We start from the raw sequence: 56,909 nt of genomic DNA on the forward strand, positions 1-56,909 counted from the left end.
GACGTTGGATCTGCATGGGGCCGTTGTGATCGCGGCGGTCGTGACGGACGCAAGCGTCGAGGCGCTCGGCCTCGCCCCCGGTGCGGCGGCGACGGCTGTTTTCAAGGCATCGAGCGTGGTGTTGGGGGTGAGCGGCTGACGGCTACGAACACCCGCGCCGTCAGGCGTGGCGTTGGGCCGGTGCGCCGAGCGTATTGCGGGTCTGGGAAATCGGCGAGTCGGGCGCCTTCGGCCGGTTGGCCTTCCAGCGGGCACGCACGTAGGGCTGCTCGTGGCCCGATACGGTCAGCGCGAGATGCGTGACCCAGCGGTGCGTGGGCACGTGCACGTCGTGCAGTGCGAAAGTCAGCGCAGCGAGACTCAGCGTGACGACCGCTCCCGACAGACGGCCCGACTGGGCGTCCCACCAGTAGCGCACGAAAATGAGTGCCGTCAGCGCGCCGACGACGAAGCCGGCAACGGCTTCGGACGGCGAGTGCGCTTCCAGCACGACGCGCGAGAGTCCGACCGCGACTCCCGTGACCAGCCCAACGGCGACACCCGCGGCGCGCAGCCCCGGCCGCACGCCCTGCAGCATCAGGAAGAATGCCACCGGGTAGACGGCCGTGGAGAGCATGGCATGGCCGCTCACGCCGGTGAAGTCGAGCTCGCGCACCCCAACGCCCCAGCCGAGGAAGGCGATCTTGGTGACGGTGACCACGCCGATCGCCGCGCCGAGGAGCAGCAGCCAGCTCGCGGCCATCCGCGTGGAGTAGCCGGCCAGGAGCCAGAGCGCGATCGCGAACGCGAGCGGCAGCGCCAGTCCGGCGCCGCCGAGGTTCGTGATCGAGTACCAAAGGTGAAGGGGTAAATCGGGCATGAGTTGGCGCCGCAACGCTGCGGCAACAAGAAAGTTCTGCCGGTTAAGGTAGCTAACGCGCGAGGCGCTCAACTGGCGGACACGCACATCGCATAAGTTTTCCAAGTATAGCCGTCTCGAAAAACCTCGGCAGGGGCCTCATCCGTTCGACATCTATTTGCACTGCACGATCAGCGTCCGGCGGCGACTTGTATTCCGCTGCAGCGTCCACCATTTAGTGTTATTGTGCATCGCACAACGACGCGCCATCGGCACTATCCTTTGGCGTATCCGACCCCCTTTCACGAGGCTGATGATGACGAAGGATCTGACGAAGCTGTGGGCGGGTGGCATGCGACGTCTGCTCGCCATCCAGAATCGGGCTGCCCGTGCGGCGCTGCGCGAAGCGCGCCAGCACGCGCCGCAGCCGCAGGCGCTGTGGCGCGCCGCCCAGACTGCGGTGACCGAGGCGGCCGCCGCGCCCACCGCGGCTGCGCCTCGCGCGGCGCGCCCCATGGCCCCGCCGCGCGAGTCGCGGGTGGGGCCGCGCGCGGCCGCCTGGGCGGCGGGCGAGTGGCGGCGCGACGAACATATCGCGCCGGCCACGCCGCAGCGCGCCGCCCGTACGCTTGCCTACGGGCTCTATCTGCCGGCGGGCCATGACGATCCGTCCGGCCTGCCGCTCGTCGTGATGCTGCACGGCTGCCAGCAATCGATGGACACGTTCGCCGAAGGCACGCGCATGAACCTGCTCGCCGACCGGCACGGCTTTGCCGTGGTCTATCCCGAACAGTCCGCGCAGGCGCACCCGCATCAGTGCTGGCACTGGTACGACGCACGCGAGGAGGCCGGCGGCGGCGAGGCGGCGGCGGTGGTCTCGCTGGTCGACACGCTCGTGGACGAATATGGCTTCGACGCTTCCCGCGTCTATCTGGCGGGCCTTTCGGCCGGCGCCGGGCTGGCCGCGCTGCTGGCCGTGCGTGCGCCGGATCGTTTCGCGGCGGTCGCCCTGCACTCGGGACCCGCATTCGGCGAGGCGCGTTCGGGCGTTCAGGCGCTGGACGTCATGCGGCGCGGGCTCCATCAGGACCCGGTCGGTCTGCTCGAGCGGCAACTGGATGGCGGGGCGCACCCGGGCATGCCCGCGATCGTCGTGCAAGGCGATCAGGATTCCGTGGTCGCGCCGATCAACGCCGAACAACTGGCGGTGCAGTTCCTGCGGCTGAATGGCCTCGCCGACGAGCATGGCGTGCGACCCGATGTCGCGGCCGAGGAGGCGGCGCGCGATGACCATGTCGTGCAGGACTACACGCGACGCGGCGAGAGCGTGGTGCGCCTGTGCCGCGTGTCGAATCTCGACCATGCCTGGAGCGGCGGCGACGACACCGTGCCATTCCACTCGGCCACGGGGCCGGACGCCAGCGCGATGATCTGGCATTTCTTCGAAGGCCGCCGCCGCGCAGCGGCCAACGATGCATTTGGCCGAAAGATGGCCGGAGGCGCGCGATAAGGACGCAGTAAGGGTGCGCTAAGGGAGCAGTACCGCCGCCTCCATCTTGAATAAACGCTCGGTCGAGATGGCTGGCAAGAGATTAGGGTTTACCCTATAATTCGTTTGTCCATTCAAAGCGAATGCCATCCGAAGTAGGGGCAAATCATGTATCTCCTTAGCCGTCTGTTCCTGTTCCTCACGAAGTCCGCCGACGAGCACCAAAAAGAGCGCGAAGAAGCGTATCTCTCCGAAGCGAACGATATCTACGATCTGGAATTCCGTCTGCGCAAGCTCGACCGGGAAAAGGCCACGCGTCATCCGGACTGGATGAGCCAGTACTGAGCCGTTGGCGGAACGGTCTAGCGGCTGGCGTCGACGGTCTGCTGATCCTGAACGCCGAAGCAGCCGCGGTAGGTCGCGTAGAACGAGCAGTAGAGCATCGTGGTCACGATGATGAGCGCGGGCATCAGGACGGCGAGCGCATAGCCGCCGGCGTCGAGCGCGTGCAGCAGCGCCGAGAGTCCCACTGAAACGGCGACCGACACGGCCATCCACAAGGCGCCGTAGACCATGAACGCCCCCTTGTTGCGCCAGCAGCTCACCACGCTGAAAAACATCGCCTTGACGGGCGGCACGTCGTGCCAGGCCGTCAGCACGGGCGCGAACCAGAACAGCATCGACACCGGCACGTAAAGCACGAGCGACGCGAGCACCGCGAGCGGGACATTGCTGTTTTCGAGCGTGTCCGTGTCTAGCGTGCCGCCCAGCGTCATCAACTGCAGCAGCGTGCCGCCGTCTGCCAGCGCGGAGGCGGCCAGCACGAGCGTCATCGCCAGCACGTAGATCCCGCCGAGCGCGAAGAGGCGCTTCGTCACCGCGGAGCCGTAAGAGCGGAAACCGTCGATCAGGATCGTGGGAAAGACCGGCTTGCCGGCTACCGTGTCGCGGCACGCCGCCATGAACCCCACCGCCACGCCCGGCACGAAAAGCAGCGGCAGCACGCCGCCCACCATCGGAATGGCGGAGATCAGCGTCATCGCGAGCAGATACGCGAAGAACAGCGTGAGGAACGCCAGCGGATTGCGGCGGAACAGCCAGATGCCTTGGCGGAACCAGACGTAGCCCGCCTTTGCGGGCACTTCGATCAGTTGCATGCGCGGGATCCTGCATGGAGGGCTGCGTTCGCGCTGCCGGCGAGGCGCTGGCGGAGTATCCGCTCGAAGTGGCCGGGATCGTGCGGCTTGAGCAGCTCGGCCGAGCGCGGCAAGTGGAAATCGTACAGGCGCGACAGCCAGAAACGGTAGGCGCCGGCGCGCAGCATGTCGTCCCAGTGGCGGATTTCCGCCGGCGCGAGGGGCCGCACCGTCTGATAGGCGCGCAACAGCGCCTCGGCGCGCGGCAGATCGAGCGCGCCCGTGGGCAGGTCCACGCACCAGTCGTTCACCGTGACCGCCAGGTCGAACAGCCACTTGTCGCAGCCGGCGAAATAGAAATCGAAAAAGCCGCCCAGGCGCACCTCGTGCCCCGGCGCCGCGTTCGTGTGCGCGAACAGCACGTTATCGCGGAACAGATCGCAGTGGCACGCGCCGCCCGGCAGCGCGGCGTAGTCGGCGGACGCGAAGAACGCACGCTGATGCGCGAGCTCGGCGCTCAGCAGATCGCGCTGCGCGCCGGCGAGGAACGGCAGCACCGTCGGCACCGTCTCTTCCCACCACGGGAGGCTGCGCAGGTTCGGCTGGTCGCCCTCGAAGTCGCGGCCCGCCAGATGCAGGCGCGCGAGCATCTGGCCCACTTCGGCGCAATGCTCGACGCCCGGCGCGAGCTCGGGCTTGCCGTCGAGCTTCGTCACGATGGCCGCGGGCTTGCCGTGCAAGAGGCCAAAGAGGGCGCCGTCTGCGCGCGGCATCGGGTCGGGCACCGGTACGCGGTGCGCCGCCAGGTGGCGCATCAGGTCGAGGTAGAACGGCAGTTGTTCGGCCGTCAGCTTTTCGAAGATCGTCAGGACGTATTCGCCGCGCGTCGTCGTCAGGAAGAAGTTGCTGTTCTCAATGCCGGACTGGATGCCGCGGAAATCGACGATTTCGCCGAGATCGTAGTCGCGCATCCACGCGCCAAGCTGGGTATCGGTGACAGCGGTGAAGACGGCCATGCGGGAGTCAGGTTGGTTTCGTGGGCAGGCGCGGCGCGCAATGCTCCGCCGCGGGGATGACCCGCGCGGTGCCTGCGGGAGCGAATTTGCCGGGGCGCCGCAGTTCGCGCCCCGCACACCAGATGCACGCCAGATGTGGGAAGCGCGGGCAGGCAGCGTATCAGTAATGCAGGTTGATCGACGGCAGGCGCGTGCTGGCTTCGCCGCTCGAATGCACTTGCGGCGACGTGTCGGCGGGCGCGGTCATCGTGTAGTGCGTGCCGAAGTTCGAGCGCACGTTGATTTCGACGGGCTTGCCTTTGTCGCGGTACTCGGTGATTTCGGTGCCGTTCGGGCTCACTTCGTGGAAGCTGGGCTTGCGCGGCACGTTGATGTCGACCTTCGAGGTGACCTTGGCCGCCGGCCGGTTGATCTGCTCGAGATTCGGCAGGCCCGCCTTTTCGTTGGCCGACAGTTCCGGCTGCGGCGCTTGCGCCGACTCTGCCGATTGGGCTTCGACGGCGTTCTTCGCGTCGTCGTTGGGCGCGGCCATGGCGACTCCCATGGTAACCCCGTTGAGCGCGAGCATCGTCGCGGCGGCGGCGGGAAGGAGCAACTTCATGTTGATTCCGTGGATTGTCCGGTTCGATGGCTCAATTCTAGCAAATCCGGCCGTCGCGCCCCATGCCGTTCCGTGCCCGATAGCGGGGCCGGCGGCCAATCGCCGGGCGCGCCGAAGGGCTGTGCTCAGCATGGCGGGGTTCCGTGGTAAGGTGGTTCGACCGACCGGAGCGCAAGACGATGAATAACGACACCCACCTGCGGCCGTTCATGACGCCCGCGCATGATTTCCCGACCGGATCCTTCACGGACGCCGCCGACGCTGTCGCCCGCCTGTCCACCATCTACGAGTCGAACACCTCGTTCTTGCGCGATGCGTTCGCGCGCTACCGGCGCGGCGAGGCGTTCGATCGCCGCGTGCGCGCGTGCTATCCGTTCGTGCGCATTCGCACGGAAGTCAACACGCACATCGACTCGCGGCGCTCCTATGGTTTCGTGGCGGGACCGGGCGTGTTCGAGACGACCGTCACGCGGCCGGACCTGTTCGGCGACTATTACCGCGAGCAGTTGCGGCTGCTGGCGAAGAACCATCACGTGTCGATCGAAGTGGGCGTTTCGGAACAGCCCATTCCGGTGCATTTCGCCTTTGCCGAAGGCATCCACCTGGAAGGCGACCTGGACCGCGAGCGGCTCGTCGCCATGCGCGACGTGTTCGACACGCCCGATCTCGCGCAGCTCGACGACCGCATCGTTAACGGCACCTATGAACCGGCGCCGGGCGAGCCGCAGCCGCTCGCGCTCTTCACGGCGCCGCGCGTGGATTTCTCGCTGCACCGGCTGAGGCACTATACGGCCACGTCGCCCACGCACTTCCAGAACTACGTGCTCTATACGAATTACCAGTTCTATATCGACGAGTTCGTGAAGCTCGGCCGCGCGATGATGGCCCACACCGACGACGCCGACGTGCGCAACTATCGCAGCGAGTACACCTCGTTCGTCGAACCGGGCGACGTGGTGACGTACAACGCGAATCTGGGCGAGCAGGACGACGAAGGCACGCTGGCGGCGCGCCTGCCGCAGATGCCGGCCTACCACCTGAAGCGCGCGGACGGCAGCGGGATCACGATGGTCAACATCGGCGTGGGGCCTTCGAACGCGAAGACCATTACCGATCACATCGCCGTGCTGCGGCCGCACGCGTGGGTCATGCTTGGACACTGCGCCGGTTTGCGCAACACGCAGCGTCTTGGCGACTACGTGCTCGCACACGGCTACGTGCGCGAAGATCACGTGCTCGACGCGGACCTGCCGCTGTGGGTGCCGATTCCGGCGCTGGCGGAAGTGCAGCTCGCGCTGGAGCGCGCGGTGGCGCAGGTCACGCAGCTCGACGGCCCGGAGCTTAAGCGCGTGATGCGCACGGGTACGGTGGCGAGCGTGGACAACCGCAACTGGGAATTGCGCGATCATCGCGAGCCGGTGCAGCGGCTGTCGCAAAGCCGCGCGGTTGCGCTCGATATGGAAAGCGCGACGATTGCGGCGAACGGGTTCCGGTTTCGCGTGCCGTACGGCACGCTGCTGTGCGTCTCGGACAAGCCGCTGCATGGCGAGCTGAAGCTGCCCGGCATGGCCGATTCGTTCTATCGCGCCCAGGTGGACCAGCATCTGCAGATTGGTGTGAAAGCGATGGAGATTCTGCGCACGAATGGCTTGCACAAGCTGCATAGCCGCAAGCTGCGCAGCTTTGCCGAGGTGGCATTTCAGTAACACAAAGTCCGGCTGCGCGCGATGCGTAGCCGGTCTCGTGACCTGAATCATCAGCAATCCATATGGATAGCCTGGCGGTCCGGGTCGAGCCTCTCCTTTCTCATTGCCCGAACCCGCTCAACCCGATCAGGCTACCCGCCGCGAGCAGCCACAGCGGATGGACCTTCGTGCGAAATGCCAGCACCGCGCACACGCCAGTGATCGCCCACGCGATCCACGAAGGATCGGAGGCCTTCGCAATCAGCATCGCACTGGCGGCCACGAGGCCCGCCGTCACCGGCACGAGCCCGCGCTGCGCGATGCGCCGCCACGGGCGGTCCTTGAAGCGGTCCCATGCGTGCAGCACGGCGATGGTCACGAGCGACGAAGGACCGAACTTCGCCACGGAAGTCACGATCAGGCCGGCCCAGCCAGCCACATGCCAGCCAACCAGTGGGACGATCATCAGGTTCGGCCCGGGCGCGGCCTGGGCGAGCGCGAAGAGCGCGCTGAACTCGCTGGCGGGCATCCAGTGATGCACCTCCACGACCTGACGCTGCATCTCGGGCAGGATCGTATTGCCGCCGCCGAACGCGAGCAGCGAGAGCTGGCTGAAGATCGCGGCGAGTGCGACGGGCGTGGCGTTCATCGCGCGCCTCCCACGCGGCGGGCGGCGCGCGCCGCGAAGGCGATGCCGACGGGGGTGAGCACGAGCATGGTGGGCAGGAGCGGCGTGCGCAGGATCGCTATGGCGACGAAGCCGAGCAGCGCGACGAAGGCCGTGGCGGGCTCGCGGCGCAGCGGCAACAGGATTTTCACGGCCATCGCGACGAGGAGCCCGGCCGCGGCCGCAGCAAGCCCGACGAACAGGTGGCGCACGTGCGGATCGTTTTGCGTGCGCTCGTAGAGCACGCCGAGTGCGATGACCACGAGCGTCGGCCCGGCCATCAGCCCGAGCAGGCCGGCCAGCGCGCCGCGCCAGCCCCTGAAGCGCATGCCGATCGCGACCGAAAGGTTGATGACGTTGCCGCCAGGCAGGAATTGGCACAGGCCGAGCAGGTCCGTGAATTCCGCGGCCGAAAGCCAGTGGCGCTGCTCGACAATGGTGCGGCGCGCAAGCGGCAGCGCGCCGCCGAACGAAGAAAAGCCCAGCCCGAGAAAGCCGAGGAACAGTTCGCGCACCGTTGGCGCATGCGGCGCGCCGGCGGCGTCCGGCGGTGCGTCCTGGGGGAGCGTTTGATTCATCGCAGAGATGAAACGAAAGCCGAATGTCAGAGGTAGAACATCCGGTCTTCGTCGGAGTCGCTGCGCTCGTGGCGGACTTTCTCGCCTTCTTCGCCGCTGTCCTTGTCCTCATAGAACTTGAGGACCGCTTCGAGCACCTGGTCCGGGTCGTCGATCACCTGCATCAGGTCCATGTCTTCGGGATTGATGAGGCCCATCGGCACGAGCGCCGAGCGGAACCAGGCAAGCAGGCCTTGCCAGAACTCCGAGCCCACCAGAATGATCGGCACGTGGCGCGATTTCTTCGTCTGGATCAGCGTGAGCACTTCGGCCAGTTCGTCGAGGGTGCCGAAGCCGCCCGGCATGACGATCACGGCGTCGGAGTTCTTGACGAAGGTGACCTTGCGCGTGAAGAAATGGCGGAAACGCAGCGAAATGTCCTGCCACTGGTTGCCCGACTGCTCGTGCGGCAGCTCGATGTTCAGGCCCACCGAAGGCGACTTGCCGGCGTGCGCGCCCTTGTTCGCCGCTTCCATGATGCCGGGGCCGCCGCCGGAGATCACGGCGAAGCCCGCGTCGGACACTTTGCCCGCGATTTCGATAGCCAGCTGATAGTACTTCGAGTCCGGTTTCAGGCGGGCAGAACCGTAGATGCTGACGGCCGGCCGGATCTCGGAGAGGTACTCGGTCGCCTCGATAAACTCTGCCATAATCGTGAACATCTGCCACGATGCGCGCGCCTTCTTGGCCGTTGCGCGCTCTTGATCTGCGAGCGAACGCAGACTCGGAATCACTTTTCTCTTGTCCATAATGCCTGAAGAACTACGCGTGGAAACCAACCTACATACTGAGCTGGAAGGAAAGACCCTGTTGCTGGTCGACGGTTCCAGCTATCTCTATCGGGCCTACCATGCGATGCCGGATCTGCGCGGTCCTGACGGCGAGCCGACGGGTGCGCTATACGGGATCATCAACATGCTGCGCCGTATGCGCAAGGAGGTTACGGCAGAGTATAGCGCGTGCGTGTTCGATGCGAAGGGCAAGACGTTCCGCGACGACTGGTATCCCGACTATAAGGCGAACCGGCCTTCCATGCCCGAGCCGCTTGCGGCGCAGATCGAGCCCATCCACGTGGCCGTGCGCGCGCTCGGCTGGCCGCTCCTGATGATCGAAGGCGTCGAGGCCGACGACGTGATCGGCACCCTCGCGCGCCAGGCCGAAAAGCTCGGCATGAAAGTGATCGTTTCCACGGGCGACAAGGATCTCGCGCAGCTCGTGACGGACCGCGTCACGCTCATCAACACGATGACGAACGAAACGCTCGACCGCGAAGGCGTGATCGCGAAGTTCGGCGTGCCGCCGGAGCGCATCGTCGATTATCTTTCGCTGATCGGCGACACCGTGGACAACGTGCCGGGCGTGAACAAGTGCGGCCCGAAGACGGCGGTGAAGTGGCTCACGGAGTACGGCACGCTCGACGGCATCGTCGAACATGCGGCCGAAATCAAGGGGGCCGTGGGCGGCTATCTGCGTGACGCGCTCGATTTCCTGCCGATGGCGAGAAAGCTCGTCACCGTGGAGACGGCTTGCGAACTCACGCCGCACATCGAGTCGATCGAAGCCTCGCTCGCCACGCGAGCCGAAGCGCGTGAGGAATTGCGCGACATCTTCGCGCGTCATGGCTTCAAGACCTGGCTGCGCGAAGTCAATGAAGCCGATCAGAGCAGCAGCGTGCCGGCCGCGACGAGCGGCGACGCACCGAAGCAGGACGCGGACGTGCAGCCCGCGCTGATGCTCGACGTGCCGCGCCACTACGAAACGATCCAGACGTGGGACCAATTCGACGCATGGCTCGGGAAGATCGAAGGCGCCCGCCTGACCGCGTTCGACACCGAGACGACGTCGCTCGATCCCATGGTCGCGAAGCTCGTCGGCCTTTCGTTTGCCACGGAGCCTGGACAGGCCGCGTATCTGCCGGTTGGCCATCGCGGGCCGGACGTGCCCGATCAGTTGCCGCTCGACGAAGTGCTCGCGCGCCTGAAGCCGTGGCTGGAAAGCGGGCAGCACAAGAAGGTCGGCCAGCACATGAAGTACGACGAGCAGGTGCTCGCGAACTACGACATTGCGCTGGGCGGCGTCGAGTACGACACGATGCTCGAATCGTACGTGCTCGAATCGCATCGCAGCCATGACATGGACAGCCTCGCGCTGCGTCACCTCGGCATCAAGACGATCAAGTACGAGGAAGTGGCGGGCAAGGGCGCGCAGCAGATCGGCTTCGACGAAGTCGCGCTCGACAAGGCGGCCGAATATGCGGCGGAAGATGCCGACATCACGCTGCAACTGCATCTCGCGCTCTATCCGCAGATCGAGCAGGAGAAGGGACTGGGCTACGTGTACCGCGAGATCGAGATGCCCACTTCGCGCGTGCTGCGCCAGATGGAACGCAACGGTGTCCTGATCGATGCGGAGCGCCTCGAGCGTCAGAGCGCGGAAATTGCCGTGCGTCTCGTCGAGCTCGAACAGCAGGCGTATGCGCTGGCGGGCGGCGAGTTCAACCTCGGCTCGCCGAAGCAGATCGGCCAGATCTTCTTCGAGAAGCTGCAACTGCCCGTCGTGAAGAAAACGCCCAGCGGCGCGCCGTCCACCGACGAAGAAGTGCTGCAGAAGCTCGCCGAAGACTACCCGCTGCCGAAGCTGCTGCTCGAGCATCGCGGGCTCGCGAAGCTGAAGTCCACGTATACCGACAAGCTGCCGCGCATGGTCAATGCGCAGACGGGCCGCGTGCACACGAACTACGCGCAGGCCGTGGCGGTTACGGGGCGTCTGGCATCGAACGATCCGAATCTGCAGAACATTCCGGTGCGCACGGGCGAGGGGCGGCGTATTCGCGAGGCGTTCGTCGCCGCGCCCGGCTGCAAGATCGTTTCGGCCGACTATTCGCAGATCGAGCTGCGCATCATGGCGCACATCTCGGGCGACGAGTCGCTGCTCGCCGCGTTCGCGCGCGGCGACGACATTCACCGCGCCACCGCCGCCGAAGTGTTCGGCGTGACGCCGCTCGAAGTCAGCGCAGACCAGCGCCGCATTGCCAAGGTCATCAACTTCGGCCTGATCTACGGCATGAGCGCGTTTGGGCTCGCATCGAATCTCGGCATCACGCGCGACGCGGCGAAGCTCTATATCGACCGCTATTTCGCGCGTTATCCGGGCGTGGCGCGCTACATGGACGAGACGCGCATGGACGCGAAATCGCGCGGCTATGTCGAGACCGTGTTCGGCCGCCGCCTCTGGCTGCCCGAGATCAACGGCGGTAACGGCCCGCGCCGCCAGGCGGCCGAGCGTGCCGCGATCAACGCGCCGATGCAGGGCACCGCGGCGGACCTCATCAAGCTTTCGATGATCGCCGTCGAGAAGTGGCTCGACGACACGCGCATGCGCACGAAGATGATCATGCAGGTGCACGATGAACTCGTGCTCGAAGTGCCGGACGAGGAACTGGCCGAAGTCCGCAAGCGTCTGCCGGAACTGATGTGCTCGGTGGCCCAGCTCAAGGTGCCGCTCGTCGCCGAAGTGGGTGTCGGGGCGAACTGGGAGGAAGCGCACTGAGCGTAACGATGCAGTACCCGCGCACGCCGGCTGGCACAAGCGCGCGGCTCGCATGACCGGCATGCCCGGCGCATGCTTGTTGTGATGCGCGGCGTCAGCCGACAATGAGTGGCGGCCAGCACTCGTTGTCGGCCGTTCTGACGCCAGACAACACGCACGGAGGGTCTATGCATCGCTTTATCGTTGTGGGGGGAGGCGCTGGCGGACTGGAGCTCGCGACACGGCTGGGCGACCGCTACGGCAAGGCGCGCAGAGGGAGGCCGCCGCGCGCGAGCGTGACGCTGGTCGACCGCTATCCGACCCATATCTGGAAGCCGCTCCTGCACGAAGTCGCGGCAGGCAGCATGGATCCGTTCACGCAGGAGCTCGAATACGCGGCACAGGCGCGCTGGCACGGCTTCGAGTTCCAGCAGGGCGAGCTGACCGGCCTCAATCGCGCGGCGAAGCGCATCCGCCTCGGCGCGGTAAAGGACGAGGACGGCGGCGATATGCTGCCGCCGCGCGAGCTCGAATACGACACGCTCGTGCTGGCGATCGGCAGCACGACGCATTTCTTCGGCGTGCCAGGCGCTGCGGAAAATTCCCTCGCACTCGACACCGTCGCGCAGGCCGAACGCTTTCGCAAGCGGCTCATCGCGGCGTGCATGCGCGCCGAGCATCAGGAGCCGGGACCGGCGCCCGAAGGCGCGGAGCAAGCCGACGAGCGGCGCGTGCAGATCGCGATCATCGGCGCGGGCGCCACGGGCGTCGAGCTTTCGGCCGAGCTGCGCAATACCGCGCAGGTGCTCTCCGCCTATGGTCTTCACAAGCTCGATCCGAGCCACGACGTGGGCATCGTGCTGATCGAGGCCGGGCCGCGTATTCTGCCCGCGCTGCCCGAGCGCGTTTCGTCGCCAACCGCCGAGCTGCTGACGAAGCTCGGCGTGCGGATCCTGACCAGCGAGCGCGTGACGGAAGTTGCGCCGGGCGTGGTGCGCACGGCGAGCGGCAAGGCCTTGCGTGCCGACCTCACGGTCTGGGCGGCAGGAATCACGGCGCCACCGGTGCTGGCGCAGCTCGACGGCCTGCCCGTCAACAAGCTGGGCCAACTGATCGTGCGCCGCACGCTGCAAACCGAAGCCGACGACAACGTCTTCGCGTTCGGCGACTGCGCCGCCTGCGAATGGCCCGGAAATGAGCGTGGCGTGCCGCCGCGCGCCCAGGCCGCCCACCAGGAGGCGGCCTTCCTGCTGCGTTCGCTCGGCAACCTGCTCGAAGGCCGGCCGCTGCCCGAGTTCACCTATCGCGACTTCGGCTCGCTGGTGTCGCTCGGCCATTTCAGCGCGGTCGGCAATCTGATGGGCGGGGTGATTGGCGGTAGCATGCTGATCGAAGGCCTGTTCGCCCGTTTCATGTATATGTCGTTGTACCGCATGCATATCGCCGCGCTGCACGGCTATGCGCGCATGGTGCTCGACACCTTCGCGCACTGGCTGCGCCGCACGACGCTGCCACGCGTGAAACTGCATTGAATGCCGTCTAACGAGGAGCGTTGCATGCTGAAGCCCGAAGTCGATTCCCTTGTCCCGCACGTGCCGTTCAATCGGCGCACCTTCCTGAAGGCGGCGCTCGGCAGCGGGTTTGCCGCCGCCGTGCTGCCGGTCTCCGCGCAGACCATCCACACCGATGCGGCGGGTCTCGAAGCCGGCGAAGTGGGCTTCGAGTCGAACGGCACGCTGATTCCCGCATACCGGGCCCAGCCGCTCGGCAAGACGCATCTGCCCGTGATCGTCGTCGTGCACGAGATCTTCGGCGTGCACGAGCACATCGCCGACGTGTGCCGGCGTTTCGCGAAGCTCGGTTACCTTGCCATTGCCCCCGACCTCTTCGTGCGCGAGGGCGATGCATCGGTTTATCCGACCATACAGCAGATCGATCAGAACATCGCGAGCAAGGTTCCCGACGCGCAGGTGATGTCCGACCTCGACGCGACCGTCGCCTGGGCCGGGCAGCATGGCGGCGACCTGAAGCGCGTGGGCATCAACGGTTTCTGCTGGGGCGGGCGCATCAGTTGGCTCTATGCCGAGCACAACCCGCACCTGAAGGCCGCCGTGGCGTGGTATGGCCGTGTGGCGGGGCCGCATACGGCGACCATGCCGGCCAATCCGCTCGATCTCGCGGGCAGCCTGCAGGTGCCGGTGCTCGGGCTCTACGGCCGCCAGGACCAGAGCATTCCGCAGAACACGCTCGCGCAGATGAAGCAGGCGATCGCGCAGGGGCCGCAGGGCGGCCGCGGCTCGGACTTCGTCGTGTACGACGACGCGGGCCACGCCTTCTTCGCCGACTATCGCCCGAGCTATCGCCAGGCCGATGCCGAGGACGGCTGGAAGCGCGCGCTGGCGTGGTTCAGGGAGCACGGCGTCGCGTGACGCCGCGCGGTTGAGGCGAGTTTGACCCGATGTTGGGCCCGATATCGAGCGAGGTGCTCAGGGATTGGGGCCCGTCGCAGCCGGGCGCGACGGATCGGCGCACCACTCGCTCCACGAGCCTCCGTAGAGCGCCGCGCCGTGCAGGCCCGCGATCTCCATCGCGAGCGCGTTGTGACAGGCCGTGACGCCCGAGCCGCATTGCAGCACGACGTGTTCGGGCGTCGTGCTGCCCAGCACCGCCGAGAACTCGTCGCGCAGCGCGTGCGCGGGCTTGAAGCGGCCGTCGGCGCCGAGGTTGTCCTTGAAGAAGCGGTTGCGCGCGCCCGGAATGTGGCCGGCCACCGGATCGATCGTTTCGTTCTCGCCGCGATAGCGATCCGCCGCGCGCGCGTCCACGACCAGCAGTTCGTGCGTCGAGAGATTGCGCACGACCGCCTGCACGTCGACCGTCACCTGTAGCGGCGCACCCGCCTTGAAGTTGCCGGGCACGGGAAGCGGCACGTCGCTGGAGAGCGGATAGCCCGCCGCTTCCCAGGCCTGCAGGCCGCCATCGAGCACCGCCGCCGAGTCGTGACCGAGCCAGCGCAGCAGCCACCACAGGCGGGCCGCGTAGCTGCCGCCCTGGGCGTCGTAGGCTACGACCTGCTGCCCGGCGTGGAGGCCGTGCGCCGCCAGCGTGCTGACGAGCGCCGCGCGCTCGGGCAGCGGATGGCGGCCGTTCTTGCCGGTCTTCGCGCCGGAGAGGTCGCGATCGAGGTGAAGATATTGGGCGCCGGGAATGTGGTTGGCCGCGTAAGCCGCTTCGCCGCTGCCGGAGTTGGCGAGATCGAAGCGGCAATCGAACACGAGGACGCTGCCCGGCGCGGCCGTCAGGCGTTCGTAGAGATTGGCGGCGGAGATGAGCGTGGTGTAGTGCGTGTGGGGCATGACGGCGGCTCCTTGTCGATCGCACCTGGCGCTTCAGCGCTTTGGAGCGATCCCATGCAAAGCTGAGAGATGAGCGGCCGGCAAGGCCGGCCCGATGCCGTCAGTCTAAACAAAAAGACGGGCCGTAGCCCGTCTTTCCTCGCTGCATCGGCATGTGCCGCTTATGGATCAAATAAGCGATCCAATCAGCGATCAGATCGTTCCCAGCTCGCGCCGCAGGAACTCGTGGAAGTGCTGCATGCCGTCTTCCATCGGGCTCTGATACGGGCCGACTTCCGACTCGCCGCGCTCGAACAGCGCGCGGCGGCCGGCGTCCATGCGCTCGGCGATCTCGTCGTCCTCGACCGCCGTTTCCATATAGGCGGCACGCTCGGCCTCGACGAACTCGCGCTCGAACAGCGTGATTTCCTCGGGGTAGTAGAACTCGACGATGTTCTTCGTCTTCTGCGTACCCTCGGGAATCAGCCACGACACCACGAGCACGTGTGGGTACCACTCGATCATGAGATTCGGGTAGTACACCATCCAGATCGCACCGAACTCCGGCGGCACGCCGTTACGGAAGCGCAGGACTTCGTCGTGCCACTTGCGGTACGTCGGGCTGCCCGGCTTGCCGAGCTGGCTGTGCACGCCCACGGTCTGCACGCTGTACCACTCGCCGAATTCCCACCTCAGGTCGTCGCACGAGACGAACTGGCCGAGGCCCGGGTGGAACGGCACGACGTGGTAGTCCTCCAGATAGACCTCGATGAAGGTCTTCCAGTTGTAGTTGCACTCGTGGACCTCGACGTGATCGAACATATAGTCCGTAAAGTCGAGATGCTTCGCGGGCCCGAGGCGGGCGAGGTCGCGCGCGATGTCGCGTCCCGCGGACTCGAAGAGCAGGCCGTTCCACTGCTGCAGCGGCGTGCGGTTCAGGTTCAGGCAAGGTTTGTCCGCGAAGTGCGGCGCGCCGAGCAGTTCGCCCCTGAGGTCGTAGGTCCAGCGATGCAGCGGACATACGATGTTGTTGGCCGTGCCGCGACCGTTTAGCATGATGGCCTGGCGGTGGCGGCAGACGTTCGAGAGCAGCTCGACCTGGTCCTGCTTGTTACGCACCAGCACGCGGCCTTCTTTTTCGCTGGGCAGTGCAAAATAATTCCCCGCTTCGGGCACCATCAGCTCGTGCCCGACGTAACGAGGACCTTTCTGGAAAAGCGTTTCGATTTCGCGCTGGAGAAGCGCTTCGTCAAAATAAGCGGTGACTGGCAGCTGGCTGTGAATGGACTTCAGCTGCAATGCATTGCTCAGATTGGACATTCCCACTCCCGATGAAGACGTGAAAGCAGTGAACAACCCAACCATCGAAGATTCGATTTAGGGAGCCGGCTAGTATACCCGTTTCCACCCCCAAGGGGTAGCTAAGTCACTGATTTTTGCCAAAATTGCCTCCGGGCAACGCGATCGGCGTGCCGGCGTGGCGGATTTCGGTCAGGATCGCCCCTGTGGCGGCAAGGGGACGCAAGTGGGCGAGCGGGTCGGGTTCGGCGCTTTTGCCGTAGAATGTCCGCCTTGTTTCAATTCTGCGACGACTCATGGCGAAATCCGCAACGAAAGACCGCGCCGCGGCGGCCGAAGGTGCTGAAAACGGCAACGACGGCGGCAGCGGCGGTGGCAACAGCGGCGGCGACCTGCGGCAGCCCGAGAGCTACGAGGCCGCGCTGGCGGAGCTCGATGCGCTCGTGGCGCGCATGGAAGGCGGCAGCCTGAGTCTCGAGGAATCGCTGGACGCCTACCGGCGCGGCGCCGTGCTGGTGAAGTTCTGTCAGCAGCAGTTGGAAAAGGTTGAACAACAGGTGCGCGTACTCGACGGCGAGACGCTCAAGCCCGCGCCCCTCAATACGACATCCGCAACGGGCGGAGACGACGATCTATGACTTCTGAACAATGGACCCGGCAGGTGCTGGACCGGGTCGAGAGCGCGCTCGAACACTATTTGCCGGCAGCCGACGTGCTGCCCGCGGGCCTGCATGACGCCATGCGTTATGCCGTGCTGGGCGGCGGCAAGCGCGTTCGGCCGCTTCTGTGCCATGCTGCGGGCGAACTGACGGGCGCGACGCCCGAGGCGCTCGACGCGGCGGCCTGCGCGCTGGAGATGATCCACGTCTACTCGCTCGTGCACGACGACATGCCGTGCATGGACAACGACGACATGCGCCGCGGCAAGCCGACGGTCCACGTCAAGTACGACGATCCCACGGCGTTGCTGGTGGGCGACGCGCTGCAGTCGCAGGCTTTCATTACGCTGACGTCGGACGTGCCGGGTTTGCGCGATGCGCCGGCGCGCCAGGCCGCGCTCGTGCGCGAACTGGCGCTGGCGAGCGGCTCGATCGGCATGGCCGGCGGCCAGGCCATCGACCTTGCGAGCGTGGGGCGTGCGCTGACGCGTGAAGAACTCGAAACGATGCACCGGCTGAAGACCGGCGCGCTGCTGCGCGCGTCGGTCCGCATGGGCGCGGTGGCGGGCGAGACGCCCTCCGCCGACACGCTGCGCGCGCTCGACGCGTACGCAGCGGCAGTGGGCCTCGCCTTCCAGGTGGTGGACGACATTCTCGATGTCACCGCCGACTCGGCGACGCTCGGCAAGACCGCTGGCAAGGACGCGAAGGACGGCAAGCCGACCTACGTGTCGATCATCGGTCTGGACGCATCGCGGGCGCTGGCGCAGCAGTTGCGCAGCGACGCGCATGCGGCCCTCGAACCGTTCGGCGCGCCCGCAAGGCGCCTTGCCGAACTCGCTGACCTGGTGGTGAACCGGGTCAGCTGACCGCGCCAACCCGCCCGCGCGCATGAAAGGGGACGTAATGTGCGCCAGAAGTGCGGGAGCGCCCGATTTCCTGGACTGGAACGACGATGTACGACTTGCTGAAAACCATTGACGACCCGGCGGATTTACGCCGCCTTGATCGCCGCCAGTTGCAACCGCTTGCCGACGAACTGCGTGCCTTCGTTCTCGACAGCGTCTCGCAGACGGGCGGCCATTTGTCGTCCAACCTCGGTACGGTCGAACTGACGATCGCGCTGCACTACGTGTTCGACACGCCGCGCGATCGCATCGTCTGGGACGTCGGCCACCAGACCTATCCGCACAAGATCCTGACCGGCCGCCGCGACCAGATGCACACGCTGCGCCAGCTCGGCGGCATCTCGGGCTTCCCGAAACGCGACGAGTCGCCGTACGACACGTTCGGCACCGCGCACTCAAGCACGTCGATCTCGGCGGCGCTCGGCATGGCCATCGCGAGCAAGCTCAAGGGCGATGACGCCATGGGCATCGCCGTGATCGGCGACGGCGCGATGACGGCCGGCATGGCCTTCGAGGCGCTGAACAACGGCGGTGTGGAAGACGACGTGCCGCTGCTGGTGATCCTCAACGACAACGACATGTCGATTTCGCCGCCGGTGGGCGCGCTCAATCGCCATCTCGCGCGCCTCATGTCGGGCCGCTTCTACGCCGCCGCACGTGCGGGCGTGGAGCGCGTGCTGCGCCATGCGCCGCCCGTGCTCGACCTCGCGCGCAAGCTCGAAGAACACGCGAAGGGCATGATCGTGCCGGCCACGCTGTTCGAAGAGTTCGGCTTCAACTACATCGGGCCGATCGACGGTCACGATCTCGATTCGCTGATCCCGACGCTGCAGAACATCAAGGAGCTGCGCGGTCCGCAATTCCTGCACGTCGTGACGAAAAAAGGCCAGGGCTACAAGCTCGCCGAAGCGGACCCCGTGCTCTACCACGGTCCAGGCAAGTTCAACCCGGCCGAAGGCATCAAGCCGTCCACGGCACCGGGCAAGAAGACCTATACGCAGGTTTTCGGCGAGTGGCTGTGCGACGCGGCCGAACTCGATTCGCGCGTGATCGGCATCACGCCGGCCATGCGCGAAGGCTCGGGCATGGTCGAGTTCGAAAAGCGCTTCCCGGACCGCTACTACGACGTGGGCATTGCCGAGCAGCACGCAGTGACGTTCGCGGGCGGTATCGCTGCCGAGGGCCTCAAGCCTGTCGTCGCGATCTACTCGACCTTCCTGCAGCGCGCGTATGACCAACTGATCCACGACGTCGCGCTGCAGAACCTGCCTGTGGTGTTCGCGATCGACCGCGCGGGCCTCGTCGGCGCGGACGGTGCGACGCACGCGGGCGCCTACGATCTCGCGTTCATGCGCTGCGTTCCGAACATGATGGTCATGGCCGCCTCGGACGAAAACGAGTGCCGCCAGATGCTCTACACGGCGCTCCAGCAGGACTGCCCGACGGCCGTGCGCTACCCGCGCGGTGCGGGCACGGGCGTCGCGACCGTCAAGCAGATGGCCGCGCTGCCGGTGGGTAAGGGCGAGGTTCGCCGCGAAAGCAGTGCGCCGGCAGGCAAGCGCATTGCGATCCTCGCATTCGGCACGATGGTGGCGCCCTCGCTGGCCGCCGCCGAGGAACTCGACGCCACGGTGGCGAACATGCGCTTCGTGAAGCCGCTCGACGCGGAACTCGTGCGCCAGCTTGCCGAGACGCACGACTATCTTGTGACGGTCGAGGAAGGCTGCATCATGGGCGGCGCGGGTTCGGCCTGCGTGGAAGCCCTGCTTGAAAGTGGGGTTATCAAGCCCGTACTACAATTGGGCCTTCCCGATCGCTTCATCGATCACGGCGACCCGGCCAAGTTGCTGGCCGGCGTGGGGCTCGACGCGGCAGGGATCGCGAAGTCGATTCGCGAGCGCTTCCTCGACCGCACGGCGAACGCGTCCGGCAAGTCGGTGATGCGCGTCGCCTGAGTTGGGCAACGCTGGAGTTAGCGCCTCGCGGCATGGCCGCCCGGTTCGTATCGGGCGTTGGCCGCCGCGATAGCCCACTTTCCGTTTGAACCTGCGGGCGGGTTGATGAACCCCGAACCCGCGTGCCAAGCGCCGGCTTATGCCGGCGCTTGGCATTGCGCGCCGCGTAGCGCGTGGCATCAAGGACAAGAACATGAACCAGATGAACCCGGCTTTCGTGATGCCGGACGTGCAAAGCTCCGTCGATACCCGCCAGATTCCGATCCAGCGCGTGGGCGTGAAGGCCGTGCGCCATCCGCTGACCGTGGCGACCAGCAACGGCGACGTGCAGCCGACGGTAGGCACGTGGAACCTCGACGTTCATCTGCCCGCGGACCAGAAGGGCACGCACATGTCGCGCTTCGTTGCACTGTTGGAGGAGCACAGGGCGCCGCTGACGTCCGCTACGTTCAGCACGATGCTGGCCGCCATGCTCGAAAAGCTCGAATCGCAGGCGGGCCGCATCGAGGTGTCGTTTCCGTACTTCGTGAAGAAGGTGGCGCCGGTGTCGGGCGTGGAGAGCCTGCTCGATTACGAGGTGACGCTGACGGGCGACAAGCGTGACGGTCGGACGCGCCTGTTCCTGAAGGTGCTGGTGCCGGTGACGAGCCTTTGTCCGTGCTCGAAGAAGATCTCGCAGTACGGCGCGCACAACCAGCGCTCGCACGTCACGATCGACGCCGAGCTGGCGGGTGATCTGCCGGTAGAGGATCTCATCCGGATTGCCGAGGAAGAGGCGTCGTGCGAGCTGTGGGGCCTGCTCAAGCGCCCGGACGAGAAGTTCGTGACCGAGCGCGCGTATGAGAATCCGAAGTTCGTCGAGGATCTCGTGCGCGACGTGGCCGTGCGCCTGAATGCCGATGCACGCGTTGCCGCTTACGTGCTGGAAGCCGAGAATTTCGAGTCGATCCACAATCACAGTGCGTATGCCGTGATCGAGCACGACAAGCGCGCGCGTGGGTGATCTCCGATACCGCTTGCGCAGAACGAAAAAAGCCGCCTGAAAAGGCGGCTTTTTTGTCGCCTTGCGGCGGCAAAAAAAGCGGCTTTACCGTTCCAGCGAGGTCAGATCCCAGCGCGGTTTGACTGTGAACGCGTAATCCCGCGTGGCCTGCTCGGGCCAGCGCGCGAGGCGCATCGCTCCGGCGAGCGCGATCATCGCGCCGTTGTCGGTGCACAGCGAAAGATCGGGGTAGTGGACTTCGAAGCCGCGCTTTTGCGCCGCCGCCGAAAGCGTTTCGCGCAACTGCTTGTTCGCGCCCACGCCGCCCGCTACCACGAGGCGCTTTAGCTTCGTACGCTTGAGCGCGGCGATCGATTTGGCCGCGAGCACATCCACGGCTGCATCGACGAAACCGCGCGCGATATCGGCCTTGCCTTGCTCGCAAATGTTCGGGCCCAGCTTCTTCACGTGCGTCAGCACGGCCGTCTTTAGTCCGCTAAAGCTGAAGTCGAGATCGCCGGAATGCAGCATCGGCCGCGGCAGCGTGATAGCTCCGGGGGTGCCGAACTCGGCGAGCCGCGAGACCTCGGGGCCGCCCGGATAACCGAGACCCAGCAGCTTGGCGGTTTTGTCGAAGGCTTCGCCGGCGGCGTCGTCGAGCGTTTCACCCAAGGTTTCGTACACGCCCACGTCGGTCACGCGCATGAGCTGCGTGTGGCCGCCCGAGACGAGCAGCGCCACGAACGGAAACGGCGGCGGCGCATTGACGAGAAGTGGCGAGAGCAGATGCCCTTCGAGATGATGGATGCCGACCGTCGGGCGGTTCCAGGCCATGGCGAGCGCATTGGCGATGCTCGCGCCCACCAGCAGCGCGCCCGCGAGGCCGGGGCCTTGCGTATAGGCGATCGCGTCGATGTCGCCGCGCGCCGCGCCGCTTTGCTCCAGCACTTCTTCGAGCAGCGGCAACGCGCGGCGGATGTGGTCGCGCGAGGCGAGTTCCGGCACGACGCCGCCGTACTCGCGATGCATGGCGATCTGCGAGTGCAGGGCGTGGGCGAGCAGGCCGCGCTCGGTGTCGTAGAGCGCAAGGCCGGTTTCGTCGCAGGAGCTTTCGATGCCGAGAACGAGCATGGTGAGGCGGGCGATGGTGGGGCTGCGGTTGCCTGATACGGCTGCAAGCGCCTGGCCGGCAAAGTGAGCGGGAAACCCGAAAGTATAGCAGTGCGCACCGGCAGTGCGCACCGAATGCGGCCGGCGGAACCGGTGGCGGCAAACGCGGGCCGCCGCGCCCAGGCTCCGGGCGATTTGACGGAGGGGGCAGGTAGAATGCGCGCCATGGAATCTTTCGATATCGCCGTGATCGGCGCCGGGGCGGCCGGGATGATGTGCGCGGCGGTGGCCGGCCAGCAGGGGCGCCGCGTGGCGCTGATCGATCATGCGCCGCGCCTCGCGGAAAAAATCCGCATTTCGGGCGGCGGGCGCTGCAACTTCACGAATCTGCACGCCGGGCCGGCCAATTATCTTTCGGCGAACCCGCATTTTTGCCGCTCGGCGCTCGCGCGATATACGCCGCGCGATTTTCTCGCGTTGCTGCGCCAGCATCGCGTGACCTGGCACGAAAAGCACAAAGGGCAGTTGTTTTGCGACCAGTCGAGCGAGGCGATCATCGATGTCCTGCGGGCCGAATGCGACGCCGGCAGCGTGACCTGGCGCCGTCCGCTGCCCGTCGAGGCGGTGAGCCATTCGGAGGGCGCGGGCTTCACCCTCGGCACGCCGCAAGGCACGATTCGCGCCCGCGCGCTCGTGATCGCGACCGGTGGTCTCTCCATTCCGAAGATCGGCGCAACCGATTTTGCCTATCGCGTCGCGAAGCAGTTCGGCCACAAACTCATCGATACGCGTCCGGCGCTCGTGCCGCTCACCTTCGCGTATGACGACTGGGCACCGTATGCGGCGCTTTCGGGCGTGTCGCTCGACGTGCGCATCGCGACCGGAGAGCGCAAGACGGGCGGGGCGTTCGACGAAGATCTGCTGTTCACCCATCGCGGCCTGTCCGGCCCCGGCGTGCTGCAGATTTCGAGCTTCTGGCAGCCGGGGCAGCCCATTCGGGTGAACCTGCTGCCCGAACGCGATCCGGCCGCCGCGCTCGTCGAAGCCAAGGGCGCGACCAGGCGCCAGATCGGCAATCTGCTGGCCGAATGGATCCCGGCGCGGCTCGCGCACGTCTGGCTGGAAGGGCATCAGGTTGCGGCCGACGCACGCCTCGCCGACCTGCCCGACAAGACGCTGCTCCGCATCGGCGAAGGCCTCGCGCAATGGACGCTGACGCCCACCGGCACCGAAGGCTACAAGAAGGCCGAGGTCACGCGCGGCGGGGTCGACACGCGTGAACTTTCGTCGGCCACGATGATGAGCCAGCGGGTGCCGGGGCTCTACTTTATCGGCGAGGCCGTGGACGTGACCGGCTGGCTCGGCGGCTACAATTTTCAGTGGGCCTGGGCCTCGGGTGTGGCGGCGGGCGAAGCCGCTTCCGCGTTCGCGCTTCAGCCCTCGCTTTAGCCCCGCCAGGGGGCCCTGAACCGGCATGGATCGGCGCTTGACCACCGCCTGTCTTAGTGCATTTCGCTCTGCTATACTCAATTCCCTTTACCCCAGATCCGTTATTGGAAAATGACGACCATCCGCGTAAAAGAAAATGAACCCTTTGAAGTGGCCATGCGCCGCTTCAAACGCACGATCGAGAAGAACGGTCTTCTGACCGAACTTCGCGCGCGCGAGTTTTACGAAAAGCCGACGGCTGAGCGTAAACGCAAGAAGGCGGCGGCCGTGAAGCGCCACTTCAAGCGCCTGCGCAGCCAGATGCTGCCGAAGAAGCTGTACTGATTCCGGCATTGCCGTGGTCTGGCCGCAGTCGGCCGTGAATGACGGCTGGGCTGCACCAGGCTGACGCGGCTGTTGCTGCCCCTCTGGTGTGGTCGCGACCATCGAGAATTTGCGCCGACCCGCCTGGAAGCGTTTCCAGGCGGGTTTTTGCATTGATATGATGTGTGTACGGCAAGCGGGGCATGGGGCGTCAGCGCCTCGGTACGCCGGGATATTCGTAACCCCAACGCATTTCAGGTGAGTGATGAGCCTCAAGGACCGGATCAACGACGATATGAAAGCGGCGATGCGCGCGCGCGAAGCCGAGCGCCTCGGCACGATTCGCCTGCTGCTCGCCGCGATCAAGCAGCGCGAAGTCGACGAGCGCGTGACGCTCGACGACGCGGGCATCACGGCGGTCGTCGACAAGATGATCAAGCAGCGCAAGGACTCGATCAGCCAGTTCGAGACCGCGGGCCGCACGGATCTCGTGGAGAAAGAGGCTGCCGAGCTGAAGGTGCTCGCCGGTTACATGCCCGCGCAGCTTTCCGACGCGGAAGTCGCCGCCGAAGTGCAGGCCGCGGTCGCGCAGACGGGCGCCGCCGGCCCGCAGGACATGGGCAAGGTGATGGGCGTGCTCAAGGGCAAACTCGCCGGCCGTGCCGATATGACGGCTGTGTCCGCGCTGGTCAAGGCCGCGCTCTCGAAGTAAGGCCAGGCGGCTCGCGGGCGGTGCGATCCGGACTCCCGGGTGGCGCCACCCGCACCGTCCGCGCCGTCCGTGTGATTCAGCCAGCCGGAGCGCATTCGTCCCGATGATTCCGCATTCGTTCCTGCAGGATCTGCTGAACCGCGTCGATATCGTCGACGTGGTGGGACGCTTCGTGCAGCTCAAGAAGGGCGGCGCGAACTTCATGGGCCTGTGCCCGTTCCACAACGAAAAGAGCCCTTCGTTTACCGTTAGTCCAACGAAGCAGTTCTATCATTGCTTCGGCTGCGGCGCTCACGGCACCGCCATCGGCTTCCTGATGGAGCATGCGGGCCTCACGTTTCCCGAGGCCGTCAACGAGCTCGCGCAATCGGTCGGGCTCACGGTGCCGCAGGAGCCGTCGCCGGTGCGTGGCGGCGGGGGCGGCGCCGGTGCGGGCGGCTACTCGAGCGGTCCTTCGAAGGCGGTCGCCACCGCTTTATCCGACATCATGCAGACGGCGTGCGACTACTACCGCAGGCAACTGCGCAGCGCGCCCAATGCGATCCAGTACCTGAAAAAGCGCGGCCTCACCGGCGAGATCGCGGCGCGCTTCGGCCTCGGCTATGCGCCCGATGGTTGGCAGAACCTGGAGTCGGCATTTGCCGACTATCGGGACGATGCGCTGGTCGAAACCGGGCTCGTGATCGTCAGCGAGAAGCAGGACGCCCAGGGGCAGGCCCGCCGCTATGACCGTTTCCGCGATCGGGTCATGTTCCCGATCCGCAACGTCAAGGGTGCCGTGATCGGCTTCGGCGGGCGGGTGCTCGACGGCGGCGAGCCCAAGTATCTGAATTCGCCGGAAACGCCGTTGTTCAACAAGGGCAGCGAACTGTACGGCCTCTTCGAGGCGCGTCTTGCGATTCGCGAGCACCAGTACGTGCTGGTGGTCGAAGGGTACATGGACGTGGTCGCGCTGGCGCAGCTCGGTTTCCAGAACGCCGTGGCGACGCTCGGCACCGCCTGCACGCCGATCCACGTGCAAAAGCTGCTGCGTCAGACCGATACGGTGGTCTTCAGCTTCGACGGCGATTCGGCCGGCCGCCGTGCCGCGCGGCGTGCGCTCGACGCCTGCCTGCCTCATGCGGCGGACAACCGCACGATCCGGTTCCTGTTCCTGCCGCCGGAGCACGATCCGGACAGCTATGTCCGCGAATTCGGCACCGAGGCGTTCCGCGAGCAGGTCGAGCGGGCCATGCCGCTGTCGCAGTTCATGCTGAACGAGGTGCTGACGGGCAAGGAGCTGGATCAGCCGGAAGGCCGCGCGCGGGCGCTGTTCGACGCCAAGCCGCTCCTGCAGGCGCTGCCGGCGAACGCGTTGCGCGCGCAGATCATGCATATGTTCGCGGACCGGCTGGACGTGCCGTTCGAGGAAGTGGCGGCGCTGTGCGAGGTCGACGCGCGAATCGCCCGGGCTGCCCGATCGGCCCCCGCGCGCAAGGATCGGCACCTCGTGACCGGGATCGAGCGCAAGGCGCTGCGCAACCTCGTGATGCATCCGCGCATCGTTGTGCAACTGGACGAGGAGGCCGAGCGGGCCCTGATCGGGCTCACGCGGCACGGCGAACTTTTCGAGGAAGTGACCACGCACGCCCGCGGACTGGGCGATGCTGCTGCGTTTCAGCTCCTTTCGGATCTCTTGCGCAACGGGGCGAACGCCCCGACCTTCGAGGAGATTTTTCGGGAAATTCTGGACTATGATGAAAACGTCCGGGATTTATTGATGAAAAATCCCGAAGACGCCATGGTGGCCGAGGAGCGGCGCGAGCAGGAGCGGCTGGTGGGCGAGGAATTGACGGCGGCGATCCTGAAGATGCGCTATGACGCGTGTTGCGAACGGCTCGATGTGCTTTCGCGGCAGTCGCGGCATACGCCCGAGGAATTGGCGGAGCTGATGACGCTGAATCAGACCCGGACTGATATGAAACGTCAGCTCGGTTTGTAAGGGAGGGCGCACCGGGGGGATTTTGCCTCGCGTGCTATAATAAAAGGTTTTCAGCGGTTTGTTTTTGTTTTCTTCCGGGCTTATACCCAGCTTCCAGCAAGGACGGAATGGCAATGGCAAAGACTACAGGCGAAAAAAAGGCGACAGGCAAAGACTCGACGAAGTCGACCCTCAAGGCCAGAGAGGCCAGCGCCGCCCACTCCGCCGGCAAGTCGACCGCCACCCCTCCAGAACCCGCTGCCCGGAAGAAGACCATGGCTGCTTCGGCCGCCAGAGCGGCGCCAACACGCGCGGCGAAAGCCGCAACCCAAACGCCAGTGGCAACGAAGCGGTCCGGTTCGAGTAGTGCAAGGCAAGTGCCTGCCATTGCGGACGATGTGGCAGAGCGCGAGGCTCCAGGATCCACGGTTCAAGAGGCTGACGTCCACCAGCCGCGAGTCGAGACTATAGCCGAAACGGCGAACTCCATGACGAAAAAGCTGAATGAAGTATCCGTCGAAGACGACGCAAGCCAGAGCGAAGACAGCACGCCCGTCGCGGGCAAGGGCGAAAAGGCCCGTGCGCGCGACCGGCGGGCGAAGGAAAAGGCGCTGCTGAAAGACGCGTTCGCGTCCTCGCAGCCCGGGACCGTCGAGGAGCTCGAGGAGCGTCGCTCGAAACTGCGAGCGCTCATCAAGCTGGGTAAGGAGCGCGGCTTTCTCACGTACGCCGAAATCAACGATCACCTGCCTGACAACTTCACCGAGACCGAGGCGATCGAAGGCATCATCAGCACCTTCAACGACATGGGCGTGGCCGTGTACGAGCAGGCGCCCGATGCCGAAACGCTGCTGCTCAACGACAACGCGCCGAACGCTTCTTCGGACGACGAAGTAGAAGAGGAAGCGGAAGTTGCGTTGTCCACCGTCGACTCGGAATTCGGCCGCACCACCGACCCCGTGCGCATGTACATGCGCGAAATGGGCACGGTCGAGCTGCTGACGCGCGAAGGCGAAATCGAAATCGCGAAGCGTATTGAAGACGGCCTCAAGCACATGGTCATGGCGATCTCTGCGTGCCCGACCACGATTGCCGACATCCTCGCGATGGCCGAGCGCGTGGCGAACGACGAGATCCGCGTGGATGAACTGGTCGACGGCCTGATCGATCCGAATGCCGAAGATACCGACGGCTTTTCCGCGCAGGAAGCGGAAGCGATCGAGAACGAAGACGAGGACGCCGAAGAGGAAGAGGAAGAAGAGGAGGAAGAAGAGGACGAGGGTGCTGCGCAGGCAACGGCCAACGCAGCCCAGCTCGAAGCGCTCAAGCGCGCCTCGCTCGAGAAGTTCGCGCTCATCAGCGAATGGTTCGACAAGATGCGCCGCGCGTTCGAGAAGGAAGGCTACAAGTCGAAGTCCTACCTCAAGGCGCAGGAAACGATTCAGAACGAACTGATGTCGATCCGCTTTACCGCCCGCACGGTCGAGCGCCTGTGCGACACGCTGCGTGCGCAGGTGGACGAAGTGCGCCAGGTCGAGCGCCAGATCCTGCACACGGTGGTGGACCGGTGCGGCATGCCGCGCTCGGAGTTCATCGCGCGTTTCCCGGGCAACGAGACCGACCTCGAGTGGACCGACAAGATCGTGGGCGAGAACCACGGGTACAGCGCGATCCTCTCGCGCAACATCCCGGCGATCCGCGAACAGCAGCAGCGCCTGCTCGACCTGCAGGCGCGCGTGGTGCTGCCGCTCAAGGATCTGAAGGAAACCAACCGCCAGATGGCGGCCGGTGAACTGAAGGCGCGCCAGGCGAAGCGCGAGATGACGGAGGCGAACCTGCGCCTCGTGATCTCGATCGCGAAGAAGTACACGAACCGCGGCCTGCAGTTCCTCGACCTCATCCAGGAAGGCAACATCGGCCTCATGAAGGCGGTGGACAAGTTCGAATATCGGCGCGGCTACAAGTTCTCGACCTACGCGACGTGGTGGATCCGCCAGGCCATCACGCGTTCGATCGCGGACCAGGCGCGCACGATCCGCATTCCGGTTCACATGATCGAGACGATCAACAAGATGAACCGTATTTCGCGGCAGATTCTGCAGGAAACCGGTCTCGAACCGGATCCGGCGACGCTGGCCGAGAAGATGGAGATGCCAGAGGACAAGATCCGCAAGATCATGAAGATCGCGAAGGAGCCGATCTCCATGGAAACGCCGATCGGCGACGACGACGATTCGCATCTTGGCGACTTCATCGAGGACACGAACACGGTTGCGCCCGCGGATGCCGCGCTGCATGCCTCGATGCGCGACGTGGTGAAGGACGTGCTCGATTCGCTGACGCCGCGCGAAGCGAAGGTGCTGCGCATGCGCTTCGGTATCGAGATGAGCACGGACCACACGCTCGAAGAAGTGGGCAAGCAGTTCGACGTGACACGCGAGCGGATTCGCCAGATCGAAGCGAAGGCGCTGCGCAAGCTGCGTCACCCGAGCCGCTCGGACAAGCTCAAGTCGTTCCTCGAAGGGAACTGATTTTTTGCTTCATGTGCGCATGCTGTGCATGTGCACTCGCCAGGCCGGCCTGCTTTCGTGTAGTATGTCGGCCTGTCGTCGAACAAGGCCCGGCCTTTTGCTAGACCGGGCTTTTTTGTTGACGCTTCTCTTTGGGCCGGACGCCGTGCTGGTTGCAGGCAGCGGACTCATAATCCGCCTCCGAAAGGACATCGTCGGTTCGAATCCGACCCGGCCCACCATTCAAAGCATTCCAGTGCGTTTCTGGACATTCCCTCTGGCCGTGCTTAAGGCGAATCGCCAACGCATTCGCAATGCAGCATGTCAATCGCGCCGAAAAAATCCGACTCTCGCAATGGTGATGCAGCAGGTGCCGTCGCCAGTGAAAATAAAACGGGGAGATCGCACATGGGAAGCCTTGTAACGCGGTGGCGACCGGCGTAAAGTTAAAAAAGGAGATGGCATTCCTCCTTGAACCGCCCTAAGGGCTAATGATGCCTGCAGGCCTGGGAACAGGCACTGCGGGCGCACGACTTATCCGGGGCGAGACTCACATTGCCCACGCTGCGCTCGCAGCGCTTCCCAGTTCTCTTCGATACGGTGCTCTACCGGCGCCGGGCGTTCCCGATACGTCCCGGTCCCCGGCGCTCCGCATGGCAAGCAGGAAGGGAAGATGAATTTCCACAGCATCCTCTTCGAGTCACCCGACCAGGGTCCGCCGCGCGGCGACGTGTCCGAACCCGCTTTCTTCGGCGATCTGAACCTCGACCAGGTCGTGAGCGACGTGACCCGAGGCTTTGACGAGTACGACCTCGTCCCGTTCTTCCGCACGGAACTGAAGACCGAAAGCGCGGTAACGTACCGGCACGACGTCATGCGAGATATGGAGCGCGACGAAATCTCGTCCTGTATCCAGGCGTTCTCGCTTGCCATGCGGAAGGTGCGCGCGTGTCTCACACAAGCGGAGCACCTCTATTACCCGCGGCAAAAGCAGTGGTGGTTCCTGGAAGCGGCATCGCAGTACTGCACGGCAGCGAAGGTACTCGGCGGCGCGCTGAGCGACGCAGCGCCGATGTCGAGTGGGCTCGGTGAGTTCGGCCGGTGGCTTTGCGTCTATCTCGGCAGCGAAGCGTTTGCGGCACTTCAGCACGATGTCGAAGAAGTGAAAGCGGCGCTCGACGACGTCCGCTACCGCATTCACATCGACGGCAATTCCGTTACCGTGCTCAACTACGACGGGGAGAGCGATTACAGCGCCTACGTGCAGGGAATCTTCGAGCGCTTCAAGCAGGGCGATGTCAAGGATCATCACATCGCGGTGAAGGAGTGGCCGGAGATGAATCACGTCGAGGCGCAGATTCTCGATTGCGCCGCCGAACTCGATCCGCAGCCTTTTGCCCTGCTTTCGAGTTTCCGGACGAATCACGCCAACTATCTCGATCCCACCATCGATGCGTTCGATCGGGAAATCCAGTTCTACGTGGCCTGGCGCAGCTACATCCAGCCGTGTCGCGACGCAGGCCTGCCGTTTAGCTATCCGGCTGTCTCGTCGACCAGCAAGGCCGTGCGTTGTGACGACGCGTTCGACATCGCGCTCGCTCACAAGCTTTGCGCGGACAAACTGCCTGTCATTCGAAACGATCTGTACCTCGAAGGTGCGGAACGTCTATTCGTGGTGTCCGGGCCGAACAATGGCGGCAAAACAACCTTCGCACGAACTTTCGGCCAGCTCCATTTCCTTGCGAAGCTGGGCTGCCCGGTGCCGGGCACCCACGCCAGCCTGTTTCTGTACGACCGGTTGTTCGCGCACTTCGAGCGCGAGGAGAATACGGCCGATCTGCGCGGCAAGCTCCAGGACGATCTCATGCGCATGCACGACATCCTGTCCTGCGCGACACCCCACAGCATCATCCTCATGAACGAGATCTTCAGTTCGACCACGCTGGCCGATGCGCTATTCCTGTGCCGACGGATCATCGGCCGGATCATGGACCTCGACGCGCTGGGCGTCTGCGTCACCTTCATCGAAGAGCTGGCACGGCTGGGTCCGCAGACGGTCAGCATGGTCAGCGAGACCGCGACGGGCGATCCGTCTGCGCGCACGTTTCGGGTACGCCGGCGGCCCGCCGACGGGCAGGCGTACGCGGTGTCGGTTGCAGAGCAGTACGGACTGACGTATGAACGTCTCAAGGAGCGGCTCGCATCATGAAAGCCCATCTGCTGTATGAAGCGCGCGATTTCGACTGGCGGCGCGAAGACTTATGGAACGAAAAGACACTCGCCCAGGACTTGCAGCTAGACACGCTGTACCGCGCGATGGCTGCAGGCGACGACTTCCTGTACGACATCGCGAGGAAGGTGGTGCCCGTGAGTCTTCTCGATGTCGACGCCATTCTGTACCGACAGGCTGTGCTTCAGGACTGCATCGATCATGAGGAAGACGTCCGGCAGCTCTATGCAATCGCTGTCGACGCCGTCGAGGTGGAACGCAAGAGCTTCTATTGGGGGCTGACCGCGTCGGCGACCAGCGTGCTGCATTCGGCGCGCGATCTGGTTCAGGCCTTCGTTCCCCTGCTAGGCAAGCTTCGCAGCATCGCCGACCGTCAGGCGGAGGCATTCCAGTCGCCCGGCTTCCGGCACTTTTACGCCATGATCCGGGAGGAGTTGGCGGACGAGTATCTTGCCACGATCACGGGCTGCCTGAAGGCGCTGAGATTCCGCGGTGGCGTACTGATCAGCGCGCAGCCAGGGCGCGGTAACAAAGGCGAGCATTATGTCCTGCGCAAGCCTCATGACCGCGACCCGAATCTGGTCCGGCGGCTCTTCGCGAAACGACCGCCCTCCAGAACGTTTCGCATTGCTGATCGTGACGAAAACGGTGCACGTGCGCTGTCTGAACTGGAGGCGCGAGGTATCGACCACGTCGCGAATGCCCTGGCGCAGTCGGCCGATCATATCAGGAGCTTCTTTTCGATGCTGCGCTCGGAGCTAGGCTTCTACCTGGGATGCCTAAACGTGCGGGCGAATCTTGCTGCGCGCGGCATGCCGGTGTGTATGCCGGTATGTCGTCCCGCACGGGAACGGCAGCATCGATTCCGGCAGCTCTATGATGTGAGCCTCGCGCTCCGTATGGACCACCAGCCTGTCTGCAACGATGCAGACGCGAATGGCAAGGACCTCGTCGTGGTTACCGGTGCGAACCAGGGCGGCAAGTCCACTTTCCTGCGCGGCATTGGCATAGCGCAGATTCTGATGCAGGCGGGCATGCCTGTGGGAGCGGCGGCGTTCGAGGCGAACATCGCAAACGGAATCCTCACGCACTACAAGCGCGAGGAAGACGCGACGATGCACGGCGGCAAGTTCGATGAGGAGCTGAAGCGTATGAGCGAACTTGTAGACCATCTGTGCGAGCATGCGCTTTTTTTGTCGAACGAATCGTTCGCCTCGACGAATGAGCGCGAGGGTTCTGAAATAGGGCGCCAGATTGTCGATGCGTTGCTCGAGCAACACGTGAAGATCTATCTCGTCACTCACCTTTTTACGCTGGCACGGGGCCTGTACGACAGAGGCACGTTTCCGACGCTCTTTCTGCGCGCGGAGCGGCGCGACGATGGCGAGCGCACGTTCCGGTTGATCGCGGCCGAACCGCTGCAGACCAGCTTCGGACAGGATCTGTACCGGCAGATTTTCGGCGGAGAAGACGGCGCGGCGGATCGAGTTCCACCGTCGGCCGAGGAATTTTCGAGGATAGACTAGCGGCAGCTACCGATGGCGCACCCGTATCGTTTAGCCTGGCGCCACCGCGCGCAGCCTTGCAATGTCGGCGCGTAGTCGTTCGACGCTTTCGCATGCAGGGAGACCCGAGCCGCTTTGTGCTGCCTGTATCTGCCCGATGTCCGCTGTCAATGCCTGAGCGAGTGCGTCGAGTGCGTGCTGCTTCCACGTTTGGACCTGCTCCATGTGCGCAAGCATCGCGTGTGCGACGATCGTCATCGATGCCGCGCGGGCGAGGTTGCGGCGCGTGCTGAGGTAGAACCCCCAGCGACCGAAAAGCCAGCCGGACGAGCGCGGGATAAGCAGGGTGGGCAGGGGCGCATGGAGTCCGAAGGCGGGCGGATCAACGGCGATCGGAAGGCCCGACCCGAGGCGCGCAGACCCGAGCGCCTCGGCGGTGCGATACAGGGCGATCGTTGCCTCGGCGCGGCACGCCTCGACGGCACGCCGCGCGGCAGCCGCGTACGCGTGGGCGCGCGCGTCGGCCCCGAGTTCGACGAGGCGCGTCGAGTCAAACGACGAATCGCGTGTTTCGGTCCACAGTGCCGCCGCGTTGTGGGCGATGTCGGTGGCGAGTCGGCTCATCGTCGTCCGCAGCAGCACGGCCGGATCCTCGGTCTTTCGCGCAAGCGCGACGATGCTGTCGCGGTATTGGGCCAACGTCTGGATCGCCGTACCGATTCGCTCCGGATCCAGCTTTTCGACAGGGCGCCGCGGCAGCCGGATCTGGAGTGCGTCCAGAACATCGCGGCGCAGGGTCGCAAGCTGGCGCTGCCGCATCGCGGCGCGTTGCTCGCGGCATTGCGTGAGCGCGTCGGCAAGCGGGCCGTCGATCCAGGCACGACACCATGGTGGATCGTCCTCCCGCATGGTCAGGAGATAAACCGGCACTTCGAGGCCTGTACCTTTCCAGATACCTCGCACGACATGATCGTAGATGCGCCAGCGTTCGTCGCGTTCGATCAGGTCGATCTTCGTGACGAGTACGGTCACTTGGGCGCCGCGCCCGCACAGCTCGCGTACCCATGCGGCTTCTCGCAGCGTCAGCGGACCGGTGGCCGGGATGAGCACAATCGCGATATCGCACCAGGGGGCGCCACGCAGATCGTGCCCGTCTGCGTCCGTCATGGACCAGGCAATACCAGGCGTGTCGATCAGCGTGACACCATTCGCGAGGAACGGCGACGGCGTTTCGAGGACGATGCGCGTGACACCGCGCGCGTTGTCCGCGTTCTGATGCGCATCGACGAACTCGGCTACGCGTGCGCGATCGAACCACTCTGGCCTGGCGGCCACAAACATGGCGGTTCCCCGTTCGATGCAACCGTGGCGTATCTCGACGGGAACGGCGGTGGTCGGCAATGCGGAGACCGGCAGAAGCGCGCTGCCGATCAGGGTATTGATCAACGTGGACTTGCCGGCGTTGACCGTACCGAACACACCGACCACCGTGTCACTTATGTCGTTGTGCCTGGCAAATTCCGCGGCGCGCCGGCGCAGGTCGCCCAGGCCATGCGTCGTGGCGATGGATTCGAGCTCCACGATGACGGGAGTGCGTAGTGAGGGAGACGGTTGCAGCGATCCGTCGATTGCGGGAGCCTGATTGACCTCGGATGCCAGCGAAGTCAACAGGGCGTCGAGGAGCGTCATGAGGTGGTCGACGAGGCGGCAGGCGTCTTCCGCGAGTTCTGCGGGCAGAGCGTTATCGGGTTGCGCCGTCGCCTCGGCTTCTGCACGCGGATCGAGTCCGGAGATAGCCAGCATGGCTTCGCTCACATGCAGGCGGCACGATTCGATCGCGCTGACCGTGCGTGCAGGGATCGGGATTTGATGACGGTCCGCGATCGTCTGCATCGCTTCGCGTATCTGGCCTAGCTGGCCGTACACCATCTGGTGCTGAACGGGCAGGCCATCGGCGATCCGGGCGCCGAAGCGGGCAGTCTGCGTGACCGGGTCGAGGTCGTGGAGCGCGTCGCTCAGGCAGGCTTCGACACGAGCGAACGCCTCTCCGGTACGCCTCGCATACTCGGGCGGGAATGCGTTGCCGCTCCTCTCGCGAAACATGATGTCTCCGTCGCTCAGCCGGTGCCGAACGTATGCACTATTTCGCTCCAGCCGCCGCACCAGCCGATGGCAGCGATGAGGGCGCCACGGTCTTCGTCGGTGTCGGTGGCCCGACTGTCCCAACGAAACGCGTTTTCGAAACGCGCAAGATGGGTAGCGATGTCCGCTACGGAAGACCGTGCTGCACGCAGCGCCGCGTTGCCGTCGTGCCCTGGCATTTCGATCAGGTGGCAGCGGCATGGCGTACCGGTACCGGTGCCGACGCATTGTCCGCAGACATAAGGAAGCCAGCCGCGCCGGCTCTCATTCGCAAAGGTGCGGGCGTTGGCGAGGTTCCGGCCTTGGGCGAAACGCTCCGCCGGCCCGTTGCCGACCGAACCTGGGCCATATCCGAGGCTGCACATATGGCACGGACCCGACACATGCAGTGACCGGCGCACGACAGACGCGGGCGCGAGGCTATGGAGCCCGTGGCCGCCAAGAACGCGTAGCGTCCGCTTCATCAGATCGTGATAGAGAATCGTGCTTCCGTGAATGAGGTGCGGACGAAACGCGGCTTCGACGACGAAGAACGCGAGCGCATGGCGCGGACACATTCCCCAGTGCGCGCAGAGCCGCGCACGCACGTCCGCATCCATGATGCTTCCCTGGATGAACCACCACAGAAAATCAACTTCGCCATCCGAAAGAGGCAAACCGGCGTGCGGCGAGGCAGTGAAGGGCAGGGAAGCGAACACGTTGACCGTCCATGCGGCTGAAAGAAAACAAGCCTGGACGGGGGCATCGTCATGACCCTGCAGCTCCCGGCCAGGAACTCCAGGCATCATCATCCGCGGCGTTTGCGCGGCAGTTTGGGGAGGTATGCCATCTCCCATTGCAACCGCTTTTATTCTAGTGATCGTGCTGCCCGTTGGCAACGGCATATCGGGGTCAACTGCGCAGCGAAGCAACGAGCCGCTTCGGGCGCAGCAACAGCCCGAGTGCATCGACTGCGTGGCGCACGACGATGTCGGCCACCTCGATCGCCTCCGTCGACAATCCCTCGGTACCGAGCACGGCAATGGCGAGCGCAGCCTGTTCCAGCATCAGGACATCGTTGCGGCCGTTTCCGACGGCAACGACATGATCGGGGCCGAGTCTACGCACATAATCGAGCTTGGCCTGCGCCTGGCCGGTCGCCGGCAGGCACACGACTTCGGCCGCGCAGCCGCTCAACTGTTCGCGTGCGTTCCCATAGGTATTGCCGGTCACGACGTGCACGTCCAGTTCGTTCGCGAGCGCGGACAGGCGGGGAGCAACGCCCTCGAGCAGGACGCCATCGACGGCGAGCGTGCCGTTGAAGTCGAGCACGAGATGAGCGAGCTTTAATGTTCGCAGGCCCGGAATGTCGAGCGAGATCATCCGATTCTCCTTGGGCGCCGCGGGCTCGAATGGGCTCCGGGCGCGATCCGCCGATAGTGCAGGCGCGCCGGCGCAGGAGAATCGCGAAACTACGGCGATCATTGCGCGGGATGGCGCAAGGCATCATCAGCCGGGCGGTACCGGCGGTCGGCGGAGAATGCCATCTCCGTACTCTGTCGTTTCCACTGTAGACAACGCGCGGGCGCTGTGCAAACCGCTGCGCAAACAGTAGCGGCCTCGAAACGCCGGTGCTACACTGACCGGCAGGAGATGGCATTCCTCCTTTAACCGCCGGCGTTGTCCGGCTAATGATGCCTACGGGTTCCTGGGTCGGGAAGCCGTGGGCATTGTTCCAGGGCGTCCTGCTGCCCAGATTTGTCACTCTGCGAATCTGGTTTTTCATGCGATCGAATTCCGTCCTGCACGCCAATGCGTGCGGCGCCGCCGTGCGCCTGCCGTTTCCGTGTCCACTGCTGTTTCCGCGTCGACGGAGGCCGTCATGAATGGCAGCCAGTTGACCGTGTACGCCGCCAATCAGAGCCATCGCATACGCCATATGACAGTGGTGGACTGGATACTCGACGAGGTGAAGCGCGCGGGTATTCACGGCGCGACCGTCACCGAGGTTTCCGAAGGCGTCGACGCGAAAGGCAAGTACCACGCGGCCCGTTTCTTCGAGCTGGCCGACCAGCCGGTTGCCGTCACCGTCATTGCCGGCGACGCCGAAATCGGTGCGCTGCTCGCGGTACTGCGTGACAGCGGTATCAGGTTGTTCTATACGCGCGCACCGATCGAATACGACACCCTTGGAACGAACGGAGGAGCCTGATGGACTTCAACGCCATTCCCACCGGCGAAAATGTGCCGCTCGACGTGAACGCGATCATCGAAATTCCCGCGCAGAGCGAGCCCGTCAAGTACGAGGCCGACAAACGCCTCGGACTGCTAAAGGTTGACCGGATCATGAGCGCGGGCATGCGCTATCCGCAAAACTACGGGTTCATTCCCGGAACGCTCGCGCGCGACGGCGACCCGCTCGACATCGTCGTGATTGCTCCATTCGCGCTAGAGCGGCTTTCGCTGGTCTCGTGCCGCCCGGTGGGCCTCATGAATATGACCGACCAGGCAGGCCCCGACGAGAAGGTTATTGCCGTGCCCGTCGATAGCGTGTGCCCTGCCACGAAGGCTATCCGCGAACTGGCGGACGTGGGCGAGTTCACGCTCAACCAGATCCAGTTTTTCTTCGAAAACTACAAGAAGCTGGAGCCGGGCAAGTGGGTCGAGTTCAACGGCTGGGCCGATATCGACGCGGCCTTTGAAGCGATCAGGCAGGCTGTAACGGCATTTCGCAGTGCTCATTGCGACAGGGAGCCGTGATATGGGCAACGTTGCTTTGATAAAAACCGTGTGCGCCGACGAGATTCTCGATTCGCGCGGCAATCCGACCGTCGAAGTGACGGTCACGCTTTCGAGCGGTGCGAGCGCGACGGCAGCGGTGCCGTCCGGCGCCTCGACAGGCGAATTCGAAGCGGTCGAACTGCGTGACCGGGACGTTCGCCGATACGGCGGGAAAGGTGTGCTCGAGGCCGTGCGCCACGTCAACCAGGAAATCGCCCGGGTGTTGGCCGGAATGCGGGTGGACGATCAGCGCCGCATCGACGATGCGTTGATCGAGGCGGATGGAACCGCGTCCAAGGCCAGGCTGGGCGCCAATGCGGTACTCGGCGCGTCGCTTGCCTGCGCGAGAGCAGCGGCGCTCGAGGCCGGATTACCGCTCTTTCGCTACCTGGGCGGTGCGAACGCGCATGTGCTGCCGGTTCCCATGTTCAACGTCCTCAACGGCGGCAAGCATGGACACGACGGGCCCGACGTGCAGGAGTTCAAGCTCGTGCCGCTCGGCGCGCCGACGTTTCGGGAGGCGCTGCGCTATGGCGCGGAAACCTACCATGCGCTTGGCACGGTCCTCGCGGACGCGGGCGCATCGACGAACGTGGGCGACGAGGGCGGGTATGTGCCTCAGCTACCGTCCAACGCGGTCGCCATGGAACTGATCGTACGGGCGATAGAGCGGGCAGGGTATCGTCCCGGCGAGGACATCGCCATCGGCATCGATCCGGCCGCCACCTCGTTTTACGAAGACGGCCGCTACGCTCTGCGTCGCGACGGAAAGTCGCTCGATTCGCGAGAGATGATCGCGTACTGGGCGGACTGGCTGAATCGCTACCCGCTGATTTCCCTGGAGGACCCGTTGGCGGATAGCGACTGGAGCGGCTTTGCCGAACTGACGCGCGATCTCGGCGACCGCGTTCAGATCGTCGGCGACGATCTGTTCGTGACGAACCGGACGTTCCTCCAGCGCGGCATCGAAGAACACTGCTGCAACAGCATCCTCATCAAGCTCAACCAGATCGGCACCGTGACCGAAACGCTCGATACCGCGGCGCTGGCGTTCTCGGCGGGCTATACCTGCCTCGTTTCGCACCGCTCCGGCGAGACGGAGGACACGAGCATCGCCGATCTCGCCGTCGCGCTGAACTGCGGGCAGATCAAGTCGGGCGCTCCGGCGCGCGGCGAGCGGGTTGCCAAGTACAACCGTCTGCTGGCGATCGAGCGGATGCTGGGCAACGACGCCCGCTACGCGGGACGAGCCGCGTTCAAACAGCTTCGCAGTGCGACATGAGGGTGCGGCTCGGGCTGGCGCCGTTCACAAGAGGGAGAGAGGGGACATGACGACATCTGTGTCGATTGCCCGCGTGACAGGCGATGAGGTGCTGGATTCTCGCGGCAATCCCACCGTGCAGGTGACGGTCGTGCTCAACGACGGGTCGCTCTCGCGCGCCGCGGTGCCCTCGGGCGCCTCGACCGGCGAGTACGAAGCGAAGGAGCTGCGCGACGGCGATCCGCATCGTTACGGCGGCAGGGGCGTGACACAGGCGGTCAGGCATGTCAACGAGCTGATCGGTCCCGCACTGCGCGGGCTGGCCGCCGACGATCAGTGGCGCATCGACGCGACGCTCATCGAGCTCGACGGAACGGAGTTCAAGGAGCGGCTGGGCGCGAACGCCACGCTCGGTGCCTCGATCGCATGCGCCCGCGTGGCGGCGCAGGTCTGCGGGCTGCCGCTCTTTCGCTACCTCGGCGGGGATGGCGCGCGCGTCCTGCCCGTGCCCATGCTGAACGTGCTCAACGGCGGCAGCCACGGGCACGGTGGCCCGGACTTCCAGGAGTTCATGATCGTGCCGCTCGGCGCGCCGACGTACCGCGAGGCATTGCGGTATGGCGTCGAGACTTACCACGCCTTGCGCACGCTCCTCGTCGAGCGTCACGAGCCGACGAATCTCGGCGACGAAGGGGGCTATGTGCCGGCGCTGCCGTCGAACGAAGCCGCACTGGATCTGCTGATGCAGGCAATCGAGCGCGCAGGGTATCGGCCCGGCGAAGATATCGCGCTGGCGCTCGATTGTGCGGCGGCCGGCTTGTGGCGGGACGAGCGATACGATCTGGAGCAGGAGGGCCGGTGCCTCACGACGGACGAGATGATGGATCTGTGCGGGCGATGGGCCGACCGCTACCCCATCGTGTCGTTCGAAGATCCGTTCATCGACAACGATTGGGATGCCTATGCAAACCTCACCCGCTACCTTGGCGGCCGGCTGCAGATTGCCGGCGACGACCTTTTCGTGAGCAACCGGTCCTTTCTGGTGCGCGGCATCGCGCAGCGTTGCTGCAACGCCGTCATCATCAAGCCCAATCAGGTCGGCACGATCACCGAAACGCTCAATACGGCCCGCATGGCGCTGTCCGCGGGCTACGCCTGCACCGTTGCGCACCGGTCCGGCGAGACGGAGGACACGAGCATCGCCGACCTCGCGGTCGCGCTCAACTGCGGGCAGATCAAGGCGGGCGCCCCGGCGCGCGGCGAGCGGGTGGCGAAATACAACCGGCTGCTCACCATCGAGAGCACGCTGGGCGAGCAGGCGGAATATGCGGGACGCGCCGCGTTCCGGCCTCGCCGCGGCACACACTCGATCCCGTCCGGCCATGAGGCGGGAGCCGGCGAGTCCCGCCCGGCCGGTGCTTCATGATTACCCGCTTTTCCGCACTGCAGTATCTAGTGGAATTCTGTCGATGCACTAGAATTTCCTGAGGGAGACGGGCGCCGCGGTTCATGCTGCGGTGAAACCATCGTGGCACGGGTCGCGGTGTCGATCGACGGAGGCAGACATGAACGGTTACCAGCTTACGTTCTACACCGAGCAGAATCGCCGCCACGGCCATCACACCATCACGGAATGGCTGTTGCACGAGGCAAAGCAATTGGGCATTCACGGCGCCACCGTCATCAACTGCGCGGAAGGGACGGGTCACGCCGGCGCGCATCATGCGGCGCATGCGCTGAGGCTCGCGGATCAGCCGGTCCAGGTCATCCTGGCCGTGACCGAGGACGAGGCGGACCGCATGCTCGATGCGGTCAGGCTGCAACACGTGCATGTGTTTTACACGCGCACGCCCATTGAGTTCGGACTGCTTGGCGACGAGGGACAGACCGCCGAAGCAAAAAAACATTTCCCGCTCTTCGGACGGCGACCTCACTAGGAGAAAATCTCCGGTCTTGCATGTGGCGACCGCTTGCCTATACTCGTCACTGAATCCTGTGGAGATGGCATCCTCCCTTAACCGCCGCGTCTTCCCCTCGCGGCTGATGATGCCTACCAGTCCCCGGGCGCCGGGGCCGGTAGGCATGTCTGACCGGCTCGCATTCACGAGCATCCCGGGCATGCGAATGCCTGAAAAAAGCGAAGAACATGGGATGCGCGAGCGAGTTGTCATGGCATAACCCCCCGTGCTTCACCCACCGCCCGGTCGCGCGAACATCTTTATCGCGCGGGGCAGGGCCGTGCGCCATACGACCTGCGACGCGCCTGCGCCCGCGCGGAGATCGATCATGAGCGCGCGCGACATATTCCTGCAGATCGCGCAGGTCGTCACCGTTCTCGCATTGGCCCCGTTGCTGCAGGGCGTGATTCTGCAGTGGGAGGAGCGCGTCCAGCGCGGACGCGGCCCCGGCATCTTTCAGCCCTACCGCGACTTGCGCAAGCTGTTCCGCAAGCAGATCGTGGTGCCCGAAACGGCTTCATGGATCTACTGGTGCGCCCCCGTCGTCGCGTTCACCTGCATGATGACGGTGCCGATCCTGATCCCCGTGCTCACCGACTTTCCGCTGCCGCTCTCCGACATGGGCGACATCCTGGGCGGCGGGCTCATTCTTACACTCGGCTCGTTCGCGATCGTGCTCGCGGGGCTCGACTCGGGCAGTGCGTACGGCGGTATCGGCTCAAGCCGCTCCGTGATGCTCGGCATCCTCGCCGAGCCGACGCTGATCCTCGTGCTCGTCGGCATCACGCTGCTCGCGAAAGCCATGCTGCCGTTCGTCGTCAATCATCTGCTCGTGCAGCAGCCGTCCGTGTACTGGAGTCCCGCGCATCTCTTTCTCGTGTTCGCATTCTTCGTTCTGCTGCTGGTCGAGACCGACCGGCTGCCGATTCACTCGAGCACCCACATCGAGGTCTACATGATCGAGGAGGCGCGGATTCTCGAATACTCGGGCCCGTTGCTCGCGTTGCTCAAGTGGGCTGCGATGATGAAGCAGTTCATTCTCTACATCATCTTCTGCAACGTGCTGACGCTGCCGTGGGGACTCTCGCAGCAGGGCACGGCACTAGGAGCGGTCGGCGCGGCAGCGGGCCTGTTCGCGCGCATGCTGGTCGTCGCGCTCGTCGTGGTGCTCGTTGAAACGGCGCAGTCGCGGCTGCGCTTCTTTCGGTATCAGGAACCGCTCGCGGCTTCGTTCATGCTTGCGGTGCTCGCCATCGCGGCCAACCAGCTACGGTGACGCCATGCTGCTCGCCCATCTGAGCCCGCTTGCCGCATCGCTCTTCAGCCTGCTGGCGATCGGCAGTCTGCTGCTCGCCTTCGTGATGCTCGGATCGCGCTGGCTCAAGGACTATCTGCTCGCGTTCATGGCCGAATCCTGGCTCATCGCGTTGCTCTCCGGCGCGGTCGGCTACTACGGCCACTATCACGAGCTGTATCTGGTGGCCGTGCTGACCGCATTCTTCCGCGGCCTCGTGCTGCCGTATCTCATCTGGCGCATCATCGCGCGCCTCGCCGTGGAGCGCGAACTGCACGTGATCCTGCAGCCTGGATCGAGCCTCGTGCTCGGTGCGCTGCTGGTGCTCTTCGCATTCGTGGTGTCCAATCACCTTGGCAATGCGCTCGGACTGGGCGGCACCGTGGTCGTGCTTGCGCTCACCGTGATGCTGTCGATGAAGCTCATCGGCTTCCTGATGCTGACCGTCCGCCAGGAAGCGATCAGTCAGGTGCTCGGCCTGCTGATCCTCGAAAACGGTATTTTTCTCGGCTCGCAGATTCTCGTGCCCGGCATGCCGCTGCTGATCGAACTCGTCCTGCTGTTCGATCTCCTTGTGATCGTGGTGAGCTTCGGCGTGCTGGTCCGTTATCTCGTCGCGCATGTCGGCAGCACGAGCAGCCGCGAACTCCGGCGTCTGGTGGGGTGATCATGGTAGAGGGATGGCTCGTTCTCGTCATTGTCGCGCCGCTCCTCGCCGCCGTGGCCGCCACGGCGAGCCAGCACGTCCGGGTGGCCGAGTACGCGAATCTCGCCGCGGCCGGCGTTAGCCTCTTCGCGGCATTATGGCTCGCGGCCCACGTCGATCAGCCGACGACCTTCGTCAACGGCTATCTGCTGTTCGACGCCCTCGGAGCGTGGACGCTTGTCTGCACCTGTCTCGTGTATGGGCTCGCGTCGATTTACGCCATTGGCTACATGCGGCTCATCAAGGAGGAGGAAGCACGCCTGCCGGGCTTCTATGCACTGTTCGCGCTCTTCGCGACGACGATGATCTGCGGTCCGCTGATGAACAACATCGGCGTCTACTGGATCGCCATCGAACTGACCACGCTCGTCAGCACCTTTCTCGTCGGCTTCGAGCGGGGTCGGGAAGCCATCGAAGCGGCCTGGAAATACATCATTGTCGTGTCGGCCGGCATCAGCCTCGCATTGCTCGGCACGGTGCTCTTCTACTGGGCCGGCAGTCTCGTGCTCGGCCCCACCTACGATATGACATGGAATGCGCTGCGGACTGCCGCCCCGCACATGAACCCCGCGCTGATCCAGATGGCCTTTCTGCTCGTGCTCGTCGGCTACGGTACGAAGGCCGGGCTGGTTCCGATGCACACGTGGCTGCCCGACGCACATAGCGAAGGTCCGGCGCCCGTTTCGGCGATGCTCTCGGGCGCGCTGCTCAATACGGCCATGCTCGGCATCGCGCGCTTCCTGACGATTACCGATGCGGCGAGCCGCTCGGTGTTGCCGCGCACGGTGCTCGTGGCGTTCGGCGCGATCTCGCTCTTCGTCGCGGCGTTGTTCATCGTACGGCAGCAGGGCATCAAGCGGCTCATGGCCTGGTCGAGCATCGAGCACATGGGCGTGATCGCGCTCGGAATCGGCTTTGGCGGTCCGCTCGCCATAGCGGCCGTGCTTTACCACATGCTCAATCATTCGCTGAACAAGTCGCTCATGTTCTTCGGCGCGGGAAACGCGATGCGCGTCTATCGAACCAAGGACATCGACGCGATTCGCGGCATATGGGCACGCTTTCCGGTGACGGGCGCCCTCTGGCTCGCGGGCGCCGTCGCCATTACGGGCGCGCCGCCGTTCGGGCTGTTCCTCAGCGAGATCACGCTGATGCGCGCCGGATTCGCAACGCCCAACGCGTGGGCGGTGATCGTGCTGCTGGTGTTGCTGATCGTGATTTTCATCGGCTTCCTCAATCACTTTCGCAAGATGTATCTCGACGCGAGGCCAGCCGAACGGCCTCCATCGAACGGGAATGGCCCTGTGGAGATCGACGCGTGGATGACGCTGCCGATGTGGCTGGCACTCTTGCCGGTATTCGTGCTGGGCATCTGGTGGCCCGAGCCGCTATGGCATTTCTTCGGGGCTGTTGCGGCGGATCTGGGCGGAGGCAATCGATGAGCAACTGCGAGTACGTGACGCTGCGCGCCAACGAACTGCCGGCGCACGCCCGCGCGCTGTTGGCGCAAGGCGGTCGGATGCAGGGCGTCTACGCCTGGTTTCCGGCGCCGGGGCAGGCGCAGTTGCGCTACGTCGCGACGGTGCCGGATCGCGAGCCGTTCTGCGGCTGGTCTGTTGATGTCGATGGTGATGGCGATGGCGAGCCGGTTCCCAGCCTCGCTGCCATCTGCCCGCTACTGGGCTGGCACGAACGCGAGGTCATGGAGATGAGCGGCATCCCGTTCTCGAATCACCCGGAGCCGGAACGACTCGTCACCGCATTTCTGCCGCACGGCGAACGAGGACCTCTGGAGCCACCCGGTACGCAACGTCGGAGTATGGCCGCTACGCTGACTGCGCCGAAGCTGCCGGGCGTCTCGGGCAAACATGTCCAGCTTCTGCCGTTTGGTCCGGTGCGGGCAGACGTAGTCGAATCGGCGCAGTTCATTTTCTACTATCTCGGCGAGGGTATCCTGCACTACCACCCCAATCTGTTTCTCAAGCATCGGGGCATGGAAAAGCAGTTCGAGGGCGTGGACGGCGAAACGGGCACGCTGGTCGCGGAGCGTGTTTCCGGTGTCGACAGCGTGGCCCACGCGCTCGCCTACGCCCAGGCGGTGGAAGACGCGACAGGCTGCGAGGTTCCCGGGCGTGCGCGCTGGTTTCGACTCGTCGCCGCCGAGCTGGAGCGGATCTACAACCATCTGCACTATCTCGGTCACCTGTGTCACACGACGACACTCAAGGTCGGCGAAGCGCAGGGCAAGCTGCTCGAGGAGCAGGCCAAGCAGATCAATGCGCGCGCAACGGGCAGCCGTTTCCTGCGCGGCCTGATCTGGCCGGGCGGCGTGCGGCGCGAGCTGGACGTCTACGCGATTGCCGAAGGCCTCGCTGCGCTCTCGCCGGAAGTCGATCGCTACGTTGGACTGATTGAACGCACCACGAGCCATCTGGATCGCCTGATCTCGACCGCGCCGCTCAGCCAGCAGCTCGCGTTCGATCAGGGTGCGACCGGACCGGTCGAGCGCGCGTCGGGCGTGAACCGCGATTTGCGCCGGGACCACCCGTATGCCGCGTATGCAGCGCTACCGCCGACCGTCGCGATTGCCGAAGCGGGCGACGCGTATGCGCGCATGAACGTGCGCATTGCCGAACTGCGTGCGAGTCTGGCGCTCGTCGACCGGGCGATCGGCGAGGGCGTGCCGGACGGTCCGTTGCGAGCGGACTGCGTCGCGGTCGCGGGGACGGAAGGGCTGGGGTGGGCGGAGTCGCCGCGCGGCACGGTGCTCTACGCCGTCCATTTCGATGCGGACAGCCGGCTCGCGCGAGTGAAGATAAAGGCGCCGTCGTTTGCCAACTGGCGCGTGTTTCCGTCCACGGTTCACGACAGCAACATGATGGACTACGCCATCAACGAGGCGAGCTTTGGCCTGACCGTTTCGGGCTGTGCCCGTTAGCGGCGTGACTCACGCAGCGCACAGGGGAGGAACGCATCGATGTCACTCTGGACCTGGTTTGGCCTGAAGGAGGGCAGTGCGAGCACCGACTGGCCGCTGAAGGGCGTGAAGGACGAAGGGCACGGTCAGCAAGGTGTGCTGGGCATGCCGCGTTACGATCCGGCGAAATGCCGCCCCGACTGCGAGGCGTGCGCAAATGCCTGCGTGACGCATGCGATCTCGTTCGCTTCGTCGAACGAGACGCCCGCGAAGCCCGAGGTGGATTGGGGGCGCTGCATCGTCTGCCAGCGTTGCGTCGAAGTTTGCCCGACGGGCGCGTTCACGGCTTCCGGGGACTGGGCGCTCGGCGTGCGCGAACGCGACGACCTGAAGTGGGAAGAGGCGATGAATCAGCGGATCGCGCGCGAGGTGGTCGAACGAGAACGCCGCCAGTTCGGCCGCAGCCTGCACGTCCGGCATGTCGATGCGGGATCGTGCAACGGCTGCGAGTCGGAGCTGCAGGCGCTCAACAATCCGTTCTACAACCTGCATCGGCTTGGAATCTTCTTCACGCCGTCACCGCGCTTTGCCGACGTGCTGCTCGTTACCGGCCCCGTGACGAAGGCGATGCGCGCGCCGCTGCTCGCGACGTGGGAGGCCATGCCCGCGCCGCGCTGGGTTGTCGCGACGGGCACCTGTGCGGTGTCGGGGGGCGTGAGCGGCGGCAATTACGCGTGCGGCACGGGACTCGACGGCGTGCTGCCGGTGGACGTTTATCTGCCGGGCTGCCCGCCGAATCCGGCCGCGCTGATTCATGCGCTGCTGTTGATCGTCGGGAGAGCCGATCAACGCATGAGAGGAGGGCAGCTTGAGCGCTAACCTGCTTCTGGGTCTTGCCGCCGCGTTGTGGGCGCTCGCGGCGCTCGTCTCGCCTTTGCGCGCCGCGCACGGCGTCGCTCGCGGGTTGCTGGGCACGGGATGCGTGCTTGCGGTGATGGCCTGCCTCGTCGCGCTGCCGGACGGCACCGCCGCCGTGCCGCTGCCCATCGCGCTCGCGGCGCAACCGGTAGGGTTCGCAGTCGAACCTGCGGGCCTCTGGCTGCTCGGCTTCGGGCTGGTACCCGCGGCACTGGCCTGCTGGCTCGGCTCGCCGCTGGCCGGCGCTTCCGGACGGTGGCCCGCCGGTGCCGCGTTCAGCCTGCTCGGCGCGCTTGGCGTGGTTGGTCTGCAGGACGGCATGTCGCTTCTCGTCGCCTGGGAAACCATGAGCCTTGGGGGCGCGCTCATGCTGGCCGGCGAGCGGGCGGACGAGCGCGAGGGCCGGCCGGTCATGCTCATGCTCGCGTTGCTCGAAGTGGGGGCCGTTGCGCTGATGTTCGCGGTTGTCGTGCTCGACCGGGCGGCAGGCGGCATCGGCTTCGACCGCTTCGTCATGAATGCGCCGGGCGCGGCCGGCGTCGTGTCCTGGTTCGCGGGCCTCGCGCTGCTGATCGGCTTCGGGGCAAAGCTTGGGCTGATGCCGTTCTACGAGTGGTTTCCGCGCGCCTATTCCTGCGGTAGCGGCGCAACGGGTACGTTGTTTTCGGGCGTCGTGCTCAACGCGGCGTACTTTGCCTTGAGTCGCGGCTGGAACAGTTGGCTCGACGTATCCGTGCAGAGCGGCACGGCCTTCGGCCTTGGCGTGATCGCGATCGCGGCGGGCGTGGCGAGCGCGATCCTGGCCGTACTGTTCGCATTCCAGCAGGACGAGTGGCGCTCGCTGCTCAGCTATTCGTCGGCAGAGAATGCGTCGGTCGCCGTCGTCATGCTCGGCGCGACGCTGCTCTTTCGCGCCGGTCATCTCGGCGATCTTGCAGGCCTTGCATGGACCGTTGCGTTACTGCATCTCGCGGGTCACGCGCTTGCCAAGGGCGCGTTGTTCCTCACGGCAGACGGCATCCATGCGGCCTGCGGCAGCTACGACATCGTGCCCCGCGGCTGGCTGCGTCGCAGCGGCTTCCTGCTCGGGCTCGGCGCGGTGTTTGCCGTCATGAGCCTCGCTTCCGTGCCGCCGCAGGCCGGGTTCGTCAGCGAATGGTATGTGTTTCAGTCGGTGTTTCAGGGGTTCCACCTCGCGTCCTTCATCGGCCGGCTCGTGCTTGTTCTGGCAGGGGCGGGACTCGCGCTGGCCGCTGCCGTTGCGCTCGCAACGTTCGTCAAGGTGTTCGGCCTCGGTTTGCTGGGACTGCCAGGCATCGACGTCACGCCGCCCGTGCCGCGGACGAACGCGGTTTCGGTGGGGATCCTCGGGCTGTGCGTGCTTGCCGTGGCCGTCGGTGCGCCGCTGTGGCTCAACGCGCTTGCCAGCGGCGCGCAGACGCTTTTTCATGCCAACAGCCCGCAGGCGATGGTGTCGGGTTGGCTGCTCGTGCCGCTCACGGACAAATTTGCCTTCATCTCGCCGACGAAGCTGGTCATCGTGATGCCGCTGCTGGCGATCCTGCCGCTCGCGCTGCTGTGGCTGACGAAACGGCACGCGATTCGCAGGGCACCCGTGTGGTTCGGCGGCATGACGGAAAGCGGGCATGATGCGGCGACGACGGCGCTGACCTTTTCGAATGCCATGCGCACCTTCTACAGCTTCATCTACCAGCCGACCGTCAGCACGACGCGCGAGCACGAGCAGCGCGAATACTTCGTCAAGCGCCTGGTGTTTGCGGCTGGCGTGACCGATCTCTTCGAGCGGCACCTGTTCGACCCTCTGGTCCGGATCGTGACGGCGTGCGCGGAGCGCCTTCGCGCTCTCCAATCCGGCAACCTGAACTTCTACCTTGCCCTGATTGGCGGGTTGCTGGTCGCGATTCTCTTCCTCACGCTGCTGTAGTGGATGCCGGCTCGAAGGGCTCGCCATCTGCCGCTTGCACTATGACGCGCTGCTGCGCGACGCATACGAGTGCATCCTGCGCCGCCTCCGCGCCGGACTGGTCAACGTGTGCCCGGCATGCGTCGACCGGTGCCGCTCAAGCGGCGGCGGCACGAGCGACGGCGCTTGCCGTCATGATGCCGAGGACCGTCATGGTCAGCGACGCGCCGACGTGAATGACGATTTCGCCGGCTGCCCAACCAAGACGGCCTTGCTGCAGATCCGCTACCACTTCCGCGGAGAACGTGGAGAATGTTGAAAGGCCGCCCATCAGGCCCGTAATGACAAAGAGACGCCACTCCACGGGAATATCGGGCTGACGTGCGAAGAACGCGACGGCCACGCCGATGATGTAGCCGGCAATCACGTTGGCGGCAAGCGTGCCCAAGGGGAGATCGGGAAAGAGTCCGTTGAGGCGGACACCGAGAAACCAGCGAAACAGTGAACCTAATGCGCCGCCGATTGCAACCGCCAGAACCGAGAGATACATGATCAATGCCTTTGTTGATTTGATTCGGCCGGATAGAAATGCGCCTTGAAAAGCGTATTCAATCGGCACAACGTTGTAGGCATCATCGGCTCGGAGCGAGCGGTTATGGAGAATGCCATCTCCAGCGGCAAAGTTTAGCAGAGGAGATTGCTGCGTCAAGCAGCATCACGGCGTGCCCGAGGGCCGATAGCTCGCTGCCGGATCGTTGATGCAGCCGTGCATGCGTGCTTACGCGCGTTAATGCCCCGGATAGCATTGCGCGGCGAGCGCGGCATCTGTGTGAACGCCGTCGCGCCTGGCGTAGTCGAGACCGACATGTCGAACTTCGCCAGGACCGATGCCGGGCGAGACTTCACGCTCGGCATGCAGGCCCTCAAGCGCGTGGCGCAGCCCGACGACATCGCGGGCGCAGCCCTGTTCCTCGCATCCGACGCGGCGCGTTGGGTAACGGGTGACACGCTGCGTGTCGACGGCGGCTCGAAGCGCTGACGCCCAGGGAATTCGGGCCTTACGGCCGTGACCCAAGGCCAACGCCCCGATAACCGCGGAGTTTGGAAAGCGAACTTCGCATCCGCAAACCCGCCTTCGCGCTCCCGCCTCACACGAGCATGACTTCCCGATGACAATGCGCAAACGTCGGCGCATCAGGAGGCCGACCTTTGCTGAAAGGAGCGTGCCGTGCCGTTCTGGTCCGACATTCGCAATGCGTTGCCCTTCCTCGGCACCGATCCCGCCGTCCCGCCCAACCCGCCGCAGGCGCAACCGAACCAGGCACAGCCGAACGTTCCGCTGCCGGACACCCGCGAGGTCGGCGGGGCGCTCGCGGGCCTGAAAGCGCTGAAGAGTCATTTTCCGGGCACGGGCGCGCCCGGGCCGGGTGCGCCGATGCCGCAGACGTCACCGTTCAACACCGACCTGACGGGCGGCGGCGCGGGTGTCAGCGCCACGCCGTTCCGCGCGCAGACGACCGTGCGCGCGTCGCGTCCCGCGCCGCAAATCGCGCCGCGCCCGGACCAGATCCGCACGCCGAAAGCCAACGCGAGCATGCCGATCGGCGTGGCGTCGCAACACCCGGCCAACGTGAAGACCTCGGTCGGCGAAAACGACCGGACCGCATCGCTCGCGTCGCTCGAACTGCGCCACGATGCGCCGTTCGATCGTCATCTCGCGCGCAGTTTTCCGCCTCCGGCCAATGCGGCGCAGGCGCAACTGCAGCAGCACGGCGCCGATCGCGGTGCGCTGATGCAGGAAATCCGCAACGCGATTCCGCAGCAGGCGCGCGGCGAGCCGCCCCTCGCGAAAGCGCGCTATCTCGGCCACGCGCTGGCCGAAGCGACGGGCGGCGACGTGCAGCGCGCCCGCGACGCGTTGCAGGTACTGAGCGGGCAGATCGCCCATCCGAACGCGCAGCAGGAGCGCGACGCGTTTGCGACCCGCTGCGTCATGGCGCGTTCCCATGCGAGCTTTCGCGCGCTGCGCGACGTCGAAGCCGCGCCGCCGATCAATCAGGGCGGTCCGGTGCTCGCCGGCCCGACGCAACGCGACACGAGAATCCACGAAGAAGCGGACTGGCAAACCTGGCGTGCGGCCGGCCAACTGCTCACCGCCTGGCCGGCAGGCCAGAACGCGCCGCCGGCGCCGCGCAACCTCGACGAACTGGCACGGGCCGCGAATGCGATGTTGCCGGCCGCGGAGCGCGACGCGCATCTGGCGCCGCCCCAGGCCGCCGATCCGGCGGCGCTGAGCGCCGCGCTGGCGGACCATTCGCAGGCCGCCAAGGCGCTGCTGTGCAGCCGCGCGCTCCTGACCGACGTGAACGCGCAGCCGCCGGTCCATCTGCGCAGCGCGTACCTCGCGCATCGCAACGGCATCGCCGAAGCCGATCTCGGCCAGGTGCAAAGCCGGATGTATGCGTTCGTGAAGTATGCGCAGCGCAACGCGACATCGGCGCGTACCGGCTCCTGGCTCCAGCGCACCGCGCAGCGTTTCAAGGACGGCATCAAGCATCCGTTCGGTTTTGACAAGAATCCGGCCGCCGCGCTGGAAGCGGGCACCGCGGGCGGCTTGATGGATCACCCGGAAGAGGACTTCAGCACGCTGCACTCGATCGACGTCGTCGTCGATCATCTGAACCAGGCGGTCGTGGCCGGGCCGCAGACCCAGCCGGGCAATCCGCCCGACGCGCAGACGATGGACGCGGCCGTGCGCGCGGCCGCGCTGCGGCAATGGAAGAACTCGATCGGCGCGAAGGGGTGGCTGCGCGACGACATGAAGCTCGGCTACTTCCAGCGCGACCAGATTGCGAGCGACGTCGCCGACGCGCTGCATACCGACAAGGCGACGGTGCGCAACAGTCCGGCGTTCCGCAACCTGCCGCTGATGAACGCGCAGACGCTGCGCAACTGGGCGCAGGGCGCGAACATCGACATGAATACGCGTCCCGACCCGACCCGGCCGGCCGGTCCCGGCAACCGCACGCTCGGCAACAATCTCGACCGGATGCAGACGATCCGCCAGGATCCGGTCGAGCGGCCGGCGACGCCGGAGGGCAACATCGATTCGGTCTGCCATCTGATCGAAAACATTCCGCGCACGTGGAGCGTGCAGATGTCGAGCGGCGGCGTCTACGGGCTCGATGCGAATATTTCGGAGAACTTCGCGAAGGCGCTGGGCCTCGTCGGCGCGCCGAGCGCGTCGGTCGCGCCGGACGTGCGCTACCTGAAGGGCCGGCATGCGGTGCTCGAGGTCGGCTCGACGTCGCACCACGGCGAAATGTTCATCGGCACCGACAACCGCAAGTCCGCGCACCTGGGCGTATCGGGCTTCATCGGCTGGTCGCTGGCGGGCGGCAAGGTGATGGCGAGCTTCGCGCCAGAGCTGCTTGGCGGACGCGACACCAGCAATCCGCGCGGCGTCGTGCTCCGCGCGCCTTATACGCAGGCGGCCAATCCGGGCAATCCGGACGCCTGGCGCGGCAAGCTGACCGAAGCGGTGCGCACGATCGGCACCTCGGGCCCGGGCGGACAGCTCTCGCGCAACAAGGACGAAATGTGGAACGGGATGGCGCAGCAGTTCTTCGCCGACCCGGACCTGTCGATCGGTTGGGTCGACAACACGTCGCGCACGAACTACGCCGCCGCAACCGCGACGGCCGGCGTGCGCTATGTGACGCCCGCGAACGTGAAGTTCGGACCGCTGATTACCGGCGAGCTGATCGGCAACACGACGAAGGCGCACGCGACCGACGAGAGCGGCAGGCGCACCGTCGACAAGTCGAGCACCAGCCATCGCGTCGCGTTGAACGGCAGCGCGACGCTCGTCGCGAGTCCCACGCCGGTACCCGTGTCGGGGCCGGGGCCGTTCAACTCGCTGTCGTTTTCGAGCGTGCCGCTGATCGGCTTCGGCACGACGATCCTGCAAAGCGGCAAGGGTTCGACGCTGCGCCTCTACGAGGAAGACGGCGAGATCGTGCCGGACCGCACCTATCGCGACACCGAGTTCACGCGCGTCGGCGATTACCTGCAGTACGTCGACAGCCGCAACGACGCTTGGGCCGCATCGATGGCGGGCGACCAGAACGCGCTCAACCTGTACCAGACCAAGGTCAAGCTGAACGCGACGCGCGGCAACCAGTTCCACGGCGAGCGGCAGCGGATGGTGCCCGAGGCCGCGGCCGAGATCAACGCGTTCCGCGGCGCGATACGGATGTACGAGCAGCGCGCCGAGAGCGGCGGCGCGCTCAGCGCGGCCGACCAGCAGGAAATGCTGCGGATTCGCGGCGAGATCGCGCGCGTGCTCGAAGCGCCCGGCAGCTGGACGAACCAGGTGCTGTACAGCTACGAATCGAACTCGGCGCAGCGCACGCACGGCGTCTCATACGTGCTCGCCGCCCAGTCGGTGCGCCAGGTCAGCGCGCAGCGCGAGCTGAGCGCGCTGCCGGCGCGGGCGTGACCGGATGCGGCGGCAAAGCGGCCCTCGGGCCGCGTACGGCCCGCGTCGCGTCACGGGTCGAGTCGTTCGAGCAGCGCAAACGGAATGCTTTCCGCGAAGATTTCCCGGTCGCCGGTCGCGCTCGTCTGCGCGTTCATCTGCAGCAGGAAGTTGAAGCCCGGCGCCCGCGTGACCGTCGTGCGCTCCTTCACTTTCAGCTCGATCGGCATCCATGAATCCGGTTCGTTCAGGATTCCGTCAACCTTGCGATCGATTTGCGCGCGCGCTTCGGCGCTCCCCTGTTTCGGCAACTGCGCACCGAGCGCGGCGAGCACGTCGAGCTGCTTCGCCGCGTCGCGCTTGAGCCGGTAGCGGTGGAAGTAGGTCTGGTTCGGCCGCCGGTTCGCCTTCACGTCGGCGAGGTGCGCGTCGAGCCGTTCCGCCGCGATCTCGCGCGGCGGCCGCAGTGCCGGTTCCGGCAGGCCGTTCAGGCGCGCCTGCTGACGCTCCGCGCGCTGTTCGTCCTCGGTCTGCGCCGCGAACAGCGCGATCCACTGCTCGCGGCTCGCATCGATCGCACGCGTGTAGGTCTCGGCGCTCGAATACTCGGTGTCGAACAGACACGCGCGATGCGCGAGCGTGCCGTTCTCGCGCACGAGCTGCACCTTCGCGAGCCGGCTGTCGTCGTTGAACGTCAGCGTCGCGGACGGCGCGTCGAGCGAGATGAAGCCCACGCCGACCTCCCCGGCGTTCCCGGTGGCGCTCACCGTGCCGCCCATTTTGCCGAGCAGCCGCGAGCCGCCGCCGACGCGATGCTGCTCGATCTGCATCCGGCCGCTCGTTTCGTTCGAATCGAGCGTCTGCTTCGCGGTACGTTCGTAGCCGATGCCGGCGCCGACACCCACCCGCACCGGCGAGGCCGCATTCGGAATCTTCACCGACACGCCCACGTCCGCCGAGCCGCCGCGCTTCACCGTGCGCGACACGGTGTCGGTCCAGCTCACCGACACGTCCGGGTCGTCGAAATAGCGCTCCGCGAGCCGGTTCCAGGTGCCGCGCGCGCCGTCGGTGTCGCTGCGCCGCGCGTGGGTCGCTTCGTCGAACACGTGGTCGACCACGTCGCCGAGCTTGGCGCGCATTGCGTTGTCGTCGTACCCGGTGCCGTTCGGATTGACGCGGCGCGCCACGCGCAGCGACACGCCGCTCGGCTCCTGCAGTTCCTGGGAATGCAGCACGGCCTGGGTCGTCACGCCGGCACGCAACTGCGTCAGGCCGACGTCCGCGTCGTAGCCGACCAGCACGCCGACGCCCGCATGCTGCACCGAGGTCTTCGCGGTGCCGACGAACATCTCGACCCCCTGGGTGCTGCGGCTCAGCTCGATCACGCCTTCGCGCGACTTCGACGCCCGCACATCGAGACGCGGCGCGACGGGCACCGCGCCCGCATGCAGCAGCTTGCCGATATTGGCCGACAGGCCGCGCGTGCTGATGCCGAGGCGGCCGCCGTCGGTGAGCCGCAGACGCGAGCTCGACTGCAGGTTGCGCGTGACGTCCTTGAGCGTTGCGCGCACGTCGTCGGCGTTGGTGATGTCGGCGGGCGTCGAGGTCGACGTATCGGGGCGCGCGGCACGCTTCAGCGCATCGAGGTCGCCCCAGAACGGTGAATCGGCCGGTACCCTGGCGACCTTGCCCCACGACGCGAGCCGTTCCATGTCGAACGGGCGCTTCGCGACCGGCTTGAACGCGGGGTCGCGTGCGAGTGCGTGCGGATCGGCGGCGGCCCAGCCCGCGGTGGTGCGGCGCATCCGCTCCAGCGTCGCGGGCGAACCGACGTCGCGCGGCTGCAGGTCGGCGCACATCCGCTCCGCGCGTTGCGCGATCGCATGCAGTTGCTGCGCGTCCGGATGGCCGTTCGCGAAGCCGCCGCTCTCCAGCCAGACGTGCAGCGCGGCGAGTTCGGCGATCGAGCGCTCGGGCCGCGCGTGCGAGAGCGCCGCGGCGGGGCGCATCTCGGGCCGCTCGACGAGCGGCGGCAGCGTGTCCTGCATCGCCTGCTGCAGCGCCTGGCGTTCGGCGCCGACCGTCTTGCGCGGCACGCCCTGGGTGCCGTACGCGAGCGCGCGCTGCGGCGCCACGTGCTTGCCGAACACGCGCGGCAGGAAGCTTTTCCAGCGGCTCTCGGTGCCGCGGTCGATGGTCTTCGCGGAAAACTTGTTCAGACGTTCGCGGGCCTTCGAGAGGTCGCTGCCCCGGCCGTCTTCGCGGAAGTTTTGCCGCCATGCGAAGAACACGCCTTTCTGGTCGTCGCTCATCCGCGTGCGGCCCTGGGTCGTCAGCGTCAGCGCGGCGTCGTAGGCCTGCCATGCGAACGGCGCGTCGCGCGGCCCGGTGCCGACCGCGGGCGCGTGCCGCGCGGCGGTCATGCCCGGCGCAGGATCGCGCGCGAGCGGATGCGCGGCAGGGTCGACATCCGGTTCGAGCGCATCGGCGGCCTGCAGCATCATCCGCTGCGCGAGCCGCGTCGACGGATCGGCGGCGGGCGGCGTGTTGCCGACCGTGCTGCGCAGATGCTCCAGCGCCTCGAAGCCCGCGTCGGTGCGCGACAGCGTGCGCGCGGCGAGCCACGCGCGCGCTTCGGCGGGCGATGCCGAACGCGCGTGGTCCATGCGGGTGAAGTCGAGTCTCGCCAGCGTGTCGAGCGTTTGCGCCGCTTCGTGCGCATCGCCGACCTGGGCGCCGTGCAGCGCATGCGCGAGCAGCGCGCCGCGCGTGGTCGGCGGCGAACCGGCCGGCGCGCCTTGCATCGCGAGGCCATTCGCGAGCTCGCCGGCCGCGAGCGGATCGTTCTGCGGCCCGGGCATCCGGCGCGCGACGTAGGCGAGCAGGGCGGCGCCGCCGTCCATCGCGTCGAGCGGCAGGTCCTGCAGGTTGTCTGGGGGAACGGCGGCATCCGGTCTTGCCGGAGCGGGGGCGTTCGTTGCCGGCGCCTGCGAGCGCGCAGTCTTCGCGAGGGCCGCGCGGGCTTCGCGCTCGCTTTTTTGCAGCGGCGTCGCCGCCGCGTTCGACGGTGCGGCCGGGCGTACCGGATAGCGTGTGCCGTTCGCGGTGTAGTCGGCGGGCGCGAGCGGCTTGCCGTGCTGGGTCCGTTGCGATACCGCGGTGCTGACGTCGAATTTCGCGTGCCGCAGGCGCTGGCCCGTGCGCGCCATTGCGTGCGTGAGCCGGCCGAGCGGCGATTCGTCGCGCGGCAGGTGCGAAGGCGTCGGAGCGCCCTGCGGCGCGGGCGCCGCGAGATTCGCGTTGCCCGTGGCGGCCGCGCCGGTGCCGGTCGCCGGCTGGTTTTCCGGGGGCGGTTGAGGCGCGGGCAGCGGGCCGGTGACGTTGGACATCGTGCGGGTTGCGGAACGGACGATGCAACCCACGGTAAAGCGCGAGTGTGACGCCCCCAGGCTGCACGCGAACCGCAGTCAGCGAATGCGAAGCGCGCCGCTTGCGGCCGATGTCTCCAGCGCTTCGAGGTCGACCGTGATGCGCAGCTCGATGCGCGTCGCGCGGTAGTGCCGTGCCTGTTCCCGCGCGCGCTCCAGCACCGCGCGAACCGCGCCCGCGGATTCGCCCGCGGCGCGCCGCAGCGCGGCGTCGATGCGCTGCAGTTCGGGGCCGTGCCAGTGCTCGCCGAGACGTGCGCCCTGTTCGACGGCCGCGCGCAGTGCCGCGCCGAGCGTGGCGATCAGCTCCGCGTCGTCGAGCGGCACGCGCGGCAGCAGCGTCGCGACGATCGCGACGTCGAGCAGCACGACGCGGCCGCGGCCGATCCGCTTGGCCGCGCCGCCGAGCAGCCGCCGCGCCGCGTCGGTGTCGCCGCGGCGCGCATCGAGCCAGAGCTGGACGTCGAGGCCCGCGCGCAGCCAGCGCGGCAGGCCCGCGAGCCGCGCGCAGGTGACGAGCGAGGCCGCGCACGATTCGGCGAGCGCGACGTCGTCGTCCAGCATCGCGAGCGCGCAGGCCAGCGTGAGCGCGATGCTGTCCGCGAGCGGTTCGCTTTCGTCGCCGGA

Annotated in this window: 49 protein-coding genes, 1 tRNA gene and 6 riboswitches (2 of these 56 cut by a window edge); of the genes, 32 read left to right on the plus strand and 18 right to left on the minus strand. The window is 65.9% G+C overall.

Annotated elements, in window-relative coordinates; genetic code table 11:
• On the plus strand, window positions 1–139 hold the 3' end of the coding sequence (locus V8683_RS11445; protein WP_411191657.1) for a TOBE domain-containing protein. Its footprint begins 740 nt before the window's first position; only the last 139 of its 879 coding nucleotides appear in the window; the start codon falls outside the window, past its left edge; its stop codon occupies window positions 137–139.
• A 21-nt stretch (window positions 140–160) separates the two neighbouring features.
• Here V8683_RS11445 and V8683_RS11450 read toward each other — a convergent pair whose 3' ends face one another.
• Window positions 161–859, minus strand: coding sequence for a phosphatase PAP2 family protein (locus V8683_RS11450; RefSeq protein ID WP_411191656.1), 699 nt, complete (start codon window positions 857–859; stop codon window positions 161–163).
• A gap of 295 nt (window positions 860–1,154) precedes the next feature.
• On the opposite strand from V8683_RS11450, the gene V8683_RS11455 reads away from it, so the two are divergent.
• Complete coding sequence (locus V8683_RS11455) at window positions 1,155–2,348, plus strand: extracellular catalytic domain type 1 short-chain-length polyhydroxyalkanoate depolymerase (RefSeq protein ID WP_411191655.1); 1,194 nt, start codon at window positions 1,155–1,157, stop codon at window positions 2,346–2,348.
• 147 nt (window positions 2,349–2,495) lie between these two features.
• Window positions 2,496–2,672, plus strand: coding sequence for a DUF3563 family protein (locus V8683_RS11460; RefSeq protein WP_411191654.1), 177 nt, complete (start codon window positions 2,496–2,498; stop codon window positions 2,670–2,672).
• A gap of 17 nt (window positions 2,673–2,689) precedes the next feature.
• Here V8683_RS11460 and V8683_RS11465 read toward each other — a convergent pair whose 3' ends face one another.
• The 3 genes from V8683_RS11465 to V8683_RS11475 all read right to left on the minus strand — a co-directional run bounded on the left by V8683_RS11465 (window position 2,690) and on the right by V8683_RS11475 (window position 5,080).
• Window positions 2,690–3,484, minus strand: coding sequence for a BPSS1780 family membrane protein (locus V8683_RS11465; protein WP_411191653.1), 795 nt, complete (start codon window positions 3,482–3,484; stop codon window positions 2,690–2,692).
• The gene (locus V8683_RS11470; protein ID WP_411191652.1) at window positions 3,475–4,479 is read right to left on the minus strand and encodes a homoserine kinase; all 1,005 of its coding nucleotides are present in this window, start codon (window positions 4,477–4,479) and stop codon (window positions 3,475–3,477) included. Before V8683_RS11470 ends, V8683_RS11465 begins: the two co-directional genes overlap by 10 nt.
• Window positions 4,480–4,639: 160 nt before the next feature.
• Complete coding sequence (locus V8683_RS11475; protein ID WP_411191651.1) at window positions 4,640–5,080, minus strand: hypothetical protein; 441 nt, start codon at window positions 5,078–5,080, stop codon at window positions 4,640–4,642.
• Between the two features lie 209 nt (window positions 5,081–5,289).
• Here V8683_RS11475 and V8683_RS11480 point away from each other — a divergent pair, with 209 nt between their 5' ends.
• Window positions 5,290–6,786 carry an AMP nucleosidase gene (locus V8683_RS11480; protein WP_411192524.1) on the plus strand — a complete coding sequence of 499 codons (1,497 nt, stop codon included), beginning with the start codon at window positions 5,290–5,292 and terminating at the stop codon, window positions 6,784–6,786.
• A gap of 100 nt (window positions 6,787–6,886) precedes the next feature.
• Here V8683_RS11480 and V8683_RS11485 read toward each other — a convergent pair whose 3' ends face one another.
• The 3 genes from V8683_RS11485 to V8683_RS11495 are packed head-to-tail and all read right to left on the minus strand — an operon-like array spanning window position 6,887 to window position 8,798.
• Window positions 6,887–7,414, minus strand: a complete 528-nt coding sequence (locus tag V8683_RS11485; RefSeq protein WP_411191650.1) for a chromate transporter — start codon at window positions 7,412–7,414, stop codon at window positions 6,887–6,889.
• Window positions 7,411–8,010: a chromate transporter gene (locus tag V8683_RS11490; RefSeq protein WP_411191649.1), complete on the minus strand. Its 600-nt coding sequence runs from the start codon at window positions 8,008–8,010 to the stop codon at window positions 7,411–7,413. Before V8683_RS11490 ends, V8683_RS11485 begins: the two co-directional genes overlap by 4 nt.
• A gap of 26 nt (window positions 8,011–8,036) precedes the next feature.
• Window positions 8,037–8,798 carry an LOG family protein gene (locus V8683_RS11495; protein ID WP_411191648.1) on the minus strand — a complete coding sequence of 254 codons (762 nt, stop codon included), beginning with the start codon at window positions 8,796–8,798 and terminating at the stop codon, window positions 8,037–8,039.
• A 1-nt stretch (window position 8,799) separates the two neighbouring features.
• Between V8683_RS11495 and polA the strand changes: the two genes are divergently transcribed.
• From polA to V8683_RS11510, 3 genes are all read left to right on the plus strand, one after another.
• Window positions 8,800–11,598, plus strand: a complete 2,799-nt coding sequence (gene polA / locus V8683_RS11500) for a DNA polymerase I (protein ID WP_411192523.1) — start codon at window positions 8,800–8,802, stop codon at window positions 11,596–11,598.
• A 167-nt stretch (window positions 11,599–11,765) separates the two neighbouring features.
• A complete protein-coding gene (locus V8683_RS11505; RefSeq protein ID WP_411191647.1) occupies window positions 11,766–13,109 on the plus strand; it encodes an NAD(P)/FAD-dependent oxidoreductase in 1,344 nt (447 codons plus the stop codon).
• A 24-nt stretch (window positions 13,110–13,133) separates the two neighbouring features.
• A complete protein-coding gene (locus V8683_RS11510; protein WP_411191646.1) occupies window positions 13,134–14,006 on the plus strand; it encodes a dienelactone hydrolase family protein in 873 nt (290 codons plus the stop codon).
• Window positions 14,007–14,063: 57 nt separating this feature from the next.
• Here the strand turns inward: V8683_RS11510 and V8683_RS11515 are convergent, their stop codons facing one another.
• From V8683_RS11515 to V8683_RS11525, 3 genes are all read right to left on the minus strand, one after another.
• Complete coding sequence (locus tag V8683_RS11515; protein ID WP_411191645.1) at window positions 14,064–14,933, minus strand: sulfurtransferase; 870 nt, start codon at window positions 14,931–14,933, stop codon at window positions 14,064–14,066.
• Window positions 14,934–15,125: 192 nt separating this feature from the next.
• Entirely contained in the window at window positions 15,126–16,232 is a 1,107-nt protein-coding gene (locus V8683_RS11520) for an aromatic ring-hydroxylating oxygenase subunit alpha (RefSeq protein ID WP_411191644.1), read from the minus strand.
• A gap of 106 nt (window positions 16,233–16,338) precedes the next feature.
• A complete protein-coding gene (locus V8683_RS11525) occupies window positions 16,339–16,509 on the minus strand; it encodes a hypothetical protein (protein ID WP_411191643.1) in 171 nt (56 codons plus the stop codon).
• On the opposite strand from V8683_RS11525, the gene V8683_RS11530 reads away from it, so the two are divergent.
• The 4 genes from V8683_RS11530 (at window position 16,508) to folE2 (ending at window position 20,736) form a co-directional block, all read left to right on the plus strand.
• The gene (locus tag V8683_RS11530) at window positions 16,508–16,849 is read left to right on the plus strand and encodes an exodeoxyribonuclease VII small subunit (protein ID WP_411191642.1); all 342 of its coding nucleotides are present in this window, start codon (window positions 16,508–16,510) and stop codon (window positions 16,847–16,849) included. The two genes, V8683_RS11525 and V8683_RS11530, sit on opposite strands and share 2 nt — an antisense overlap.
• The gene (locus V8683_RS11535) at window positions 16,846–17,739 is read left to right on the plus strand and encodes a polyprenyl synthetase family protein (RefSeq protein ID WP_411191641.1); all 894 of its coding nucleotides are present in this window, start codon (window positions 16,846–16,848) and stop codon (window positions 17,737–17,739) included. The genes V8683_RS11530 and V8683_RS11535 overlap by 4 nt, the downstream gene beginning before the upstream one ends.
• An 86-nt stretch (window positions 17,740–17,825) precedes the next feature.
• Window positions 17,826–19,733, plus strand: coding sequence for a 1-deoxy-D-xylulose-5-phosphate synthase (dxs, locus tag V8683_RS11540; protein ID WP_411191640.1), 1,908 nt, complete (start codon window positions 17,826–17,828; stop codon window positions 19,731–19,733).
• A gap of 193 nt (window positions 19,734–19,926) precedes the next feature.
• Window positions 19,927–20,736, plus strand: a complete 810-nt coding sequence (folE2, locus tag V8683_RS11545; RefSeq protein WP_411191639.1) for a GTP cyclohydrolase FolE2 — start codon at window positions 19,927–19,929, stop codon at window positions 20,734–20,736.
• Between the two features lie 84 nt (window positions 20,737–20,820).
• Here folE2 and tsaD read toward each other — a convergent pair whose 3' ends face one another.
• A complete protein-coding gene (gene tsaD, locus V8683_RS11550; RefSeq protein WP_411192522.1) occupies window positions 20,821–21,846 on the minus strand; it encodes a tRNA (adenosine(37)-N6)-threonylcarbamoyltransferase complex transferase subunit TsaD in 1,026 nt (341 codons plus the stop codon).
• A 204-nt stretch (window positions 21,847–22,050) separates the two neighbouring features.
• Here tsaD and V8683_RS11555 point away from each other — a divergent pair, with 204 nt between their 5' ends.
• From V8683_RS11555 to dnaG, 4 genes are all read left to right on the plus strand, one after another.
• Window positions 22,051–23,274: a BaiN/RdsA family NAD(P)/FAD-dependent oxidoreductase gene (locus tag V8683_RS11555; RefSeq protein ID WP_411191638.1), complete on the plus strand. Its 1,224-nt coding sequence runs from the start codon at window positions 22,051–22,053 to the stop codon at window positions 23,272–23,274.
• Window positions 23,275–23,385: 111 nt separating this feature from the next.
• Window positions 23,386–23,598: a 30S ribosomal protein S21 gene (rpsU, locus tag V8683_RS11560; RefSeq protein ID WP_013434742.1), complete on the plus strand. Its 213-nt coding sequence runs from the start codon at window positions 23,386–23,388 to the stop codon at window positions 23,596–23,598.
• 244 nt (window positions 23,599–23,842) lie between these two features.
• A complete protein-coding gene (locus V8683_RS11565) occupies window positions 23,843–24,289 on the plus strand; it encodes a GatB/YqeY domain-containing protein (RefSeq protein ID WP_411191637.1) in 447 nt (148 codons plus the stop codon).
• Window positions 24,290–24,392: 103 nt separating this feature from the next.
• Window positions 24,393–26,270 (plus strand): DNA primase, encoded by a 1,878-nt coding sequence (gene dnaG / locus V8683_RS11570; protein ID WP_411191636.1) that lies wholly within the window; start codon window positions 24,393–24,395, stop codon window positions 26,268–26,270.
• Window positions 26,271–26,304: 34 nt separating this feature from the next.
• On the opposite strand, the gene V8683_RS11575 is transcribed toward dnaG, so the two are convergent.
• Entirely contained in the window at window positions 26,305–26,637 is a 333-nt protein-coding gene (locus V8683_RS11575; RefSeq protein WP_411192559.1) for a hypothetical protein, read from the minus strand.
• Here V8683_RS11575 and rpoD point away from each other — a divergent pair.
• The 4 genes from rpoD (at window position 26,525) to V8683_RS11595 (ending at window position 32,515) form a co-directional block, all read left to right on the plus strand.
• Entirely contained in the window at window positions 26,525–28,780 is a 2,256-nt protein-coding gene (gene rpoD, locus V8683_RS11580) for an RNA polymerase sigma factor RpoD (RefSeq protein WP_411191635.1), read from the plus strand. The genes V8683_RS11575 and rpoD overlap by 113 nt on opposite strands.
• Window positions 28,781–28,913: 133 nt before the next feature.
• Window positions 28,914–29,001: transfer RNA gene (locus V8683_RS11585), tRNA-Ile, on the plus strand.
• Window positions 29,002–29,204: 203 nt separating this feature from the next.
• A riboswitch (Fluoride riboswitch) is annotated at window positions 29,205–29,267 on the plus strand.
• Between the two features lie 165 nt (window positions 29,268–29,432).
• A complete protein-coding gene (locus V8683_RS11590; protein ID WP_411191634.1) occupies window positions 29,433–30,968 on the plus strand; it encodes a MutS-related protein in 1,536 nt (511 codons plus the stop codon).
• Window positions 30,965–32,515 carry a MutS-related protein gene (locus V8683_RS11595; RefSeq protein ID WP_411191633.1) on the plus strand — a complete coding sequence of 517 codons (1,551 nt, stop codon included), beginning with the start codon at window positions 30,965–30,967 and terminating at the stop codon, window positions 32,513–32,515. The genes V8683_RS11590 and V8683_RS11595 overlap by 4 nt, the downstream gene beginning before the upstream one ends.
• A gap of 30 nt (window positions 32,516–32,545) precedes the next feature.
• On the opposite strand, the gene V8683_RS11600 is transcribed toward V8683_RS11595, so the two are convergent.
• From V8683_RS11600 to V8683_RS11610, 3 genes are all read right to left on the minus strand, one after another.
• Window positions 32,546–34,597, minus strand: coding sequence for a dynamin family protein (locus tag V8683_RS11600; protein ID WP_411191632.1), 2,052 nt, complete (start codon window positions 34,595–34,597; stop codon window positions 32,546–32,548).
• A 14-nt stretch (window positions 34,598–34,611) separates the two neighbouring features.
• Window positions 34,612–35,427, minus strand: a complete 816-nt coding sequence (locus tag V8683_RS11605; protein WP_411191631.1) for a hypothetical protein — start codon at window positions 35,425–35,427, stop codon at window positions 34,612–34,614.
• A riboswitch (Fluoride riboswitch) is annotated at window positions 35,408–35,478 on the minus strand. (Overlaps the previous gene by 20 nt.)
• 49 nt (window positions 35,479–35,527) lie before the next feature.
• Window positions 35,528–35,998, minus strand: a complete 471-nt coding sequence (locus V8683_RS11610) for an HAD family hydrolase (RefSeq protein WP_411191630.1) — start codon at window positions 35,996–35,998, stop codon at window positions 35,528–35,530.
• Window positions 35,999–36,108: 110 nt separating this feature from the next.
• A riboswitch (Fluoride riboswitch) is annotated at window positions 36,109–36,175 on the minus strand.
• An 80-nt stretch (window positions 36,176–36,255) separates the two neighbouring features.
• Window positions 36,256–36,323: riboswitch (Fluoride riboswitch) on the plus strand.
• 174 nt (window positions 36,324–36,497) lie between these two features.
• Between V8683_RS11610 and V8683_RS11615 the strand changes: the two genes are divergently transcribed.
• The 11 genes from V8683_RS11615 to V8683_RS11665 all read left to right on the plus strand — a co-directional run bounded on the left by V8683_RS11615 (window position 36,498) and on the right by V8683_RS11665 (window position 48,395).
• A complete protein-coding gene (locus V8683_RS11615; protein ID WP_411191629.1) occupies window positions 36,498–36,827 on the plus strand; it encodes a DUF190 domain-containing protein in 330 nt (109 codons plus the stop codon).
• Complete coding sequence (gene ppa / locus V8683_RS11620) at window positions 36,827–37,375, plus strand: inorganic diphosphatase (RefSeq protein ID WP_411191628.1); 549 nt, start codon at window positions 36,827–36,829, stop codon at window positions 37,373–37,375. Before V8683_RS11615 ends, ppa begins: the two co-directional genes overlap by 1 nt.
• A 1-nt stretch (window position 37,376) precedes the next feature.
• Complete coding sequence (gene eno, locus V8683_RS11625; RefSeq protein WP_411191627.1) at window positions 37,377–38,678, plus strand: phosphopyruvate hydratase; 1,302 nt, start codon at window positions 37,377–37,379, stop codon at window positions 38,676–38,678.
• Window positions 38,679–38,724: 46 nt separating this feature from the next.
• Window positions 38,725–40,083 (plus strand): phosphopyruvate hydratase, encoded by a 1,359-nt coding sequence (eno, locus tag V8683_RS11630; RefSeq protein ID WP_411191626.1) that lies wholly within the window; start codon window positions 38,725–38,727, stop codon window positions 40,081–40,083.
• A gap of 139 nt (window positions 40,084–40,222) precedes the next feature.
• Complete coding sequence (locus tag V8683_RS11635; RefSeq protein WP_411191625.1) at window positions 40,223–40,594, plus strand: DUF190 domain-containing protein; 372 nt, start codon at window positions 40,223–40,225, stop codon at window positions 40,592–40,594.
• Between the two features lie 51 nt (window positions 40,595–40,645).
• Window positions 40,646–40,717: riboswitch (Fluoride riboswitch) on the plus strand.
• 226 nt (window positions 40,718–40,943) lie between these two features.
• Entirely contained in the window at window positions 40,944–41,891 is a 948-nt protein-coding gene (locus V8683_RS11640; RefSeq protein WP_411191624.1) for a respiratory chain complex I subunit 1 family protein, read from the plus strand.
• A gap of 4 nt (window positions 41,892–41,895) precedes the next feature.
• Window positions 41,896–42,576, plus strand: coding sequence for a hydrogenase (locus V8683_RS11645; protein WP_027796239.1), 681 nt, complete (start codon window positions 41,896–41,898; stop codon window positions 42,574–42,576).
• Window positions 42,577–42,578: 2 nt separating this feature from the next.
• Window positions 42,579–44,057 (plus strand): proton-conducting transporter transmembrane domain-containing protein, encoded by a 1,479-nt coding sequence (locus tag V8683_RS11650; RefSeq protein WP_411191623.1) that lies wholly within the window; start codon window positions 42,579–42,581, stop codon window positions 44,055–44,057.
• Complete coding sequence (locus tag V8683_RS11655; RefSeq protein ID WP_411191622.1) at window positions 44,054–45,553, plus strand: hydrogenase large subunit; 1,500 nt, start codon at window positions 44,054–44,056, stop codon at window positions 45,551–45,553. Before V8683_RS11650 ends, V8683_RS11655 begins: the two co-directional genes overlap by 4 nt.
• 39 nt (window positions 45,554–45,592) lie before the next feature.
• On the plus strand, window positions 45,593–46,411 hold the full coding sequence (nuoB, locus tag V8683_RS11660) for an NADH-quinone oxidoreductase subunit NuoB (RefSeq protein WP_411191621.1): 819 nt from the start codon (window positions 45,593–45,595) through the stop codon (window positions 46,409–46,411).
• Window positions 46,401–48,395, plus strand: coding sequence for a proton-conducting transporter transmembrane domain-containing protein (locus V8683_RS11665; RefSeq protein ID WP_411191620.1), 1,995 nt, complete (start codon window positions 46,401–46,403; stop codon window positions 48,393–48,395). Before nuoB ends, V8683_RS11665 begins: the two co-directional genes overlap by 11 nt.
• 136 nt (window positions 48,396–48,531) lie before the next feature.
• On the opposite strand, the gene crcB is transcribed toward V8683_RS11665, so the two are convergent.
• Window positions 48,532–48,924 (minus strand): fluoride efflux transporter CrcB, encoded by a 393-nt coding sequence (crcB, locus tag V8683_RS11670; RefSeq protein ID WP_411191619.1) that lies wholly within the window; start codon window positions 48,922–48,924, stop codon window positions 48,532–48,534.
• Between the two features lie 69 nt (window positions 48,925–48,993).
• A riboswitch (Fluoride riboswitch) is annotated at window positions 48,994–49,056 on the minus strand.
• Between the two features lie 69 nt (window positions 49,057–49,125).
• Between crcB and V8683_RS11675 the strand changes: the two genes are divergently transcribed.
• Both V8683_RS11675 and V8683_RS11680 read left to right on the plus strand, forming a co-directional pair.
• A complete protein-coding gene (locus V8683_RS11675; protein WP_411192521.1) occupies window positions 49,126–49,413 on the plus strand; it encodes an SDR family NAD(P)-dependent oxidoreductase in 288 nt (95 codons plus the stop codon).
• Between the two features lie 189 nt (window positions 49,414–49,602).
• A complete protein-coding gene (locus V8683_RS11680) occupies window positions 49,603–52,875 on the plus strand; it encodes a hypothetical protein (protein WP_411191618.1) in 3,273 nt (1,090 codons plus the stop codon).
• A gap of 50 nt (window positions 52,876–52,925) precedes the next feature.
• On the opposite strand, the gene V8683_RS11685 is transcribed toward V8683_RS11680, so the two are convergent.
• Entirely contained in the window at window positions 52,926–56,243 is a 3,318-nt protein-coding gene (locus tag V8683_RS11685) for an autotransporter (protein WP_411191617.1), read from the minus strand.
• Window positions 56,244–56,321: 78 nt separating this feature from the next.
• Window positions 56,322–56,909, minus strand: the 3' end of a protein-coding gene (locus tag V8683_RS11690; protein WP_411191616.1) for an ATP-binding protein. The gene runs 2,454 nt beyond the window's last position; 588 of the gene's 3,042 nt are visible here — the last part of the coding sequence; its start codon lies off the right edge, out of view; its stop codon occupies window positions 56,322–56,324.

This window comes from Paraburkholderia sp. AV2 (assembly GCF_054968425.1).

Excerpts from the sequence above, each read along its gene's own strand:
- V8683_RS11640 (WP_411191624.1), top strand. The coding sequence starts at position 40,944 with ATGAGCGCGCGCGACATATTCCTGCAGATCGCGCAGGTCGTCACCGTT.
- crcB (WP_411191619.1), bottom strand. The coding sequence starts at position 48,924 with ATGTATCTCTCGGTTCTGGCGGTTGCAATCGGCGGCGCATTAGGTTCA.
- folE2 (WP_411191639.1), top strand. The coding sequence starts at position 19,927 with ATGAACCAGATGAACCCGGCTTTCGTGATGCCGGACGTGCAAAGCTCC.
- V8683_RS11465 (WP_411191653.1), bottom strand. The coding sequence starts at position 3,484 with ATGCAACTGATCGAAGTGCCCGCAAAGGCGGGCTACGTCTGGTTCCGC.
- V8683_RS11505 (WP_411191647.1), top strand. The coding sequence starts at position 11,766 with ATGCATCGCTTTATCGTTGTGGGGGGAGGCGCTGGCGGACTGGAGCTC.
- rpoD (WP_411191635.1), top strand. The coding sequence starts at position 26,525 with ATGGCTGCTTCGGCCGCCAGAGCGGCGCCAACACGCGCGGCGAAAGCC.
- V8683_RS11535 (WP_411191641.1), top strand. The coding sequence starts at position 16,846 with ATGACTTCTGAACAATGGACCCGGCAGGTGCTGGACCGGGTCGAGAGC.
- V8683_RS11470 (WP_411191652.1), bottom strand. The coding sequence starts at position 4,479 with ATGGCCGTCTTCACCGCTGTCACCGATACCCAGCTTGGCGCGTGGATG.
- eno (WP_411191626.1), top strand. The coding sequence starts at position 38,725 with ATGACGACATCTGTGTCGATTGCCCGCGTGACAGGCGATGAGGTGCTG.
- V8683_RS11590 (WP_411191634.1), top strand. The coding sequence starts at position 29,433 with ATGAATTTCCACAGCATCCTCTTCGAGTCACCCGACCAGGGTCCGCCG.
- polA (WP_411192523.1), top strand. The coding sequence starts at position 8,800 with ATGCCTGAAGAACTACGCGTGGAAACCAACCTACATACTGAGCTGGAA.
- V8683_RS11635 (WP_411191625.1), top strand. The coding sequence starts at position 40,223 with ATGAACGGTTACCAGCTTACGTTCTACACCGAGCAGAATCGCCGCCAC.
- V8683_RS11475 (WP_411191651.1), bottom strand. The coding sequence starts at position 5,080 with ATGAAGTTGCTCCTTCCCGCCGCCGCCGCGACGATGCTCGCGCTCAAC.
- dnaG (WP_411191636.1), top strand. The coding sequence starts at position 24,393 with ATGATTCCGCATTCGTTCCTGCAGGATCTGCTGAACCGCGTCGATATC.
- V8683_RS11490 (WP_411191649.1), bottom strand. The coding sequence starts at position 8,010 with ATGAATCAAACGCTCCCCCAGGACGCACCGCCGGACGCCGCCGGCGCG.
- dxs (WP_411191640.1), top strand. The coding sequence starts at position 17,826 with ATGTACGACTTGCTGAAAACCATTGACGACCCGGCGGATTTACGCCGC.
- rpsU (WP_013434742.1), top strand. The coding sequence starts at position 23,386 with ATGACGACCATCCGCGTAAAAGAAAATGAACCCTTTGAAGTGGCCATG.
- V8683_RS11480 (WP_411192524.1), top strand. The coding sequence starts at position 5,290 with ATGACGCCCGCGCATGATTTCCCGACCGGATCCTTCACGGACGCCGCC.
- V8683_RS11565 (WP_411191637.1), top strand. The coding sequence starts at position 23,843 with ATGAGCCTCAAGGACCGGATCAACGACGATATGAAAGCGGCGATGCGC.
- V8683_RS11605 (WP_411191631.1), bottom strand. The coding sequence starts at position 35,427 with ATGATGATGCCTGGAGTTCCTGGCCGGGAGCTGCAGGGTCATGACGAT.
- V8683_RS11555 (WP_411191638.1), top strand. The coding sequence starts at position 22,051 with ATGGAATCTTTCGATATCGCCGTGATCGGCGCCGGGGCGGCCGGGATG.
- V8683_RS11515 (WP_411191645.1), bottom strand. The coding sequence starts at position 14,933 with ATGCCCCACACGCACTACACCACGCTCATCTCCGCCGCCAATCTCTAC.
- V8683_RS11460 (WP_411191654.1), top strand. The coding sequence starts at position 2,496 with ATGTATCTCCTTAGCCGTCTGTTCCTGTTCCTCACGAAGTCCGCCGAC.
- V8683_RS11595 (WP_411191633.1), top strand. The coding sequence starts at position 30,965 with ATGAAAGCCCATCTGCTGTATGAAGCGCGCGATTTCGACTGGCGGCGC.
- ppa (WP_411191628.1), top strand. The coding sequence starts at position 36,827 with ATGGACTTCAACGCCATTCCCACCGGCGAAAATGTGCCGCTCGACGTG.
- V8683_RS11645 (WP_027796239.1), top strand. The coding sequence starts at position 41,896 with ATGCTGCTCGCCCATCTGAGCCCGCTTGCCGCATCGCTCTTCAGCCTG.
- V8683_RS11685 (WP_411191617.1), bottom strand. The coding sequence starts at position 56,243 with ATGTCCAACGTCACCGGCCCGCTGCCCGCGCCTCAACCGCCCCCGGAA.
- V8683_RS11615 (WP_411191629.1), top strand. The coding sequence starts at position 36,498 with ATGAATGGCAGCCAGTTGACCGTGTACGCCGCCAATCAGAGCCATCGC.
- V8683_RS11485 (WP_411191650.1), bottom strand. The coding sequence starts at position 7,414 with ATGAACGCCACGCCCGTCGCACTCGCCGCGATCTTCAGCCAGCTCTCG.
- eno (WP_411191627.1), top strand. The coding sequence starts at position 37,377 with ATGGGCAACGTTGCTTTGATAAAAACCGTGTGCGCCGACGAGATTCTC.
- V8683_RS11530 (WP_411191642.1), top strand. The coding sequence starts at position 16,508 with ATGGCGAAATCCGCAACGAAAGACCGCGCCGCGGCGGCCGAAGGTGCT.
- tsaD (WP_411192522.1), bottom strand. The coding sequence starts at position 21,846 with ATGCTCGTTCTCGGCATCGAAAGCTCCTGCGACGAAACCGGCCTTGCG.
- V8683_RS11450 (WP_411191656.1), bottom strand. The coding sequence starts at position 859 with ATGCCCGATTTACCCCTTCACCTTTGGTACTCGATCACGAACCTCGGC.
- V8683_RS11520 (WP_411191644.1), bottom strand. The coding sequence starts at position 16,232 with ATGTCCAATCTGAGCAATGCATTGCAGCTGAAGTCCATTCACAGCCAG.
- V8683_RS11600 (WP_411191632.1), bottom strand. The coding sequence starts at position 34,597 with ATGTTTCGCGAGAGGAGCGGCAACGCATTCCCGCCCGAGTATGCGAGG.
- V8683_RS11510 (WP_411191646.1), top strand. The coding sequence starts at position 13,134 with ATGCTGAAGCCCGAAGTCGATTCCCTTGTCCCGCACGTGCCGTTCAAT.
- V8683_RS11575 (WP_411192559.1), bottom strand. The coding sequence starts at position 26,637 with ATGGCAGGCACTTGCCTTGCACTACTCGAACCGGACCGCTTCGTTGCC.
- V8683_RS11455 (WP_411191655.1), top strand. The coding sequence starts at position 1,155 with ATGACGAAGGATCTGACGAAGCTGTGGGCGGGTGGCATGCGACGTCTG.
- V8683_RS11610 (WP_411191630.1), bottom strand. The coding sequence starts at position 35,998 with ATGATCTCGCTCGACATTCCGGGCCTGCGAACATTAAAGCTCGCTCAT.
- nuoB (WP_411191621.1), top strand. The coding sequence starts at position 45,593 with ATGTCACTCTGGACCTGGTTTGGCCTGAAGGAGGGCAGTGCGAGCACC.
- V8683_RS11495 (WP_411191648.1), bottom strand. The coding sequence starts at position 8,798 with ATGGACAAGAGAAAAGTGATTCCGAGTCTGCGTTCGCTCGCAGATCAA.
- V8683_RS11650 (WP_411191623.1), top strand. The coding sequence starts at position 42,579 with ATGGTAGAGGGATGGCTCGTTCTCGTCATTGTCGCGCCGCTCCTCGCC.
- V8683_RS11655 (WP_411191622.1), top strand. The coding sequence starts at position 44,054 with ATGAGCAACTGCGAGTACGTGACGCTGCGCGCCAACGAACTGCCGGCG.
- V8683_RS11525 (WP_411191643.1), bottom strand. The coding sequence starts at position 16,509 with ATGAGTCGTCGCAGAATTGAAACAAGGCGGACATTCTACGGCAAAAGC.